Genomic DNA, 57,671 nt, shown 5'->3' with positions numbered 1-57,671 from the left:
GTAACTGAGCATTATTTGAAACATGAATAGATTGTTCTATGTACTGCTCTAATGCGGTTTCGTTTGGCAAGTCTGTCACATCGTCATTTAATAGTTTGTGGTTTAAAGATGTGATCGTATTACGCATGACATCGGTTTTGATCAAAGAAAATGCGGCGTAAAGTAAAATTTGTAAACTGATCAATAATACCGGAGGGTACCAAGTGTATTTATGAATGACTAACAGGGCACTTATCGATAATGAACCTATTACCAGTAATGCTAGAATCGGTAAGAGTCTCGTTGCCGTGGTAAAACTAAAAGCCAAAATAGACAAGATAGCTAAAACGATTGAAATGATTAGGAATTGTATTTCATTCACTTGGTGAATAACGGAATCATTTAATAAACTATTGATCACATGTGCATTTATCTCAACTCCTGACATTGTTTTGTGATTGGTGGTTAACGGTGTTGCAAATTGATCGCCCATAGCCGTGGCATTCATACCAATTAAAACAATTTTATCCTGTAAGTCGGAAGCTTCAACATTGCCACTTAACACATCAATATAAGATAAATGGTTAAGTCTATTTTGTGATTTAGGTAAGCTAAAATTAACAAACACAGGATCACGACGTATCCATCCATTGCCGGATGTCATTTCGCCGTTATCGGTAAACCGATTGGGATATGCTACTTGAGTTAGGGCTAATGCAAATACCGGCCAGCTCGATCGTTGATAACCGGCATATAAATAAGTTCGCCTTATAATTCCGTCTTTATCAATCTCAAAATCAACATGGCCTAATTTGTTAACACTTTCGACTAAGTCTGATTGCGGCAGTAACTCTGGTACACCACCTAAACTGTCGCGTTTTGGAGAGACGGGGAGGACAACGTTACCCGCTTGTTTGATAGCGTTGGCAAATTTTAGGTCTTGCTCGGCAGTGGAGTAACGATTGTCTACAAATAGCACGTCAAATCCAACTGCTTTAACATTATAGGGTTTTAATGCTTCAAGCAGTTCAGCATGGACATCTCTTGTCCATGGCCATTCTCCAAGGTAAGCAATACTTTTATCGTCAATTTCTATTGTCACGGTATGATCGGTTGCAGAGGGAGTGAAAATATTTACGATTCGGTCGTAACTAATCAAATCTAGCCGTTCAGTTTGAAAGCCAAATAACAGAACAAAACTTACGATTAACGCCGATAGTTCGAGTCGTTTTTTTGCCCAAGGAATGGACATGAAAAATGCTTTAAACACCTGGATCAACTTATTTCCTTATAGACCTGTGATTGTTCGTTTACTATTTACAAATTTCGAATTTGCCTGAGACTTTACAATAGTTTGACCATTCACTGGATATATTATGTTGTGTTAGAACCGATTTAGCTCGGATATAAATTGGGTCATCATTGATAAGATCGAATCGATAACTGGTTTTTGAATCAAGCAAAGGAATATCAATTTTTTGAAAGTCACTGGTTGGTGCGGTTTGCAGTTCAATATGTTGATTACCCGGTAACGGATTCCAAATGACTTCGATATTATTGTCTCGGCTGCTTATACGTAATTTAGGTGGCGCTAATTTGGTTGAATAATCGAAAGATTCAATAACACTGAAAGGGCCTTTATCAAGTAAGTTTTTACCTTGTAAAGATGCAACTCGCCAATAATACACACCCAGAGCTAATGGTGAATTTAAAATGAAACTTTGACTATTAACTTGTTTATCGATAACCAGTTGAGTAAATAACTTGTCTTTCGCGATTTGAATTATGAAGTGCTGAACATCCGGTACTTCTGTCCAAGTTAGTGCTTTTGGCGTTGACATGTACATCTTATCCACCGGGATTAACTCAGGCGCCTTCGGGTTTATATTCACCATGAAAGACACCGGTGCTGTTAAGCCTTCAACACCGTCGTTTGAAATAGCTGATATACGCAAGTGGTAACGCCCGTCAGTTAAACTTGGTAATATAATTGATGTCAGTTTTTGTTGTTTTTGCCATTGAATATTACTGAACAGTTTATCAGAAGCAATTTGCACTATATAAGATTGAGCTGAGTCTACAGACTGCCAAATTACCGCTTGGTTTGTTTTTTCAACCTGCTTAGTAAAGGTGATTATTTTAGGTGCTGGTAATAATTTAGCTGGTTGTTTTAATTCCTTACCTTTTTCAATCTTTAAACCATAACCTTGTTTTACCGCAACCGATTTATCACCAGCGGAAACGGCTACTTCACCCTCTAAAACTTCAACGACCGAGACATTCGGAGTATTTTTATTCTTTTTATCAACGCCCACACGAAAAACCGTGCCTCTCACTGAGGTAACTGCAGATGCCGTTTGGATATCCAGTCGAGATCCTGCACCTGTTTGTTTTTCTGCACGTACTTCTAACTTGCCATCTAGTAATCTCACACGAGTATCCACCATGCCTGTTTCGCCATACTGAGATAGGTGATCGAACGTTATCAAAACACCATTACTGAGCGTAACTTCAGTGTTATCAGCAAATACAAGGGTAATAGTGGCATTGGGAGCAACTCGTAGTTCGTCGCCTAAAGTGAAGATGGTTTGAGTGGTGACAGGACTAGTTTGACCGGCGCTTATTTTGGTACTTTCACCAGAGATAGATTTTACATTTACTTTAGCTGCATGGTTTTTAATCCATTCTAAAGGGACGCGCAGTACTGTGCCTGGTTGTAGCTGTTTAGCCACAGGGATGTTATTTAGCTTTTGGATTTCTTTAAAGTGATTAATGTCGTTTAAAAAACGTTTACTGATATTCCATATATTGTCACCTTCAACCACAACATATACCCAATCTTTAGCCGGTGCGGAAAATGAGAGCTGTAATATTATAAGAACAATTAGAGTGGTTAATTTACGGGCCATAAAATTGAAGTCACCAATAGGTTAAGGTTAATTACTTAATCACATCAAATACTTAATTACTGTCAGTTTAAAACAATAAACTTTTATATTCATTGTACGTATTCAACAAAATTTTGTAACTCATTTGTTATTTATTACTGCAAATATATGTTAATAAAAAAAGGGGCGCTATTTATTAACATAATGAGTAACTAAGTTACGGACATTGGAATCAAATTACAGGATTAAACTCTAAACCTTAGAGCAATCAATACAAGTGAGATTGATTCATGTGACTAGAAAATATTGGGTAGTCAGAGCCTATTTTTGTTTGAAAGGCTCTAACAGTTTGAATGAGTATAGTCGTTAATTAGTAGTTAAGCAGGTGGGCTAACAACCCAATTAATCCGCCAAACACGCCGCCCCAAACGACTAACCAACCCAAATGACTTTTGATCATTTGCTGTATAATGTCTTTCACCATAGCAGGGGTTAATTCTTCTAAACGCTGTTGAACTAAGGTGTCAACTTTCGCCATCATTTCTTCGATATTTTGTTGAGAGCTAACATTGGCTTTAAGTTTCTCCGCAAATTGATCCGATTCAGTAATTTCTATCACTGAGCTTTTTAGTTTCTCAACAAAAGGTTCTTTTAATGGGAGGAGTGCAGCGTCGCCACCGAACATCTCTAACATGCCGCCAAATGAACTTTGTTTTATGGTTGCCACCAACGAATCAAACGCAGGCGTCATGTCGGTGTCAGCAATGATAGGTTTTAAATCAAAATGATGTGCTTGGCCGCTTTTTTCAGATAAAAACTTATTGAAGTTCTCAACGGTAAAGAACTGCTCCATGATCAAAGATTTAATTCCGGCTTTAAACTCTTTAAATTTAATTTGAATAATACCTGAGCCATATAAGCCCGGAATTTTTTCAAACAGCATGTGAACTGCTATCCAGTTTGTTAAGGCACCGGATAAAGCAAACAAAGCCATGGTTAATAACCAATTGATACTAAACAGCCAGCCTAAAACACAGGCTAAAGCAGCGATAAGGTTAGTGATGAAACTCTTGTTAAACATATAATTCCTAAAAGGTCGCATTTAATACAACAACATTATTAAATTCATTGCGACCTTTATAAGGGATTATTTCAGGAGTTCAAGCGGCATCGTCCTTTTCAATAACAAAATCAACTAAATTACCCTCATCGACGTTTTCAGTTTTGGCACTAACGTCTTCTAATAGAGTGGCAGATAGGGACTTTTCTGATATTTCGGTTTCACTGTCTAATAAGTCTGTTTGTTTGTCATTTTTGTTTTTTGATGATTTTTTATTCGTTGGACTTGGTTTTTTTTTCGCTTGTAACGCAACTAAAACGTCTTCACGTTGTTTTGCTAAAAATATACTTAACTCTTCACATTGTTGTTCAGGTAAGTTAACAGTGGAGTTATGAAGGACTTCAAACATGGCATCGGCCATATCTAACATCTTGTCATAGTCGTCAGCCGAACGCTTATCAGTGAACGTCATAACTTCTTGCTCCTCATTATTTCTATTTGAACGTATAACTACATATCTGGTTTCAACAGCCATAATTAACTCCTAATTTTTAACTGGGTCAAAAACAAAAGACTGTTTAAATATACAGTAAAAAAGTAATGTGTAAAGTATTAGTTTGTTATGCATTATTTGGTAAACAATGCATATTAGGAATAGTCTTTTAGGCATAAAAAAAGGAAGCCTAAGCTTCCTTATTTAACAACACTGTAAACATCAATGTAATAATCTTGCTTTGATGGTGCCGTCGATTAACTTCAACTCTTTTAAGGCCATAGTTGAGTCTTCTGTTTCAACGTCTATTACAACATAACCTAATTTATCGTCTGTCTGTAAATACTGAGCGGCGATATTAATACCGTGCTTAGCAAACGATTCATTAATTTTAGTTAACACACCAGGTTGGTTTTTATGGATGTGCAACAAACGACTACGGCCAGACAATTCAGGTAATGAGGCTTCTGGGAAATTAACGGCACTAAGGGTAGAGCCGTTATCTGAGTATTTGGCAAGTTTGCCAGATACTTCAATACCAATGTTCTTCTGTGCTTCTTGAGTCGAGCCACCTACGTGCGGTGTTAATATTACGTTATCAAAGCCACGTAATGGTGATACAAACTCTTCATTATTTGATTTTGGCTCTACTGGGAATACATCAATGGCAGCGCCTGCGATTTTTTTACTTTCCAGTGCTTTTGCAAGTTGTTCAATATCAACAACGGTGCCACGTGATGCATTAATAAAAATAGCACCTTGTTTCATCTGAGCAAACTCTGTTGCACCAATCATGTCTTGAGTTTCATTAGTCTCAGGTACATGTAATGAAACCACGTCACTAATAGCCAATAACTCTTCAAGAGTTGGTACTTGTGTTGCGTTACCTAATGTTAACTTAGTTTCAACATCAAAAAACTTAACTGTCATACCAAGGGTTTCAGCCAAAATACCTAACTGAGTACCAATATGACCATAACCGATAATACCTAATGTTTTACCACGAGCTTCAAAAGATCCCGTTGCAGATTTGTTCCAAATGCCTCTGTGTGCTTTGGCACTTTTTTCTGGAACACCTCGGATAAGTAATAAAATCTCACCAAGAACTAACTCAGCAACCGAGCGTGTATTTGAATAAGGGGCATTAAATACAACGATGCCTTTTTCTTTTGCTGCATTTAAGTCAACTTGGTTCGTACCAATACAAAAACAACCAACAGCAATCAATTTATTAGCATGAGCAAATACTTTTTCTGTTAACTGAGTACGTGAACGAATACCAATAAAGTGCACGTTTTTGATCTTTTCAATTAACTCGTCTTCAGGCAAAGAAGTCGTTATAAATTCAATGTTGGTATAACCTTGTTCGACTAAGGTATCTACTGAACTTTGGTGAAGGCCTTCAAGAAATAGAATTTTAATTTTGTCTTTTGCTAATGACACCTTGCTCATTGTTGTGTTTGCCTTTAATTAATTAATTAGTATGTAAGGAGATTTAAGTTAGAATTAATACTCTATTTTGAGCAATTAATAAAGTTAATTATTGAATCGAATTAGTATATCTAATCCATTTTTGATAGGAATTTGAACGGGTTAAAAATTTATCGTATTAATAAAACTGCACCAATACGATGCAAAGCGTTATAAAACAAGGCTTACCACCAAAATCATTAATTAACGTTGATGGTAAGTAAGGATAACTTTATTTAAGAACGTTAATTCCGCTAGGTGAACCAACAATTACTATATCTGCAGGACGATGCGCAAATAAGCCATTAGTGACCACACCGACAAGGGCATTTAATTGTTCTTCTAGTTTTCTAGGTTGTGCTATTTGCATCCCGTATACATCTAAAATCACATTACCATTGTCGGTCACAACACCATCACGATAAACTGGCTCGCCACCTAACTTTACGATTTCACGAGCGACATAACTGCGTGCCATTGGGATAACTTCGACAGGAAGTGGGAATTCCCCTAAAAACTTAACTTGTTTAGATGCGTCTACAATACATACAAATTGTTTAGCGACGGCAGCGATAATTTTTTCTCTTGTTAGTGCCGCACCTCCGCCTTTGATCATTGCTTTGTCCGAATTTATTTCATCGGCTCCATCAACATACACATCCAATTGTGGCACGCTGTTTAGGTCAAAGACTTCAATGCCTAGGGCTTTGAGTTTTCTTGTGGAGTCTTCTGAGCTTGATACTGCACCTTGTATGGTATGTTTGATTGTACCAAGTGCTTCAATAAAATAACTGACCGTCGATCCTGTGCCAACACCAACAATGGTATCAGGTTTAACAAATTCTAGAGCAGCGTAACCCACTGCTTTTTTCATTTCATCTTGAGTCATTATTTTTCCATTGAAATTAATCGGTTGAGTGAATGTATGTTTGAGTATGCGGTATATCTTAATGGCTTGGAGTAATCAATATTTTGGTGTAATTATTTTTGTTGGGGTAATGATTAAGTCTAGCGGAATATCCCAAGATTGCTGAGGTAATTCAGACATCATTTGGCAGTCGTGTGCTAACCCTATTAATTTAGGTTTATGTTCTAACGTATGTATTTTACTTAATGTTCGATCGTAAAATCCCCCCCCCATACCAAGTCGATTCCCTTGCTCATCAAAAGCAACCAAAGGCATAAAGATATAATCTATTTGAGACAACGAATATGTATTCTGTGCATTCAGCTTTGGTTCTAAAATATCAAAGTTGTTTTCCACCATTTGGGTATTAACATCATAACGTTGGAAGTTTAAATAACCTTTTTTAAACGAATGCATTACCGGCAATAAAGTTACAACTTGATTTTGTTGGCAGTGTGCAATCGTTGGTAAGCTTGATACTTCACCATCATTGTCTAGGTATAAAGCTGCCACTTTATTAGCCGTTAGAAACGGTTTAATTTGATTGCACAGTTGTTCACCTGCATGCATTTGTTGCTCAGGTGTTAATGAATTTCGTTTACGACGAATGTCCTTACGTATCGTTTTGCGTAATTGTTCTGTTTGAATTAATGATTGATCATACGTCATATTTATAATTAAATGTTAGTTACTGTTTGGTTTATATACTATATAGATATAAAAGAAAGCCAAAGGGCCAATTTTAAAAATTGAGCTGGTTTATCTACTATATGTATTAAAACATTATTCCTTAACAAAATTAATTGGGAAGTAAAAAGAATTCAATGTGTGAACTCCTTGGCATGTCGGCAAATGTTCCGACCGATATCATATTCAGCTTTACCGGTTTAGTGCAACGTGGTGGCATGACAGGCCCACATAAAGACGGCTGGGGAATTACTTTCTATGAAGGGAAGGGGTGCCGTACATTCAAAGATCCAGCGCCTAGCTCAAATTCAAAAATTGCTAATTTAGTGATGGAATATCCTATCAAAAGTTGTTCGGTTATTTCCCACATTAGGCAAGCTAATCGCGGCGGAATTAAATTAGAAAATACCCATCCTTTTATTCGTGAGTTTTGGGGACGTAACATTACTTTCGCTCATAACGGTCAATTATCTGGTTATAAATCCCTACCTTTGTCTGACTTTATTCCAATTGGTGAAACCGATAGTGAGTATGCATTTTGTTGGATAATGGCTAAATTAAAAGAGAAATACCCTAACAAACCTAAAAACTGGCAAAGTGTATTTAGATATACCGCTAAATTGTGTAAACAACTTGATGAGTTAGGCGTGTTTAATGCTTTGATCACCGATGGCATTCATTTGTTAGCCTATTGCAGTAATAACCTTACTTGGATCACAAGAAAGGCCCCATTTGGTGAAGCAAATCTGATTGATAAAGATGTGTCGGTAAACTTTAGTGAAGTCACAACGGATAACGATATCGTCACTGTGATAGCAACAAGACCATTAACCGATAATGAATGTTGGACAACATTGGAACCTAAACAATGGGTTTTGTTTAAGGATGGCGTTAAGTTAAACTAACTTAGGTTAATTAACGGTCGTTTCTTCATATGAACTGATAACCAGATCATATTGTTCAACGCCTTTTTTCATACGCCATAAGCGCGCTAATGTGTGGTTTAATTCTGGAATAAACCACGCATGTTGGGCGTAAAATTTATTTTTGTCGTAAACTCGTGCCACTTTAATAGTATTAAATCGTCCTAAACCTGTGGTTATCAATTCATGACCAATAACTTCAAATTCATAGACTTGTAACTTACCTGAGTTAGATACTATGGTGTATTCAAACTTAGTTTTGCCAACTGCTAAATCCGCTTGAATTTGCATATGCAAACTCATTTCATCTAACCAACCGTCTTCCCATGTATCTGGTGCTGGCGACTTTTTAGCTTTAGGATTTACGATTAGGGTATGATCTGGTTTAAATTGGATGTTGATCTCTTTGTCTTTACCTGTGCCTGTGCGTTCGTAGCTATAGGTTGAAGGCACTAATCGTCCATTATTATTGGTAAAGTAACTGATCTCTTTACGTGCATCAGAGAAGATCAGCCATTCAATATCACTTTCTAATGACAATGAAAATGTATTCCCTCCTAACGCTTTTAAACTTCTTTTCCCCCCCCCTAATTTGTCACCTTGACGATACATGTCGTACTTAGCCTCAAAAGGTTTGATAACAAATTCTTGTTCATTTGCATTCACAATTGAACAAGTAAATAAAAGGGCGAAACTTAGTATAAAAACGTTAAGACGATTAATCATCGTTGGCATATCCTTGCTCTGGCAGCAAATTATTATCTAGCAATGCTGAAAACGTATTCGATTTTTGTTCCATGGTCAATCTATCTTCGCACATCCATTTAACCACCATTGGGTAAATTTGATGTTCTTGATAGTGCACACGTTGCGATAAGGAGTCTATGTCATCATCTTCAAACACAGGAACTTTAGCTTGTAATATTACAGGCCCACCATCTAACTCTTCTGTAACAAAATGAACGCTACAACCGTGTTCTTGATCTTTTGCATCAATAGCACGTTGATGGGTATCTAAACCTTGATATTTAGGTAATAAAGAAGGATGTATGTTGATTAATTTGCCCGCGTAATGGGATACAAAGTCCGCAGTTAAAATACGCATAAATCCAGCAAGTACCACAACTTTAGGTTGATATTGATCGATAATACTAACTAAAGATTGATCATAATCATCACGAGAATCAAACTCTTTATGGCTTAATACATGTGTTGGAATATTTGACTTAGCAGCACGTTCTAATCCGTAAACTCCGGCTTTATTCGATACAACTGCACTTATTTGGCCGTTAATTTTATTGTTTTCACAGGCATCAATAATGGCTTGTAAATTAGTGCCACTGCCGGAAATTAAAACAACAATAGAGGCTTTAGAAGCAGAAGGCGCGATGGCGCCTTCGTTATCAGACGAAAGAGTCTTAACAGGTTGAGTCACTGGTTATACTCCAGAGATTTCTACTTGTTCTTCACCGTCAGCAGCTTGTTGGATTTCGCCAATGTGCCAAGCATTTTCGCCTGCGTCTTTAAGAATTTGAATACTTGATTCTAAATCAGCACTATCTACAGCAATCACCATACCTACACCACAGTTAAAGGTACGATACATTTCATGTGTTTCAATGTTGCCGTTTTCTTGTAACCAGTTAAATACCGCAGGCCACTGCCAAGATTCACCATTACAAACAGCTTTTGTATTGGCCGGTAATACACGCGGGATATTTTCCCAGAAACCACCACCTGTGATATGAGACAGAGCATGTACATCAACACTTTTAAGCAGTTTTAATACTGATTTTACGTATATTTTAGTCGGTTCCATTAACTGATCAGCTAAAACTTTACCTTCATATTCTGCAGATAAGTCTGCACCAGAAACTTCAATAACTTTACGAATAAGTGAATAGCCATTTGAGTGAGGGCCTGATGAACCTAACGCGATTAATTGATCACCTGGTTTCACTTTAGTACCGTCGATAACTTTTGCTTTTTCTACTACACCAACACAGAATCCTGCTAAGTCGTAATCATCACCTTCGTACATGCCTGGCATTTCAGCAGTTTCACCACCAATTAATGCGCAGTTTGACATCACACAACCGTCGGCAATACCACTAACCACATCAGCAGCGACATCAACATTAAGTTTACCTGTAGCGTAGTAGTCCAAAAAGAATAGCGGCTCAGCACCTTGAACGATGAGATCATTTACACACATTGCAACTAAGTCGATGCCTACCGTGTCGTGCTTTTTCAAATCAATAGCTAAACGTAATTTTGTACCAACACCGTCATTGCCGGCTACCAATAGTGGCTCGTCGTAGCCTTTAGGGATTTGACATAAACCACCAAAACCACCAAGTCCGCCCATAACTTCTGGACGAGTGGTGCGTTTTACCGCACCTTTAATTCGTTCGACTAACAGGTTTCCTGCATCGATGTCTACACCAGCGTCTTTGTAGCTTAAAGATTGATTATCGCTCAACGTTATTTCCTCAAATGTGGGGGTGATATCTAACTGAACTTGAATTTATGATGTCAAATTAGATATATAGACTAAACGGGCGGCATTTTATAACAAATTGGGGCAATATATAACCAAGAATTGTTATTTATATTGCTCTAAAATTAAATTTTTCAGTAATGTAGCGCCGGGGCCGAGTTTTATCGGATCTGGAATGATTAATTGGGTGATTATTGAACGCGTTTTTTGAGTGGTTAGTGGCACTTCCACTAATTCATGTTGAACACCCGTTGCTTTAATAAAGTGCGTCGGGATCCAACAAAAACCTTGATTCCGTTTTAACAGGTCGATTGCGTGATAAAAATTAGTCACAGTCCAGCGTTGTTCTGCTTTTAACCAATTTGTATCGGCCTGTGGAGTTTTACCTGTATCACTAATTACTATTTGTAATTCATGTTCAAGCTCATTTAATGACACTTGTTTTCTGGATGCCAACTTGTGTCCTTTACCGCAATAACAAACAAAATTAACTTGTTCTAAACGGTCGCCATAATACCCTTCAGGTGGGATTGCGCCTATTACTAAGTCTGCGGTTTTGTTTAGTATGCTGTCGTTGGTGCCTGTGATCACTTGGTCCGTAATACGAATCCTTGTGCCTCTGCTTTCAGGGTAAAATTGTTCTAACGCAGAATAGAGTTTTTGTTTGGGATAAATGATCTCTGTGGTGATCTTTATTTCTGTTTCCCAGCCCATTGTCATGTTATCAGCAAGCTGTTCCATGTCTTCAATGTTTTGAGTAAGGGTTCTTGAACGCCTTAACATCACATTACCGGCATCAGTTAAAAAGGCTTTTCGGCCTTTAACTTCGAGTAACTGGACACCTAAAGTAGATTGTAATTTAGTGACGGCATGGTTAAGACTAGATTGACTTTTATTTAATGCAGTAGCAGCTTGTGCATACCCTCCAAAATCAACAACCGCTTGTAATATACGCCATTGTTCAATTGTTGTTTTGGGACGATAACTTGGCATATTAGTTATTGGCTATAAATATGGCACGTAGCGGAGCAGGGTAACCTTCAATGGTCTTTGTTGGATCGTTCGGATCTAAAAAATCTTCTAACGATTCCGTATCTATCCAGTCGGTTTTACGTTGTTCATCCAATGTGGTTTGGTCAATGTTAACTAAACGTACATTTTTAAAACCAACTTTCTCTAACCACTTAGTTAATGCTTGGGCGCTTGGGATAAACCAAACATTACGCATTTTTGCGTATCTGTCTTGTGGCACTAAAACGGTATTTTCGTCACCTTCGATAATAAGCGTTTCTAATACCAATTCGCCACCAGGAGCCAATTGTCTTTTTAATTGCTGTAAAAAATCCATTGGTGATTTGCGGTGATACAGCACACCCATAGAGAATACGGTATCAAAGGTTTTCAATTCTGGTAGATCGTCTATACCAAGTGGTAACAAGTTTACCTCTGGATTTTGCATAAAGTGTTGCACAGCCCAAAATTGAGCTAAGAATAATTGTGTCGGGTCAATGCCCACGACAAACTTGGCACCAGCCCCTTTCATTCGCCATAAGTGATATCCACTGCCACAGCCAACATCTAATACATATCTGCCCGTTAAATCTGAGATATGAGGAATTAAACGATCCCATTTAAAATCTGAACGCCACTCGGTATCAACATGAATACCGTGTAGGTGATAAGGACCTTTACGCCACGGTTTCATTTGCATCAAATGGTGAGTGGTTTTTTTCTGTAGACCTTGACTCATCGTGTCGGTGGAACCAACGGAAACAGAGCTTTCAATATTAATATCTGACGGGACTACTTGTGGTAATAGTTCTATGTTTTTAACCCAATCTTTAAACTCACCATGCAGAGAATCTCGATACCAAGTGTTTAATTGGTTTGGTAATACATCTAACCAATGGGCAAGTTTGTTGTTGGCGATAACACTATAAAAGGTATTAAAAAAATGGGTCATAAATAGTCTTTAGATCTCTCGTTATTACTTGATGGCGATAAATGAAGCAAAGTTAAAGCACTGAAACCATATAGAATGTTGTTTGAAACCAGCCGTTGCTAGTCGCTCTATATGCATTTGCTCAGTGTCTATTTTCATTACATTTTCTATGGCGCTACGCTTTTGGCTAATTTCTAATTCACTGTAACCATTTGCCCGCTTAAAGTCTAAATGTAGGTCATTAATCGCATTGTTAATTCCGGTATTTTCCCAACGTAGTTTTTCAGAAACAATCAAAATACCACCAGGTAATAAACTGTCGTAAATCTTTTGTACTAATGCTGCACGTTGTTCAGGCTCGATAAACTGCATAGTAAAGTTCATTACTACGACAGAAGCATTTACTAAAGGATAGTTTTGTATGTCGCCTAGCTCAATTGAGACTGGTACGTCAGACACATATGCTTTTATATGCAGTCGACACTTGTCGACCATAGCTTGGGAGTTATCAATACCGACAATTTGACAGTTTGGTTTAGTAACCGATTTTCGCATAGATAAGGTTGCGGCACCTAACGAACAGCCTAAGTCGTAGATATTACTATCCGCCTGATGAAACTGTTCACATAACTTACCAATCGTACTGACAATAGTGGCATAACCTGGAACACTTCTTTGGATCATATCCGGGAAAACTTCTACAACGGATTTATCAAAGGTGAAGTCGTCAACTTGTTTATGTGGCTGTGAATATATCTCGTCACGCATACGAAGGTACTTTTTTACAAACAGAATTAATGGCCTATTTTATCTTAAATTGTGAATAACTGGCTATGAATTTGTTGAGTTTCTTTTTCCCGACAAAACACAGCTTATTAAATGACTCAATAGAAAAACAGATTTGAAACTAGGTGGTTGTGCTGATCGATTGATAAAGTTAGTGAGAAATACTTCTACTTTAAGCGGTGACTTTATCGCTCAAGTCTTTATAATAAGCGCCATTTTATTGGATGTTCACCATTATGTGTGGCCATCTTTTGTACAGATTAATTACAGCATAGGTAGATAAATGCGTTCTCATTATTGTGGTCAGCTTAATAAAAGCTTAGAAGGTCAAGAAGTTACTTTGTGTGGTTGGGTGAATAAACGCCGTGATCTTGGTGGTTTAATATTTATAGATATGCGTGACCGTGAAGGGATTGTACAAGCGGTTATCGACCCAGATGAAAAAGCAATTTTTGAACCTGCTAATAAATTACGTAATGAATTTTGCATAAAATTAACCGGTATCGTTCGTGCTCGTCCAGACAGCCAAATTAATAAAGATATGGCCACTGGTGAAATTGAATTGTATGTAAAAGATTTAGAAATTCTAAACGCATCTGCTCCAGTACCTTTGGACTTCAACCAAGATAACTCTGAAGAACAACGTTTAAAATACCGTTACTTAGACTTACGTCGTCCAGTAATGAACGAGCGTTTACAGTTCCGTTCTAAAGTTACGAGTGCGGTAAGACGTTATATGGATGCTCACGGCTTTTTGGATATTGAAACGCCAATACTAACTAAAGCAACGCCAGAAGGCGCACGTGATTATTTAGTACCTAGTCGTACGCACAAAGGTCAATTTTTTGCGTTACCGCAATCACCTCAGCTATTTAAGCAGCTATTAATGGTGGCGGGTTTTGACCGTTATTATCAAATTGTTAAATGTTTCCGTGATGAAGATTTACGTGCTGACCGTCAGCCTGAATTCACGCAAATAGATATTGAAACTACCTTTATGTCTGGCAAAGAAGTCATGGGCATGACTGAAGGCATGGTTAAGTCGGTATTTAAAGAATTGTTAGATGTTGATTTAGGTGAATTCCCGTCAATGACCTACTTAGAAGCAATGACGCGTTTTGGTTCTGACAAACCTGATTTACGTAACCCATTAGAATTAACCGACGTTGCTGATTTATTAAAAGACGTAGATTTTAAAGTATTCAGTGGTCCAGCTAACGATGAAAAAGGGCGTGTGGCGGTAATTAAAGTACCTACAGGCGCTTCTTTGTCTCGTAAGCAAATTGATGACTATGCAGCATACGCTGGTAAATATGGCGCTAAAGGTTTAGCTTGGATCAAAGTAAATCAAGCTAACAATGGCCTTGAGGGTTTACAATCTCCAATCCTTAAATTCTTATCTGAAGATGTAGCGAAAGCTATTGTCGAAAGAACGGGCGCTCAAGATGGCGACATCTTATTGTTTGGTTCTGACACTTATAATGTGGTTACTGATTCATTAGGTGCATTACGTTTGAAACTAGGTGAAGATTTTGGCTTAGTTGAAGACAAATGGGCACCATTGTGGGTTGTTGACTTCCCAATGTTTGAAGAATTAGAAGGCGGTGCATTAACACCGCTTCATCACCCGTTTACGGCACCAAGTAATATGACTCCAGAAGAGTTAGCTGCTAACCCAGCAACGGCATTATCTGATGCTTATGACATGGTATTAAACGGTTGTGAGCTAGGTGGTGGTTCTGTTCGTATCCATAAACAAGATATGCAAGCCCAAGTATTTAAAATTTTAGGCATTAGCGATGAAGAAGCTGAAGAGAAATTTGGTTTCTTATTAGAAGCATTACAATATGGTGCTCCACCACATGCTGGTTTAGCATTTGGTTTAGACCGTATGCTTATGTTAATGGTTGGCGCAGAATCAATCCGTGATGTTATGGCATTCCCTAAAACTTCAACAGCGGCTTGTCCGTTAACATCAGCTCCAGGTTTTGCTAATCCAGCGGCATTAGAAGACTTAGGTATTAATGTAATTAAAAAAGCAGATTAACTGTTTAATTACATAATTAATTCAATTGGTATAATACAAAGCCAGTTATTTAGATATAACTGGCTTTGTTGTTTTTACACATGTGATAAGTTAATTTTGCAAAGGTTGCATATCAGTTCATGGCGAGTTTAAGGTAACAATGACAATAATTTTAGGTATCGATCCCGGCTCTCGAATTACAGGGTATGGGATTATTCAGCAGCAAGGTTCTAAATTTCATTACATTGGTAGTGGCTGTATTAGGACGCCGGATGCTGATTTGTCTATTAAACTGGATACGATTTTTGCAGGCGTATCAGAAATCATCAAACAATACACCCCTGACACTTTTGCCATTGAGCAAGTGTTTATGGCACATAATCCAGATTCAGCATTAAAGCTAGGTCAAGCTCGTGGTAGTGCAATCGTTGCCGCCACTCAAGGTAAATTGCCTGTGTTTGAATATTCTGCAAGACAGATTAAACAAGCGGTTGTAGGCAGTGGTGCCGCGGATAAAAGCCAAGTCCAACATATGGTCCAGCAAATTCTTAAATTGGATGGTAAACCACAAGCGGATGCTGCAGATGCATTAGCTGTAGCGATTTGTCATGGTAATACTAATCAAAGTTTGATTAACATGGCAGGTGTTGCACGTAAAACGGTACGAGGGCGTTTACGAAGATAACAATAGATTCAGCGGCTTAATTGGGTTGATAACTTTTAAGGTACTCAGAAACAAACTGTTTTGCGTCTTCTAATTCATCAAACAACACATCGCTTAAAGGCTCTGTCACATTAATACTGTCCCTAAGCTTTTTTACTTGAGAAATGGCGATAGCTGATTTTAAAACATATGCAGATTTTACACAGCCTGCATTATGGAAGTTTTGGCCAACGATGAATAGCTCTTTTAACGCATCTGGCGTCGCGGCATCGGCTTGCTCTGAATAACTAACATATCCCCAATGTGGTGTTTTAATCTTAGTTAAAGCGACTTCGGAGGCTTTGATAAAGTAAGAGACTATTCCGCTGGAAATTGCCCCTTTAAACTGTGCGACCATAATATTATCTTCAATAGTGAGGCTAACACTTCCAAATTGGTTTTTATAAAAAAGCTCAGACATGATTCTCACTAAATATAATATTTTGCAGCTAGATAACAACTTGATTAATTATACATCAAAAATAAACCGCGATAACTAAATCTTTTAGATTTACACTTTCAACTTCCCTGATAACTGGGTATATTTACAGTAATTGCGAATAAACAAAGATCAAACACATGATTGGACGATTAACCGGCGAAGTCGCTGAAAAACAAGCCCCTGATATACTGCTCGACGTAAACGGCGTTGGGTATGAAATTCAAATGCCATTAACTAGCTTTTATGAACTCCCAGATAAGGGCGGAAAAGCGACTATATACACGCATTTTGTGGTGCGTGAAGATGCACAGTTATTGTATGGATTTGCATCCAAACAAGAACGCAGTTTATTTAGATTATTAATCAAAGCAAATGGGGTAGGCCCTAAGTTGGGATTAACAATTTTGTCTGGCTTAACCGCCGAGCAATTTGTTACTTGTGTTGAACACGATGACGTGACCACGCTTGTTAAATTGCCTGGTGTTGGTAAAAAAACCGCAGAACGTTTGTTAATTGAAATGCGAGATCGGATCAAAGCGTTGGATGTTTCTCCTGAATTTATGCCAAAAATGTCAATGGAATCATCTTTATTAAAAAGTAGTCATTCAGATTTTGATGATGCAGTTTCTGCCTTAAGCTCATTAGGGTATAGTTCGCAACAAGCAAATAAAGCAGTAAAATCCGTTTATGTTGAAGGTGAAGGCAGTGAAATGTTGATCCGTAAAGCACTTAAGAATATGTTGTGATGCAATTAACAGTAGTAAAGGTTTCTAATGATTGATGCAGATAGGTTAGTGGGTGCAGAAGCCGTTCGGGAAGATGAAGTCATTGACCGAGCCATTCGTCCTAAATTACTCGAGGATTATCAAGGTCAACCTCATGTGAAAGATCAAATGTCGATCTTTATAGAAGCCGCGACCAAACGCTCAGAAGCACTTGATCACTTGTTAATATTTGGACCTCCTGGTTTAGGTAAAACGACGTTAGCAAACATTGTGGCAAATGAATTAGGTGTGAGTATTAAAACCACCTCTGGACCAGTGTTAGAAAAAGCAGGTGATTTAGCAGCATTGTTAACTAATTTAGATGAAAATGACGTTTTGTTTATTGATGAAATTCATCGTTTAAGTCCAGTTGTGGAAGAGATTTTATATCCTGCAATGGAAGACTATCAGCTAGATATCATGATAGGTGAAGGGCCTGCCGCACGTTCCATTAAATTAGACTTACCTCCTTTTACACTCATCGGTGCAACCACGCGAGCTGGCGCATTAACCTCTCCGTTAAGAGATAGGTTTGGTATTGTCCAACGATTAGAGTTTTATAAAATTGAAGACCTAGCAAACATCATCATTCGTTCGGCAAATGTACTTAATATGGAGATGTGCGAAGTGTCGGCGTTAGAAGTTGCTAAACGTGCTAGGGGAACTCCTCGTATTGCAAACCGTCTACTAAGGCGAGTAAGAGACTTTGCTGATGTAAAAAATGAGGGTGTGGTAACAGTAGAGATAGCTAAAGATGCACTTGAAATGGTCAATGTTGATAGCCAAGGTTTTGATTATATGGATAAAAAGTTATTACTTACCATGATTGAAAAATTTGATGGTGGACCGGTAGGATTAGATAACATTGCAGCCGCCATTGGAGAAGAACGTGACACCATTGAAGATGTAATAGAACCATATTTAATTCAACAAGGTTATTTACAACGTACACCAAGAGGCAGAATTGCATCACCTAGGGCTTATACCCATTTAGGTTTTGATTTACCAGACCGTGAAAGTTAAAGCGGTCTGAGCGTGTAAACACTGTTTAAGCTTAAGTTTGAGGCAAAAAAAAACCCATTCAATAAGAATGGGTCAAAAGGAATAAATTCCAGGGAACATGAATAGAAGAAGTTACATAAATTAGTTACTTCGATTCTGAGTGGCTAGGCCGCCTCAGAAGATGCGAGCATTATAGAGACTAGAGTAAATACTTCAAACTAGAAAAATTGTTTTCTTGCATTACAAAAACTAATGTCAAATTGAGTGGGTTGTTCTATATAAGCAATATATAAAGTAAAAAAATCAATTGTAGGCCTTTATTAATAGTGCGTTGAATTATTTGTTTAAATATTAAACGCGTTAGTAATACTAATAACAATTATATTTTTAAATAATGGTATTTACATTGAATGGATATTCAAAAATCAAAGTATTTAACGGATATTTATGCATAAAATATTACTAAGTAGGAGTTAGGTTGAGCTTTCAATTTCCGATACGAGTGTATTACGAAGACACAGATGCTGGCGGTATTGTCTATCACGCCAATTATTTAAATTTCTGTGAAAGAGCGCGTACTGAATATTTACGGTATTTAGGTATTGAACAAGATAGATATCTTAAGCAGAATATAGCCTTTGTGGTCAAGACGATGGAAATTGACTTTCGTCACGCTGCAAGATTTAATGAAATGCTTACTGTTGAAACCAATATTGTCCGGCTAAAACGAGCAAGTGTTGAGTTTTTACAACAAGTGATAAATGAAAATGAGCAACTTGTTTTTGTCGCAAAAGTGCAAGTTGCATGTATTAATTCTTCGGTTATGAAGCCTATGGCAATACCGGCAGATATTTTAGAGGTTTTACAAAGTGCAAGCTGATATAAGTTTTTTTGGATTGTTTTGGGAAGCAAGTTTTATTGTAAAGCTGGTGATGTTAACTTTATTAGGTTTATCTATCGCATCATGGGCTTTAATTTTTCAACGTAGAAATGTATTGGCAAACGCAGAAAAACAGTCTAAAGAATTTGAACAACGTTTTTGGTCAGGTGTTGATTTAGGCCGTTTGTATAGTGAAATTACCGCTAAAGCTAGTTCCACTGGTTTAGAGTCCCTATTTAAAGATGGATTTAAAGAGTTTGCACGCTTAAAGAAAAATAGCGTTGGTGGCGTTCAGGTTTATATGGAAGGCACACACAGAGCTATGCGTGTTCGCCTTTCAAAAGAAACCGAATCCCTTGAGAGTCATTTGAGTTTCTTGGCTACCGTAGGATCAATTAGCCCGTATATTGGTTTGTTTGGTACCGTTTGGGGGATCATGAATGCGTTTTTAGCATTAGGTCAAGTTCAACAAGCAACATTGAGTATGGTTGCACCAGGTATCGCTGAAGCTTTAATCGCGACGGCTATGGGACTATTTGCAGCAATACCATCAGTACTAGCTTATAACAGCTTTGCTCGTCGAGTTGAAATGTTAGAAACTAATTACATCAACTTTATCGAAGAATTCTCCAACCTTCTACATAGAGAAGTTACAGCAAACGTTGCGGTATAAATAAATTATGCAAATTATTCGAACTAAACGTAAACCTGTGGCCGAAATAAATGTTGTGCCATATATTGATGTTATGTTGGTGTTGTTGATCATATTTATGGTGACAGCACCATTGGTGACTCAAGGTGTCAAAGTCGACTTGCCAAAAGCGACGGCCGAACCTTTAGATCAAGATTCAAAACCACCTATGATTGCCTCTATTAATGCGAAAGGTGAATACTTTTTAGCAACAGGTAGTGATAAAAATGAACCTATGTCAGCAACCGATTTAGCTGTGGTGGTTGCTGCTCGCTTACAAGTTGATCCAGACACACCTGTTATTGTTAAAGCCGACCGTTCGATTGAATATAATTATGTGATTGAATTAATGACATTATTACAAAGAGCGGGTGCCCCTTCGGTAGGATTAATGACGGAGCCTAAACAATAATGCAAGTAGGTGAATATATCATTCATATAATCAAATCTTTTGGTGTTCATATTTTCTTTGGCGTTATTTTAGCGCTAAGTTTTAACTTCACCGCACCTGAGAAAGAACCTGAAGTTCCCGAAATTTCAGCTATTGATGCTGTCGTTATCGATCAGGCGTCTTTGGATAAACAAGTTAGTAAGATTAAACAACAAAAGTTAGATGCCAAAGCTGCAGAAGAAAAACGTGTTAAAGATCTTGAAGTGAGAGCTGAAGAAGCTAAAAGAAATTTACAAAAGCTTGAAAAGCAGAAAACCAATAGTGAACGTGCTGCAGCAGATGCCAAAAAGAAAGCCGCTGAAGAAAAGAAAAAAGCGTTAGCTGAAAAACGTAAAGCTGAAAATGCGACACAAGAACGTATTAAACGTGAAAAAGAAGCAGATAAAGCGCAAAAAGAAGCCTTAGCTGCAAAAAGAAACAAAGAAGCGCAAGAAAAAGCGGCTGAAGATGCGAAAAAGAAAAAAGAAGCAGAGCAAAAAGCATTAAAAGAAGCTGAAGCAGAACGCATAAGAAAAGAAGAAGAAGCTAAACGAAAAAAAGAACAAGAAATACAAGAGGCCAAAGAACAGGCCATCAGAGAAAAAATGATGCAAGAGCAACTGGCCCAAGAACAAAGTGCTCGGAATAAAATACGTCAAAAATATGTACTAACTGAAAAAGAAAAGTACACTGCGTTAATTATGGGACGTATCCAACAGTATTTAATTGTTGATGATTCTATGAAAGGTCAATCGTGTAGTTTAAATATTAAACTTGCATTTAGTGGACTGGTGACAAGTGTTAACATCATTTCAGGTGATAACAAAGTGTGTAAAGCAGCCGAACGTGCGGTGCTAAAAGCGGAAACATTACCAGTTTCAAAAGAACCAGATGTATATCAAGAATTAAAAGACATCAGTCTTAAAGTGGAGCCAAAGTTATAATATGAATCGAATAGGTTTAGTCATTTTATCAATCGTTTGTTTAGTGTGGACACAACCAACATTAGCAAAGTTAGAAATTGTTATTACAGAGGGCGTTAACACAGCTCGTCCAATTGCAATTGTACCTTTTAAATATAACGGCACAGCAACGTTACCTTTAAATTTAGCTGAAATTGTAGCTGCGGATTTAATGCGTAGCGGTAAATTTAACCCAATTAAACAAGAAGACATGCCACAACTACCGCAAACCGATGGCGAAGTGGATTATTCATCTTGGGTATCAACGGGCGTTGAAGCTATATTAGTGGGCACAATAGAGGACGATACGTTAGATCGTTTTACGGTCAATTTTGAATTGATTGATGTACTTCGTGGTCAGATAACGGGTGGGAAAGTGCAAGCATTAAAAGATGGTCGGTTAATAGAAACAAAAGACCATATTATGTTTGAACGAAAAGTAATCATTGCCACAAGCCAATTTAGATTTTATGGTCATAGGATCAGTGATATCGTTTATGAACAATTAACTGGCGAACGTGGCGCTTTTTTAACAAAAGTAGCCTATATAACCATTGAATACGAAGACTTATACCCATATAAATTAGTCGTTGCTGATTATGATGGGGCAAACGAGATTGAATTAGTTAAATCTCCAGAGCCATTAATGTCTCCTTCATGGTCACCTGATGGTAAAAAGTTAGCATACGTTACCTTCGAAAATAACCGTTCTCAGGTGTATGTCCAAGATATCTATACAGGTAAGCGTGAGTTAGTGACGTCTTATGAAGGAATTAATGGCGCGCCTAAGTGGAGTCCAGACGGTCAAAGTTTAGCGATGGTGTTATCAAAAGATGGTAATCCAGAGCTGTATTTATTGCAGTTAAGCAATAAAACATTGACTAGATTGACTAATCATAGAGCAATAGATACGGAACCTAGTTGGGCTCCTGATGGAAAATCAATAGTATTCAGTTCAGAACGTGGTGGTAATGCGCAACTTTATAGCGTAAATTTAGCAACTAAGCGAGTGAAACGCCTAACATTTGATGGTGATATGAATTTAGGTGGGTCGATAACACCGGATGGAAAACATCTAGTTATGGTAAATAGAACTCGTGGTAATTATCATATTGCCAAAACAGAATTAGAGTCAGGAAACTTTCAAGTACTGACAAAAACTAGGCTCGATGAGAGTCCTAGTGTAGCGCCAAATGGATCAATGATTATATATAGTACTATGCACGGCAGTGGACAAGTATTAGCATTGGTCTCAATTGATGGACGCTTTAAAGCGAGATTACCGGCTTCAAAAGGGCAAGTTAAGTCGCCTGCATGGTCGCCATTTTTAAATTAACAACGTTTTATAAGGGTATATACAATGCAATTCAGTGCAATTACCAAAGGGTTACTAATCGCTATTCCTGCTTTAGTTTTAACAGCATGTGGCGCAACATCTGATTCATCAGCTGGAAAGTCACAAACTACTAACGCAGAAGCGGAACAAGCGCAAACTGAGGGTATGGATACTCAAACTGGCACAGTAGATACTGTTCAAGTTGATACTTTAGAAGTTGCTAAAACGCCTGAAGAAATTCAACAAGAAAAGTACGATACTTTACGTCAGCAACAAACTGTTTATTTTGATTACGACACTGCAAGTGTTGATGGCGAATACATGGAATTGTTACAAGCTCACGCAGATTATTTAACAAAAAATCCTGCCGCTAAAGTAATGATCGAAGGTCACTGTGACGAACGTGGTACTCCTGAGTACAACATCGCACTAGGTGAGCGTAGAGCAAAAGCTATTGTTCAATATCTACAAAGCTTAGGTGTTTCTGCTAGCCAAATGACAACTGTTTCTTACGGTGAAGAAAAGCCAATTGATTTGTCTCGTACAGACGCTGGTTTCTCTAAAAACCGTCGTGCTGTTTTAGTATATTAATAGGTAAAAACTACACAATATGAAATTCTCTTTAATTTCTTTACTTGTAGTGACTGGTGCAGCATATTCTGCTGCACCAAACAACGATATTTCGACCTCTGCCATGGCCGAGCAACTTCAACAATTAAAACGGTTGATGCAAGCTCGTGGTGCGGCTCAAGTGAATCTGCAGCAACAAGTCATTGAGTTGCAAGATGAACTTAGTGCTTTAAAAGGTGAGTCGGAAACCCATGCTCATAAATTAGATCAAATTGTTGAACGTCAAAGAGAACTCTATATAGAGATTGAACGTCGTTTAACTAATATACAAGCTCCCCAACAGGCTCCAGTTGCAGTTGTTGATACAACGTCTTCGGCTGAAAGTTCTTATGGCGTCTCGTTAAGCGAAAGTGAAGCGTATGACCAAGCGGTAAATTTGATTCTTAAAGAGCGTCGTTACGATGAAGCCATTCCTGAATTTAAACGTTTTATTAAAAGTTTCCCTCAATCTGTTTATATCGCCAACGCACATTATTGGTTAGGACAGTTGTTGTTTAATAAATCATTGTTTAGTGATGCTAAAACTCACTTTGAACAAGTTATTCGTTTCTATCCAGATTCAAGTAAACGAAGCGACTCTATGCTTAAACAGGCAACTGTAATGCAGAAATTGGGCGACCAAGCTGCGGCAAAAGCGCTTTTTGAGCAAGTTATCAGCGAATATCCAGATTCAACATCAGCCTCATTAGCCAAATCAAGATTAGCTGGTCTTTAAATAGATAATTGTATTTTTTGAGCAGTTTGATTAAAAATAAGGCTAAAAGCTCGATAATTAAAATATTTGCTAAAATAACTTGCACAGTAAATTTAAATAAGTATTATATGCGCCCGCACCAACAGGAAGATTAATCTTCTAAATTGATGCGGATAGAGTGGGTCATTAGCTCAGTTGGTAGAGCAGTTGACTTTTAATCAATTGGTCGATGGTTCGAATCCATCATGACCCACCACTCTTTGTCCTGATATGGGTCATTAGCTCAGTTGGTAGAGCAGTTGACTTTTAATCAATTGGTCGATGGTTCGAATCCATCATGACCCACCATCAGACAAAAGAGTAAGAAGCAAAAGTATTAAAGTGGGTCATTAGCTCAGTTGGTAGAGCAGTTGACTTTTAATCAATTGGTCGATGGTTCGAATCCATCATGACCCACCACTTTAATATCCCTCTGTAGTATGCAAAATCCCGTTATAAATTCACAACATCAAATTTGTTATCTCAAGTGACTTTTGAGAAATATCCGGTATAATCCCGCAAAATTTCAAAACATCTACACGCCATGAATCATATAGAAACTGTGCAACAAGAGTATCCATTTCCTGCTAAACCAGCAGTGTTAAATGAAATTGAAAAACAAGAGTACAGAGATCGCATTAAATCTTTATTAAAAGAAAAAAATGCGGTGTTAGTTGCTCATTATTATACAGATCCTGAAATTCAAGCTTTAGCTGAAGAAACGGGCGGTTGTGTAGCAGATTCATTAGAAATGGCTCGATTTGGTAATCAGCACGCCGCAGATACATTAATTGTAGCTGGCGTTAAGTTTATGGGTGAAACTGCTAAAATCTTAACACCAGAAAAAACGGTGTTAATGCCAACATTAGAAGCGACGTGTTCTTTAGATTTAGGTTGCCCAATTAAAGAGTTTTCTGAGTTTTGTGACCAACACCCTGATCATACAGTTGTAGTATATGCTAATACATCTGCCGCGGTTAAAGCTCGAGCGGATTGGGTGGTGACATCCAGTATTGCTTTAGACGTTATTGAACACATTGATGCGCAAGGTAAACCAATTATATGGGGTCCAGATCGTCATTTAGGCGGGTATATTAATAAACAAACTGGCGCTGACATGTTGTTATGGAACGGTGAGTGTATCGTCCATGATGAGTTCTCAGCAAAAGCGTTGTTAGATCTTAAAAATGTCTACCCTGATGCAGCAATCTTAGTTCACCCAGAATCTCCAGCATCGGTTGTCGAACTTGCTGATGCTGTTGGCTCAACATCACAGTTAATAGCTGCATCGACAAAAATGGAAAACGATACCTTTATTGTTGCCACAGACCGAGGCATCTTTTATAAGATGCAGCAAGCGAACCCTGACAAAACCTTTATTGAAGCTCCAACGGGCGGTAACGGTGCAACGTGTAAAAGTTGTGCTCATTGTCCTTGGATGGCAATGAACGGCTTAAAAGCGATAGAAGAAGCACTTACGGATGCAACAGGGCATGAAGTCTTTGTTGATGAAACGTTAGCTGAGCAAGCAATGAAGCCGTTAACTAAAATGCTTAACTTTGCCGCTGACGCTAAAGTAACCGTAAAAGGCAATGCGTAAGGGAATAGCTACGAGTTACGAGTATGTAGTGTCGAGTAATGAGATGCGAGCTACATGAAAAAAGTGGTATTAGCGTTGAGTTAGAGTGAAATATAACCAGTTGTTTGGGCAGGTTAGATTTCTTCTTGTTATTAGCGCCGTAATTCAATATTATGGCGCCGCTTATTAAATCCTATTAATAAGCATTGCGGAGAGGTGGCTGAGTGGCTGAAGGCGCACGCCTGGAAAGTGTGTTTAGGGTAAAACCTAACGAGGGTTCGAATCCCTCTCTCTCCGCCATTTCAAACCTTCTATATTTTATATCCCTTATATCCAACTATCATTTAACCTCATATATCTTGTTTCGTTAGCATTTAGATACGAATTTAGTACTTACTCTTTTATATAACTCCTAATTAAAAATTGTGTTTTAAAACCCAACTTATCATAGAGGGGTTTACCGGCTTGTGATGCTTGTAAAACAATGGAAGACGCGCCCCATGTTTTGCATAAGTAAATTAACTCTAGCATTAACAAACGTGCTATCCCTTTTCCTTGAAATCCGGCCGATACACCAACTTGATGCACCCCGATTATATTTTCCGTTTTATATAATAGGCCAGTCGCTACAGCTTGATCATTGTAATAGGCCAAGTAGAACTGCATGTTTGGGTCATCAATTAAATTTTCAATCACGGACAGTTCAATTTTATAACCAAAGGCTTTACTAGCAATCGTAACCCACAAGTGAATTTCGGCAATCTTGTTGATCCTTTTAACAATAAAGTGGGGTTGTGATTGTTCAATGACCGATGAGCTAAATTTTTCGCGTGGTAAATACATCGCGGTTTGTTCAAGCTGACATTGCCAGTTGTAATTTATTAGATGTGTTTCTAATGGATTTTGATTTGTGATCCTCGGATTTATTTTATTTCCGTCAAATATTGGCCATACCGGTATTATGGTTGATTTTTCCAATTTTGTTAACCAAGCATGATCATCCGAGCAGGCGTCACTTTCTATCCAGCAGCGATGAGGCCAGCCATTGTTTATATGAATAGTCGGTGAATATGTGTTCGTTAAGCTTGTTTTTTGTTGCAGCTCGCTTGCACCGTATTTTTTCCATAATTGAGTAAGGTTAAAAATATTAGCTAGATCAATGTGCATATCCAGACTCCAAATTGATTAATAAAACGCTGATGATCAACAATGCTGCCCCAACTAATTTTTCAAAATTGATTGGTTTTTCAGGGAAGTTAAACCAACCGAAATGGCTGATTAACATGGCAAATAATATTTGACCTGCTAATGCAAAGGACATCATCGAGCCAACGCCAATTTTGGGAATTAAATAATAAAATACACCAACGCCAAATGCACTTAACATACCTCCGGTAAACCAAAGGTAAGTTGGAACGGCCTTAATATCTATTATGTTTGGGAATTGATTGCTGTTAGAAAACATAGCGGACACTGTAAAAATAAAAGCAACCAAAAAGGCGATACTCGTGCCCAACATCGAATTTTTAAGTAATACGCCAAGTTGAGCATTCATTGTCGCTTGTAATGCAATAGCGGCCCCCGCAGTAAAAGCAAGTAAGTATAAAATATTCATAATATCGCTCCGTCATCTATTGTGGATCCAATTAGTTTTTAAAGATCATCAGCTCATCAAAAGCGAACCTTACTTTTGGCATTGCGGCTTGTGCGTCGTCTTGGCTACGATAACCAATAGGGCAAATGACGGAGGCTGTTAGTCCTTCACTTTCTAACGCAAGAATGGAATCGTATTTTGTTGTGTCAAAACCAGTCATCGGGCAAGTGTCTATTTTCATTGCGGCTGCACAAGTTATAAAATTGCCCAGTGCTATATATGCTTGTTGATGCGCCCACTGCTGTTTTTGTTCATCGCTTTTTTGCTTTAATGCCATTTTCATATGATTGGCATACGGGGCTAATTGCTCAGACGTTGAATTGGTTATTTGATTATGTTTTGTAATATAGCGGTCAACGGTTGCATTACCTATTTCAGTTTGAGCTGCAAATATAATTAAGTGTGAACTATTTGCTACTTTATCTTGCCCGTAAGAATAAGGCACTAGTTGCTGCCGGATAACGGCGGACTCAATAACGATTATTTTATAAGGCTGTAATCCATAAGAAGAAGCACTTAAACGAGTTAACTCTAGCAGTGTGTTTAGGTTCTGCTGTGAAACTTTTTGTTCGGAAAACTGTTTGACTGAATAGCGCCACTGTAATGCTTTTTCTAATTCCATCTTATACCTTCTTTATTTTGTTGTGTTAAATGCTCGGTAGTAAAGCCGAGAGGGCTTAACGACTCAGCGAATAAACGCATATTAAAGAGGGCGTAAGTGAAACTCATTTACATAGGTTGATATTTAGATAAATAAACAGAAGTTAAATGTTTTTTCTAATTCGACTTAATTGGGTAGGGGTAATACCTAGATGAGAGGCTATATGGTATTGCGGTAATCGATGGACAAGGTTGGAGTATTGTTCAACAAATTGTAAATAACGAGCTGTGGCATCACGTTGTACGATTTCTATTTCGCGTGCTTCTTTCGCTAATACCCAGTTTTTTTCTAAGTAATAGATTTGAAATAGTTTTAATTCGTGATTTTCAACAAGAAGTTTCCGATAGGCTTTAAAATCTATTTCAATAATTAATGAATCTTCCAACGCCTCACAAGCTAACATAGATGGTGTTGATGTTAGCAAAGCGGTCATTGAACCTGGGAACATGCCTTCATCAAAAAATACTTTGTTGTACTCATTGCCTTTTTCATCACAAGTAAAGCCTCGGATTAAGCCCTGATAAAGGTACGCATAAGAAGTAGGAACTTTATCCAGGTGATAAAGCGTCTGCTGTTTATTAATCGATCTCAATTTACAAATCGCTTTAAACTCAGACCAAGTATTATCACTGATTGGTGCGTATGACGTAAGCGAAGCTCTTAAAGCGTTAAACGCAGAATTTATCTCAATCTCAGACATATAACATTATATTTAACCTAAAAATCAATGATATCGGTATGCTTTAACAAAATACAGCCTTTAGTGAAAAGATAAACAGGCAGTGAATAACAAGTAAAAGTCGAGTTAATAAAACGTTGTAATTTTATTATTCACTTTCTATTAAAGATTAGGGGGAATAAGGGGAGTAGCCCAATTTCTACAATTATTAGTTGCGATTAACTCAATGCAATAAAATATATTGTAGGTATCCTTGTTTTATTTCCTCGGTTGAACAAGCTACTTTTCTTATGTTATCAATTCAAGCGTTAGAACACCCCAAAATCCAAGTGAATCAATGGACATTAACGCTAGGTGAGTCCTGTGCGGTATTAGGTCGAAATGGTGCTGGTAAACAATATCTTGATATGCTTTTGACTGGAGAGTTAACGACACTAATAAATGCGGATACGCTTATTCTGCCAGACGTGAATGACGTTGCTCTCATTTCTCATGAATCCATTGTAGCTGTTTATGAACATGAATTAGCAATAGATCAAACTGATATGACGGATGAATTTGACTTTGGCACGCCGGTAAAAGAATTTTTACCTAAACACGAATTGAACAATGACATTATTGATAAATTTTACCTTAGGCATCGTTTAGACACTGGGTTTCGGTTGTTGAGTTCCGGAGAGGGGCGAAAGTTATTCATTATTAAAGCCCTACTGGAAAAGAAAAAGTTACTTGTATTGGATAACCCTTTTGATGAGCTTGATCTGCAATCTAGAGCCGATTTAGCCCAGCAGTTAAGTCAGCTATCAGGTTTGGGCATATCCGTTATTTTTATGCTCAATAATCCAGTGGATATTCCTGTTTGGGTTACAAATTTGATGTTACTTCAAACTGGAAAACTTTTGTCATTATCTCATTTAACTGAACGTGAACAACAAACGACGCTAGAGCAGGCATTTTCGGTAACCGATCTGGATGAGGCATTTATAAAAAACAACTTTCAATCTCAAACTCTTGAGTTAAACCCTTTAGTGAAAATAATAGAAGCGACGGTAACGTTAAGTCGAAAAGTGATTTTCGAAAACCTAAGTTTAACCATTTTACCTGAGCAGAACACACTAATATTAGGACCTAATGGTTGTGGAAAGTCTACGTTGTTAGGGCTTATTACAGGGGACAACCCACAGTGTTATAGTAACAATGTCACCGTTATGGGACATAAACGTGGTTCAGGCGAATCCATCTGGGATGTGAAAAAACACTTAGGGATAGTGAGTCCGGATTTACATAGGAACTACCGGGTAAATAGTTCGGTTTTGACCATTGTCCTTTCGGGATTCAAAGATTCAATTGGCTTGTATTCACAGGTGACCAGCCTACAAAAACAAGTGGCCATTGACTGGATAAAACAGTTTGATTTATTTAATAAAGCTAACGAACCATGGCAGTCATTAAGTTATGGGGAGCAACGATTAGTCTTAATTGCTAGAGCACTAGTTAAACAGCCTAAATTATTGGTACTTGATGAGCCTACCCAAGGACTAGATCAAGCAAATCGATCGCTAATCCTTCAGTATTTAACAAAGATCGCAGAACTAAAAGTGTCAACCATAGTAATGGTAAGTCATCGTGTCGATGAGCATTTACCTTTGTTCGCACAAGTTATTAAGTTTTAATGGCTGTTATCGTCGTTAGATTAAGTGCATAAAAAACCGAGCTTACCGCTCGGTTTTTAATCAAATAAAAGTAGTGTTATCTGCTAATTAAGCTAAGTCAAACCTGTCCAAGTTCATTACTTTTGTCCAAGCTTTGACAAAGTCTTCAACAAATTTCACTTTCGCATCGTCACTGGCGTAAACTTCAGCGATGGCTCTTAATTCAGAGTTTGAACCAAAGGCTAAATCAACGCTCGTTGCAGTCCATTTTTCTGAACCTGTTTGTCTATCAAGCCCAATAAAGTGAAAACGTTTATCGGCTTTTTGCCATTTTGTATTCATGTCTAATAAGTTAACAAAATAGTCATTGTTTAAAGTACCAACTTGGTCAGTCAACACGCCTAAATTATTATCTTGATAGTTTATTTTCATTGTTCTTAACCCACCAACAAGCACAGTCATTTCTGGCGGAGTTAAGGTTAACAATTGAGCTTTATCTAATAACAGTTCCTCCGGCGATATTGATGAAGCCGCAGTAATGAAATTACGAAAACCATCCACTTTAGGTTCTAACACTGCAAATGAATCCGTATCTGTTTGCTCTGTACTTGCATCAGTTCGGCCAGCACTAAATGGCACAACCACGTCTACACCGGCCGCTTTGGCCGCTTGTTCTACAGCGTAATTACCGGCAATTACAATTAAATCAGCAAGAGATACTTGTTTATTGTTTTGTTTAGCATTAAATGTACTTTGAATTGTCTCAAGCGTGTTCAAAACGGATTCTAGCTGTTCAGGTTGATTCACTTCCCAATTTTTTTGTGGGGCTAATCGTATACGAGCACCATTAGCGCCACCACGCTTGTCTGAATTTCTGTATGTAGATGCAGAAGACCATGCGGTATAAGCCATTTCAGAGACAGTTAAGCCTGAATCTGTTAATGCTTGTTTAAGTAAGGAAATGTCATTGTCATCAATAAGTTGATAATTCACTACAGGTACAGGGTCTTGCCAAATTAACTCTTCCTCGGGTACTTCTTCCCCTAATAAGCAAGCCTTTGGCCCCATATCTCGGTGTGTTAATTTAAACCAAGCTCGAGCAAATGCATCGGCAAATAACTCAGGGTTAGCATGAAAACGTTTTGAAATAGCGGCATAACTTGGATCCATTCGTAACGCCATATCTGCGGTGGTCATGATAGTGGTTACTTTTTTAGATTGATCATGCGCGCTTGGGGCTAAATGTTCGCTATTCGGATTAACTGGAACCCATTGCCATGCACCTGCTGGGCTTTTCACTAAATCCCAGTCATAACCAAATAATACATCAAAGTAGCCCATATCCCACTTTGTTGGGTTCGCTGTCCAGGCACCTTCAATACCACTGGTAATCGTGTCATCACCACTTCCCGAACCGTGTGAACTGATCCAGCCAAGGCCCATATTTTCAAGTGGTGCAGCCTCTGGTTCTGGGCCAACATGTGCCGCATCACCCGCACCGTGGCATTTACCAAACGTGTGACCTCCAGCAATAAGAGCAACTGTTTCTTCATCATCCATTGCCATACGAGCAAAAGTTTCTCTAATATCTTTAGCCGAGGCAAGGGCACTTGGTTCACCATTAGGTCCTTCTGGGTTTACATAAATCAATCCCATTTCTACCGCTGCTAATGGGTTTTCTAGATCACGTTCTCCAGTATAACGATTATCCGTTAACCATTCTTTTTCTGCGCCCCAATAAATATCTTCTTCTGGGTGCCAAACGTCTTCACGTCCACCGCCAAAACCAAAGGTTTTTAAGCCCATTGACTCTATAGCGCAGTTACCTGCAAGGATCATTAAATCAGCCCAAGATATATGTTTGCCGTACTTTTGTTTTATTGGCCATAATAAACGTCTAGCTTTATCTAAGTTGCCATTATCAGGCCAGCTGTTTAATGGTGCAAAGCGTTGTGTGCCTGTTGATGCACCACCTCGTCCATCGGACGTTCTATAGGTTCCGGCACTATGCCAAGCCATTCGAATAAAAAGTGGACCATAATGGCCATAATCAGCTGGCCACCAATCTTGAGAGTCAGTCATCAGTTCATACAAATCACGTTTTATCTGTTTTAAATCTAACTGATTAAATGCGGTTGCGTAATCAAAGTCATGATCCATTGGATCAGACTTAGTGTCGTTTTGACGTAGTATTTTTACGTTCAACTGTTCAGGCCACCAATCCATATTTTTTGTGCCGTGGCCACCCACTTGTGTATTACTACCATGGCCAAAAGGGCATTTACCGTTAGTATTGTTTTCCATTTTTTTATCCCCTTAAAGGAATTACTGATAATATTTGTTTATCAAAGATAGTTGAGAATGTGTCATTTACTAATTTGTAAAATCGATTGCGTAATGCATAAAAATAAATGACGGTTTAATGTGTGACTAAGTTAGTTGAATGTTGCTCAATAAAGGCTTTGCCTAGTTCAAGACCATGTTTGTAATCATGAATAATCTCTTGTTGTGAACTGCCTAAAACCTTTGTTTTTAAGGGTTTTGTTGGCCTTATTGCCATTACTTTTACACCTATGGGAGGCGTTTGAATAAATTGTTCCGCTTGTCTGTAGGTTGTTTCATGTTTATCTAACAATTTAATAAATTGAGGGCAGTGGTTTTCTCTGCACAATAGGGGTTTTAATTGTTTAACCGGTTTAGGTATAACCTCTTTGGTCTCGTCACTAGTCCTAATGACTAATATATTTTGAGCACCAAGCTGATAGGCCTCATGAACTGGAATAGGCGCGGTAACGCCTCCGTCGACTAAGTCTTTTGACTTATATAAATATGGAATAGCGCTAGAGTGTTTTAATGCGTTTTGCCAGCCATCCTCAACGGGATCAATTAACTCTGTGGTCAGCTTGGTCAAATTAGCCGCAGCAAAACGCACTTTGCGATTCACCGCGTTTCTGTCTGCCTGAACATAGTCAAATAGGTATCTGCTTTTTTGGGTTTGTTCAAAGTACCAATCAAGATCCATCACATTGTTATTACTAAATACACGCCATGGATTAAAAAACTGGATATTACGAGTTAAGTCGTTGATCAAGCTGTAGGCATAACCCGTTTGGTTACTTATGTAACTCGCTACATTTTGAGCTCCTGCGGATGTGCCCACTAAAATTTCGAAGGGATTAAACTTTGCCACTTGCCAATAATCTAAAACGCCAGCAGTAAAAGCACCACGTTGTCCACCGCCTTCGGCAACAAGTGCTAATCCAGGTATTGGTGTTGTATTGTTAAATACGCCTACTTTTGTTGTTTTCATGATATACCCTACAAGTTCATTCTTGGCTTAATAATCAAAGACCACTGTGATGCCTTGGGTAAATACTATTATCTGAGGTAGGTTTAGTAAATTTGAAAAAAGTTAAGAGTATGTTCTATATAATTGAATAATGAATAACAAAAGGAAGGGAGTTGTTAGCCCTACTTGTCTTCCTTCGCAAGGCTAAATATTTATTTGGTATAACCATTAAACTTATGACTTGCTTTGAAACTCCATGTGGTATTTTGCAATTGATTCAATTTGCTGTTTTTCATGATCAAGAATGCCCGAGCTGAGTTTATGACCTGCTAATGAACTTTCAATTTGTTCAAATACTTGTTGATCTACCGAGTCATGAAATTTGCCACTTTTAGTTTTAAAAGCGCCTACATTTCTTTCATCAATAAGTTGTTTATAGGCAACTTGTGCAGCTAAAGGAGTGGTAAGTAATAAACTGTTCTTGCCAAGTTTTATCGGTTTGTCACTGAATAAACTAGGCTCAGAGTTTCCTGCTGTTTTCTTTTTATTTTTGTCACGCAATATAACACCTAACAAGTTATCGTCTTGCCAGTCCTTACCTTGGTAATAATTGCCATGAATATAGGCTTGTGGACCCGCTATTTTATCACTATACCAAAGGTCTAACATGCGCTTTGCTTTTGTGTCAGGCCCTGGTAAATAATAATTGTTAACTAGGCTGAATCGGCCATTTTCACTACCATAGACTGAATTACTGCCCCAGTTGTAAATAATGTTATTGACCAATTCTACGTATTCTTCTTCAGCAGAGTAGGGCGATTTTAAACGGTGCCCATTTAATCTAGGCGTACGACTCATATGATTAGCCACTAAGTTATTGATAAAAGATGCATTACGCCCGCCCCAAATACCGCCGTATCCGTGATCACCTTTTGGGTGGATAGATTTGTTTAAACTGTTGGAGATAATGGAATTTTGCAAGGTGAAGTTAGTATTGTTATATAAACTTGCCGTTTCGTCTGTGCCCCAGCTAATTGAACAGTGGTCAATTATGACATTATGGCTATTGCGTACTGTTAGTGCGTCATCAGCATAACCATATGTGCCTAACCTAAAACGTAAATGTTGAATAATAACTTCATTGGCCGACACACTAAAAGGGGCGCCAACTATGGCTACACCATTTGGAGAGGTTTGGCCTTGAATTGTAATATGACCAGTATTTATTTTAAGTGGCTTTGTTAATTGGATTATTCCAGAAACGGCAAACTGAATAATTCTAACTTTCTTTTGTTTAATTGCATGACGTAAGGTGCCTTGTTGCTCAGAGTCCGATAATGAAGTAACCGTATAAATTTCGCCTCCTTGCCCACCTTTAGTCTGTTGACCAAAACCTAAAGCACCTTCAAATGCGGGGTCTTGAGCATGACTAAATAGAGAGAAAACAAAAGAAAAAAGTAGAATTAATGCGCTGTAAATAAATTGTTTAGTACCTCTAGTCATGATCTTTTCTCTTATGTAATCAATGGAATTGTCCCTGAAAAATATATATTGACAAACTAATTAACATAATGCTAGTTTTTTATGCCACCGGTGGCAAAATATAATAATAAAGTATAAATATTCTTCTGAATTTGATTTATTTAGACCAAATTACAGTGAATGTCGCACTTTCGAATGTCATTGGTATTCAAATAATAATAATAGAATGTGGTATTTACGCAGTTGCCACGGAAGTCAACAGGAGCCTCTTTAGAGAGGTATTTGGGGTATATAGTATGGCTACAAAATTTCCATACAAGGCTCTTTCAGCTTGTATTTTTTTAGCGATGGGTGTCAACGCAAAAGATAATGAGCCTGAGAGTAAAGATAAAAAAGAACAAGATGTAGAAGTCATTGAAGTTAAAGGTGTCCGCCTTGCTGATCTGAAAGCCCGTGGCATGGAGCGTGATAATGATGCTTATAGTTCTGTGGTTGCAACGGATGATTTAGGTAACTTTGTTGATCAAAATGTAGCTGAGTCATTACGACGTTTACCAGGCGTAACTTTGGAACGTAATGAAGGGGAAGGAACCCATGTTGCCATCCGTGGCCTTGGTCCTAACTTTGTCTCGGTTTCAATGAATGGTTCTGAATTGGCTGGTGCCGGTGACGACCGAAAAGTTGGTTTAGATGGTATTACCGGTGATTCTTTAGGGGCCATTGAGGTATTTAAAACGTTAACACCTGAAATGAACCTTAATTCAATTGGTGGCTTAGTTAATGTAAAAGCAATTTCTGCATACGATAAAGGCAAAGATTCTTTTAAATTAAAACTACAAAATTCATATCAAAACCTGAGCCAACAACACTCTCCTAAGTTTACCTTCGATGGGACGTCACTTTTGTTGGATGACACGATAGGTATAGGTTACTCAGCTGGTATAGAAAACCGTAAAACCCACGTCGAAGAATTTCGCCAACATGATACCGCCGCAATGACCTTTAGACAGACCGATGTTGGTTATGTAGATGGCAGTGTTACCAGTGTCACTCCGTTTGGTGCAACTATTATTGCCCCGAGTCAATTTGAAAAAAGGTTAGAAGATGCGGAACGTGAAAGAGCAACAGCAAATATAAATCTAGAGTTTCGTCCAACTGACTTAAGTCAATATTATATTCGTGCTAATTATTCTAGTTATGCCGACAACGACATCGCATTACGTGAAAAATTTGACTTCGCTGATGCTGATCCTATCGGTGGTGGAGAGACTGCTTACGTCAATGGTACCACTAAAGAATTCTTAGTGACGGATATCGATTTACAAAATCAATATTTCATCCAAGAAGGCGATAACGTGACCACTACTGTTAGTATTGGCGGTAAGAACTTACTTGGTGAAGCAACCACCATTGATTATGAATATGCATTTTCTGAATCTGTTTCAGAAATAAAAGATGGCCGTCGAGCGCAGTTTCGTGAACGTGATTTAATCGTTTTGGGTCAAGGGTTACGAGATCACATCAATGCACGTGTTGTCTCACCTGAAGAAGCTGCATCAATTTCGGGATTAGATGCCGCTGTGTTTGTTGGTGGTAATAATGCGGATGTACAAGGGAATGTGAGCCAATTATCTAATTTTGATTTGGATAATATCTTTCTTGAAGACAGTGAACGTACCGACGAAATTGAAAACTTTAAACTTAATATAAAACAAGAATTTGATTCTGAGTTTGTTAATTATGTGAAAGTCGGTGGTACATCTAGCTCTCGATCCCATAAACGTGGCAAAGACCGTTGGAGCTTTATTCCTGCAGATGGTGATTGCAATGAAAATGCAGCTTGTATCGCTATGCAAACATCAACATTAGACGACTACATCAATGAAATACCTAGTACTGGCAACTTCTCATATCCATTGCCAATACGTTCAGAAGTCGAGAATATTACTGCACTTGGAACTGCTTTAGCGTATTCAGCTACGGCTGGTGGCACGACTTTCGAAAGTACCCGTGATGATTATTCTATCAGTGAAGACGCGTATGCTATTTATGCAATGACAGAGCTTCAATTAGCTGATGATATGTCGTTGATTACTGGCGTTCGTTATGTCCATACTGAATTTTCATCGACGGGGTATTTATCGATAAATAACGATAAATTTAATTTTGGTGGTGACAATAGTTTAGACATTAATGTTGCATTACCAGATGCCAAAATAACCTACAGTGAATACTATCCAAGTGCCCATTTACGATACGAACCAACAGAACAAGTGTTAATTCGGGGCTCTATTTGGACCAGTTATACACGCCCATCGTTTAATCAAGCACGTGCCTTTGCCCAGTTAGATAGTCGAATTGTTTTATGTGACCCACATGATTTAACTAATTGTAATGATAACCCAGGAGATCTAGGCAGTCCGAATGCAATTGAACTTCAAGGTTATGTGTTAGGCAGTGAAAATGCGTTAAAAGTAGGTAACCCTAATCTTGTAGCCATGAGCTCTACTAACTTCGATTCTTCAATTAGTTGGTATCCAACAAAAGATTTATTTTTAGAAGCGTCGATCTTTTATAAAAATATAGACAATTTTATCTATGATGCGGTTGGTATTAAAGACAGGATCAATAACTTACCACTAAGTTTACCGGTTGATCATATTAGTGCCTTTGCTATTCCTCAAGACTTAGTTCTTAACGATATTAATATTACCCTAAATGGTGATAAAGCATCTGTAATGGGCATTGAATTAAGTTACAACCAATTTTTTGAATCCGGTTTCTTTATTCAATCCAACACCACATTTTTAGATAGTGAAGCTCAGGTTGATGAAAAAATCAGAGCGGAAAAAATGAAGATGCCAAGCCAAGCTGACATTACAGCAAACTTAGCAATAGGTTGGGAAAATAAAGGGTTCTCGGCGCGGGTGATTGGTAATTATCGTTCCGAAATTCTTGATGCTATTTCTGCATGTCCTTCAGATGCGGACCTTTCTGACCCTACAGAATGTAGAGCCTGGGGAGATCGCTACATCGATGCTATATCTACCGTTGATTTTAAAGTTAAGTACGATATCAGCAAAAATTTATCCATGTATTTTGACGCTATTAACCTAACCGAAGAAGTGGACTTACGTTACATAGAAGGTAACGAAATGTCGGGTGGTAATGTCGCGTTTAAACATGAGTTTTACGGCTCATCATATCAATTGGGACTGACTTATAAGTTTTATTAATCAATAACAAAAATAATAATTTGAGTAATAAATTTTAAGTTGTGGGTAGAGCGAAGCGTTCGCTGTATCTACTCATCCTCAGGAGGGATGTATGAAGAATAAAAATAAATTAATGACAAGTCTATTAACAGCACTTGTGTTAGCTGGTTGTGGTGGCGAAAGTACCATAAATGTTGTAGAAGATCCGGCGCCGCCGTTAGTTGGTCAATTTGTCGATGCACCTGTAGCTGGTTTGCAATATAAAATTAACAGACAGGCGAGTGGGGTGTCTGAAGTAATAACTGGTGTGACTGATGAGAATGGTAATTTTGATTACTTTCGAGGTGATTCAATTACTTTCCATATAGGCGAAATTGAGTTCCCTGCGACATCGGGTGCTAATTATGTAACCCCGTTGCAAGTATTTAAAACGGACACAGTATTTAATCAAAGTGTGACAAATACATTACGTTTATTGCAAACATTAGATGCCGACGGTGATCCTAATAACGGTATTACGATAGCCGCTGATGCCATTAACGCAGCGACAATGAATCTGACCGATGGTGAGACGGCACAAGACTTTTTCAATCGTGAAGATGACGATTTTGACGCTGAATTTGAAACTTGGTTGCCCAATGCTGGCACGGTCAACTCGACCATAGTTAGCAAACAAGTGGCCGTTGAAAACTTTGTGGATTATGTCGATGCCCAGCTTAGTTTAACGCAACCAAATGCATTTGATGTATCCAAGTTTAATGGGGTCGTTTTTAACCCGACTATTGTTAATCAAACTGCTGTTACGAACCAATACAATTTTACACCAACAGACGATAACGGATTAGAAGGTACTTATACCTACACAGATTCTGATTCTACTTTAGATTTAGTAACCGTCAGTGGCACCTATAAGTTCGTTTTTGGTAAACGAGTGATCGAATTAACGGTAGGTGAGCAAGTGAGCTATTTGATCTCTCGCTCTTACAATACGGTTGATGATGTTTATAGTTTATGCCAATCAACGGCGTCAACTAATACAGAGTTAGCGACGTTAGTTAATGATTGTGCTTTTGACGAAGACTTGAAGGTCAACTTATTTACCTTCACAACCTCGCAAACCGAACTAGAGTTAGTCAGTTTAGAAGCTAAGAAAGACGATGTGGGTGTTGAATTGATTGAAGACTTTTCAACAACGACGGAAAATTTTTTCACGTCCTCTCATAAATTTTTATCTAAAAAGTTAGCTGACAGACCACTTTATGTTAAATCGGGTGGGAGCCCAGAAGTTGACGCAACTAGTGGTGTTTTACAATTAGCGGCCGCGCGTTTTGTCATTGGAAATGCAGCACCATTAAATGACAGTGGTACTCAAAACGAAACGGATGTGACTGATTCTGTGGGAACAGGTATTTACAATATAAGCGAAGGATTTACCATTAGTTTTGATATTGTGGCCCATGGTGTGGGAGGCGGTTTGTCGTTATATATAGACAACAACTCAACTAGCCAAGCTAAATCAATCCATGGTGACGCTTCTAAGTTTTTCGGAAAAAGCTTTTCTGACTTAACATCTTGGACTGAATTCACAGCAGATGAATCAGTGGGAGTTGGTAAATTCTCTTACACATATTTACCGGGCGAAGACGTCGTTAATGGCGCTAATTCAGATCCAGCTACAGACCGAGGCATATTAAATACAAGCATTACCAATTCATTCTTCCAGTTTAGAACCGATAGTGCTGGCGATATTACCATTGATAATTTGAGAATAAATACGGTGGCGGATTCAATCGATGCAAGTGATCTGTTTATCCCACCAAGTGCTATTTCGTTTACTGAGACCGTAGATTTAACTGCTAATTCAGAAATAGACGTATTTTCCCCTGAATACTTAAATCTAGCTGGCGTTGCTAGCGCAGGAGACGATCAACCTGGCGAGGCTGATAATATTGCTATGTTTGCTTTAACCGGTGGCACTGTTACCCAAGAAGCTGGTGGTCTTGCATTAACGGGCGGTCGTTTCACAATGGGCGATTATCTCCCAGAAGAATCTACGCTTACATCAGACAGCAACAGTAGTGGTGTATTGGATTTAAGCAGACCTTATCAAATCGTATTAACTATTGACTCAGTCACTCAAGGCGACGCGAGCGACTCGTTTGAGATCTATGTTGATAATGACACTTCATCAGCAGCAAACTCAATGCATGGAAGTGATTCTTTAATTTTCCAAACTGACGTGTCGGCAATCACCGCTGGTGAAATGATCATTGATAATAATGGCGCAGGAATTGAAGTTGGAACGGCAAAATCCTTTTTACAATTTGCATCTACAGGGACCAGTAAAATTGTGATCAGTTCGATCACCATTGAACCTTATGTTGCGCCGGTTCCTATCAAAGTTTCTTTGCCATATAGCATTGATTTTACCCAAGCCACAGATGCTGAAACCTTATTTACTGCAGAGTTTCAATCTGTAAATGGTGAAGTTGGCATGACAGGAAGTGATACACCGATGTTTTATAAAACCGGTGGCACAATTGAAATTGACTCGAACAGTATTGTGTTAGACAACAGTCGATTCACTTTGGGTAATCATACCCCAGAGTCTGGTGGTAGCAAGTTAGAAACCTCCGCAGATGATAGCGTAACAACTGGTGTATTCGACTTAAGTAGACCATACAAAATAAGCTTCGATGTCGTTAATGCAACCAAAACGGATGCAGAAGATACCAGTACTAACTTCATGATTTACGTTGACAATAATACATCAAGTAGCGGTAAATCTATTCATGGTAGTGATTCTAAGTTCTACTCAGTGGATGTTGAATCGTTATCAGCAGGTTCAACCGTGACACTCGATGGTTTTGTTGCAACGTCAACATCATTTATTCAACTGCGTGCAGAAAGTGGTGCCAAAATTGAGCTCAACAATTTGAAAATTGAATACGCAGATCCTAATGTATTTTTTGAAGAAACATTTGAAAATAACGGATTAGATTTTTTCACAGCTGAATACAAATCGCTGCCAGATGACAGTTCAACACCAATGTACTTTAAAACAGGAAGCACGGCGGTAGTCACTGAGTCCAATACGTTATTGATTACGGCTGACCGCTTTACGATAGGGCACTCTATTGGCGAAAAAGATACAACAACAGAGACAGATACCACTACGGTTGGTGTATTTGATTTCAGCAAACCTTATAAAATTGTATTTGACGTCATTAGTGCAGAAGAGCCAGATGCGGAAGATCAAGGCAACAGTTTCATTATTTATATGGACAACAATACGTCAAGTAGTAGTAAATCAATTCACGGTGCAGAATCAAAATTTTATTCTGTCAAAATTGCAGATTTAACGCCTGGAACTATAGAAGTGGATGGATTTATTGGTACCGCCACTTCATTTCTGCAGTTCAGAGCCGAAAGTGGAGGTAATGTCGAGATTGATAACTTACGTTTTGAGTACGTATCAAATAATGAATTGATGAGCGAAAGCTTCAATACAACATCTGAAACCTTCTTTACGGCGGATTATGCATCATTAAGTAGTGATGACACGCTGCCATTATACAATGCAACCGGGGGCAGCAGCCGATTAACCATTACGGATGGTCAGTTAACCATCGATAATGCTAGATTCTCAATTGGTGAAACGGCACCTGATGTTGAGACGGCTGACACGGATACCACAGTCAGTGGTGACTTGGACCTGAGTAAAGCTTACAAAATTAGCTTTGATGTTATCAGTGCTAGTGAGCCGGATGCTGGCGATCAAGATAACAGCTTTATGATGTATGTTGATAACAACTCATCAAGCAGTGGTAAGTCTATTCATGGTGGCGATTCTAAGTTCTATTCAGTCAAAGTTGCAGAGCTATCTGCAGGAACAATAGAGATTGAAGGGTTTGTTGCTACTGAAACATCCTTTATTCAACTTAGAGCGGAAAGCGGTGCAGTTGTTGTCATTGATAACTTTAAAATTGAATATGTTGAAGTACAACCTGTGGTTTCTGAAATGTTTGAAACGACCGCTGATGTGTTTTTCACAGCCGATTATTCGTCAATTAGTAGTGATGACACGCTGCCATTATACAATGCAACCGGGGGCAGTAGCCGATTAACCATTACGGATGGTCAATTAACTATTGATAATGCCCGTTTTTCAATTGGCGAAACGGCACCTGATGTTGAGACGGCTGACACGGATACCTCGGTTAGTGGTGATTTGGATCTGAGTAAAGCTTACACAATTAGCTTTGATGTTATTAGTGCCAGTGAGCCGGATGCTGGTGATCAAGATAACAGCTTTATGATGTATGTTGATAACAACTCATCAAGCAGTGGTAAGTCTATTCATGGTGGTGATTCTAAGTTCTATTCAGTCAAAGTTGCTGAGCTTTCGGCCGGAACAATAGAAGTTGAAGGGTTAGTCGCTACTGAAACATCCTTTATTCAACTTAGAGCGGAAAGCGGTGCAGTTGTTGTCATCGATAACTTTAAAATTGAATATACCGAGTAACTAAATACCAATATAACCAAACTTAAGCTGAGCCTTAACATATACAGATTGTGTCTTTGTTAAGGCTTTGCTTTTTTGCCTCTCACTACCAATAAAATGTAGTAGAAATATTGCAACCGCTATCAGTATTGATAAGTGAAACGATAGATAGACTAACTCTAATCAAATGTTCCACTTTGACTAGGAAATTATTATGAATAATCTACTCAACCCTCTTTTGATCTGCCTTTCATTGTGTTTTATGACAGCTTGTTCAGAGGTTAAATATCCGTCGCAAACAGACCAAGAAACAAAGGTTAATGACGATGAGAATAGCTCGGATGAACAAACAAACAATTTTAATGCTGGTTGTGAAGAGTTAGTGAGTAATGATGCAATTAATTGGCGAGAGTCTGCTTTGCAAACGGATCAAGAGATCGTTGCTTGTTTATCAGAGTCATTAGGAGAACCTGTTGGTTACGGCGAAGATACCACTGGGGGATATAACTCCAATGGTGGTTCTAAATTGATTGTGATTACCAAGGATAAACCAGAGGAACAGATTTTATCGGCCATTTCATCGCCTGAACACAACTGGATCGTTTTTGATAAGAAAGATTTTGCTGATGAAACGTCAATTATGATGTATCGGCCATATTGTTCTGGGTCATTAGCATCCTCACTTGGTGTTGATGAGTCAACGTGTCGTGACCCTTATGCCTGGTGTTCTTTAAAAGGTGTTTCAAATAGCGACTGTTTATCAAGGTTTTTTAACACTGAATTGAACAACAGTAATTTACCGGTCGGTAACTATATGATTGACAGTAATACCACTATAGATGGACGTGGCGCTAAGGTTAAATTTGTATTTAATGGCTTTAAAATAGGTTCGGATTCAAGTGGAATTTCCACTCATATAAGTGACAACATCATCATTACTAATAATTACTTTGTTGGGGCAGGTCACACAGAAGATCATGCATTGGACCCTGATATGATCAGATCAACTGGCGGTTCTCATCATATCTGGATCCATCAAAACACATTTGATACCACGGGGGACTCTGCATTTGATGTCAAAGTGGGGGCTCATGATATTACCGTATCTTTTAATAAATTAATTAATGTTAAACGTGCTGCTTTGCATGGCTCAAGCGACAGCCGAACCATAAACCAACAAATCACCTCTACTTTATTAAATAATCTGTTTGTGACTTCGGATGAATATTATGCAGCCAATTCATTTAATACCATGCGTCGAGTTCCTTTACTTCGCCGTGGCCAGACGCATTTGATTAACAATGTTTTTTACGGTTATCGCAAAGACATTATGAGTATCAGAGTTGGTGGCCGAGTTGCGGTTGATGCTAATTTGTTTATGAATCCAACCATTAATGACAAAGGTGATGAGTTAGCTGATTGGACTAATAATATTTTAGGCGATGTGGTTGAAGAGGGGCATATACAGGTGAGTGACAGTGTTGTTTTCGAATCCGATAGCAGTTGTCGGCCAAATGGTTCCTCGTCTTCGGTTGATATACTCGTTGGTACTGCACCATATATGTATGGTGATTATAGTACAGAATCAAAACTCGCCCTTGACGTAAACAAACTCCCTGCCGGTGAGGCGTTACGTGATTATGTTCTAGCGACAGCTGGCAAAGACGGTTTAACACCTTGGTTGTCGGAATATACTGTCGGTTTTGACGAAATCATTGCCGCTGCGCCGACGACTTGTCAGTAACAACAAATAATAAATACATTAGTTATAGGAGTAGGTATGAAATATATTGCTAACTTTGTGATGGCTTTATTGTTGGTTTTATCGGTAAGTCATAATCTTGTTTTTGCTAATGACCCATGGTTAGAGGCAGATAAAATAGTTGCGGCTATTCAAAAGCCTAATATCCCAAACAATGAATTTAATATTATAAAGTTTGGTGCACAAAGTGGAACAGATAAAGACGCTCGTCCTGCCATTTTAGCTGCGATAGAAGCTGCTATTAAAGTGGGAGGCGGGAAGGTTATCGTACCTGCTGGACTATGGACATCTAAAGGCCCTATTCATTTAAAAAGTAAAATTAATTTACATCTTTCAGAAGGTGCCCGAGTTGTCTTTTCTGGCGAACCAGAAGATTATTTACCAGCGGTTAAAACACGCTGGGAAGGCACAGAGGTATATTCTTACTCACCTCTCGTTTATGCCGCTAATGTTGAAGATGTCGCTATTACAGGAAAAGGCACGTTAGATGGCAATGAAAATAGTCAATTTATTAATTGGATGTCCAAAGCAAAACCTAGCTATTTAAAACTACGAGAAATGGGCGCAAATTTGACACCGCTTGAACAACGTATATTTACAGTTGGAGAATACCTTCGCCCGCCTTTAGTCCAGTTTTTTAATGCACAACGAATATTGTTACAAGATTACTTAAGTGTGAACTCGCCTTTTTGGGTGACACACTTAGTCTATGCTAATAACGTAACGGTGCAGGGGATTCGGGTTGATAGTCATATAGGTAATAATGATGGTGTTGATGTTGAGTCGAGCAGTAATGTATTAATTGAGAACGCTTGGTTTCGTACAGGGGATGACGCGGTTGTTATTAAGTCAGGACGTGATTTAGATGGTCGAACTATTGGCGTTCCTAGTACTAATATTGTGGTTCGCCATAACGATATGGGAGGAGAAGATGGCATTGCAATTGGCAGTGAAATGTCAGGCGGTGTGAAAAATGTGTTTTTTCACGACAACATTTTGCGAAAAGGGGACTCCGCATTTCGATTTAAAGCAAATTTAGACCGAGGTGGGTTAGTAGAAAACATTTATATCCGAGACTTTATGGTGGAGAGTTTTCATAATCTCTTTTGGTTTCAACTTAATTACCCACGACAAGGTGTCGATAAATTCCCTTCCACATATAACAACATAGTGTTTGAAAATATACGCGTTATAAACGCGACAAATGTTTTGGAAGTACATGCACCTGCGGAACAACCCTTAAGTAACGTAACGTTTAAAAATATCCAGATTAACAAATTCGACACCTTATTTAATGTCGAAAATGCGCAAAATATTAAGTTTGATAATTTTGTGGTTGGCGACCAACGGATTGATGGCAGCTTAAGTTGGCAACTGAGTAAATAATCCCCTCGTTCCCCAATATGCACAGTTAAAGGAATGAAGGGAAACGAGTTAATTAAATCATATAGGTAAATACAATGTCGAAACATTCAGCGTTTATTAGATTTGAAGAGAATCACAACTTATGGTTATCAAGGGATACTGACCTCTCTTTGTCGTTTGTTGATCAAGGGCTTAACCCTGTGGTGTTAGCATCTGAAGCGGACGTTGGTTTAGCTATGTTAAATGAGCTGTTTGATACAGCTCAGACCAAACATGGCGATATTAATATCGCATTACTTGGTGGACGTGGAGGACAAGAATTTCACCGACTGTTAGGAGAATTAGCAAAAAACACTGAACATGACGCTCTATTATCAAGGTTGAATGTGTTTACACAAGACGCATTAGCGCCGATGAGTATGGATAACGGCTTTAGTTTTGTACGAGACTTTGAGCGAATTTTAGGTAGCTCTTTTTTTACAAAAATTAAACGTTTTATCCCTATGCAAACGGATTGCACCGACCTAGAACAAGCTATGACGGAGTATTTAAATAAAATGGAGGCACTTGGCGGGTTAGATATATTTTTTATCGGGCATGGTCCTGAAGAGAATCAGGCTTCTCATCTTGCTTATATTAAGCCGTATTCTGGCGCTAAAGCAGATCATGTTGCTGGAATTATTCCTATTTCAAGTAGTATATTGGAGCACCATATCAGTAAGTTTAAAGCTGGTGGCGCTAAGGTGAGTGCTAAAGATGAAGCTGTGTGTCGTAGTGCAAAGTACATACTTACATTAGGGCCCGCAACCATTTTACAAGCTAAAAAACTAGTACAAGCTGTGGTTGATGCCGATACCGCGCCGGCCAAAATAACAACGTATAGGAAAGTTTTAAACATGACTATAAGTAAAGATACAACTGAAGCTGCCGGTCAATTGAATGAGAATCCTGGACTTTGGATACGACTTCATCCAAATGCGAAGTCTTTTGTACTGCCAAATTTAGGTCTGTAAAGCGGGTTGATAAAAGTGGGTCACTTATATGCCGCTCAGGAAAACGTATGAGCCTAGGTGACTTACATTGTTTGCTCTAATTGAATTGAGCAGTTCTTAACATCGCTCGACCAAGGGCGCAACCAGTATGCGTCGTTAGCGATAGGTGCCCATTTGGATAAATTTTTATTACATAAAAATAATATCTTCTTTTTATGTAATTTCAAATAGTTTGCGGCATTTAGAGTTAATGGGTGTTGTTCAAAAAAATAATTAAAGCTGCCATCTAGGTATGCTTGTTTCAATCCATACTCCAAACGTTCAGCTAATTTTTTATTACCTTTATTGACGTAGAAAGCAGTCATGCTGGGGTAACTAATTAACACGTTTTCAGCGATAGAGATTTTTTTGTTACGGTAGTTGTCTAATACCCTTCCGATTTGTAACGCGCCTTGAGGGAAGTAATCAAAGCGATTGTGGGCTAACATTTGCACTAAGGTTTTTACGCTGCCGCTGGTGACCACAGGAAGATCGTTTTGCTGTAAAATTGTTACATCAGGCCAATCTGTTCCTTGACCGGCAACAAATTTTTTTAATTGTTTTAATGAATTGATGTTGTTAAATCGATTAGCGTTATTGGTATTGATCATGAGTAATCGATAACCAACCAACCCTTTGGCAATAGGTACTTTAATAGGTAATAGGTTTTGGTCTCGCTCTTGACTTACTGTTAGTGCGATAACATCAACATCTCGACCACTCTCTAAGTAATATTGCATACGTTTTAAAGGCGCTTGATAAAGAGTAAATTCAACGACACAGGGACCGTATTTGACTTCTGATTTGTTAATTACAAGTTGTAGTAATTGGAAAATATAGTCTTCTTTTGGGTGTTCCGAGCCTAACTTAGCTGGAAAATAAATGACGGGTGTTGAATTATTTGACAACGGTTGGCAAGCAAATGCAGAACCACAAATCGTGGTGAGCAAAAGCAAAGCAGAGATACAATTAAACATCATTTTATCTTATTTGGGTTAAATCACTGGTAATTAAAGTGCGTCGTGGACCGCTATGTTGTTATATTTAATTTATGTTATGTACGATCAGATTGAATTTGCATTTTGGGAACAAAAAAGACCAATAACCGTTAAGAATTATTGGTCTTTGTAATTTACAAATTGTTAGAGAGTTACATAGTGTAACGTGCACCAAAGAATACTGTAGTACCAGTATGGTTGTATTCACGCATTAAATTAAGCGTACCGTCACCTGTGGTATACAATCTTTCGTGTTCATCGGTTAAGTTGATGATCTCAACAGTAAAACTTATATTTTCATTCAAGTTATAGAAGGCTGATACATCAACATGTGTAGGGCCCGATGTGCCATGTTCGACGTTGCCATTGCTACCAGAAAAATCAGTGATGTAGTCATCACGTTTGTTCATTGAAATACGACCACCATAGTTTTCTTGCTCGTAATATAATGTGAAGTTATACGAGTTCTCTGAAAGACCGGTAATACCTTCGCCATTTTCGTTCAACTCAGGCTCAACAAATGTGTAGTTGGCTAAGATACCGAAACCATTTAAAGGTGCCGGTAAAAACGATAGTGGCTGTTGATAAACGGCCTCGAAACCACTAACTGCTTTTGTCGCTTTGTTTAATGGAATGCTATGGTCAAATGGGGTGTTAAATGGGTCTTGTGAAATAGCAGCTTCGTATTGATCATCGGCATTAATGAAGTCGTAATATGCTGGATCAACAAGTTTGTTTTCTGTGTCACGTTCAATTTCGTTGTCAATTTCTTTGTCAAAGAAGTTCACAGCAACTAACGATTCTTCTGCAAAATACCACTCAAATCCCACATCTAAGTTAGATGACGTCATTGCTTCTAAATTTGGGTTTCCTGTACCGACAGTTCCATTAATGTAGTCAAAACTTGGATTGCCCGGGTTTAGTGAGTTTAAACTAGGGCGTGTCATTGATTTAGATGCTCCAAATCGCAAAACAATCTCCTCTGTGACATCTAACGCTAAGTTTAACGCTGGTAAGAAGTTATCGTATGAAGATGAAATTTTAACCGTATCTACACTGTCTCCGGTAGGAACATAACCAGTAGAGGTAGTTGTTGTATCAATATATCGTCCACCTGCGTTAGCACGTAATACCATATCACCGAAGTAAAACTCTTTATCAGCTTCAAGGTAAAGGGCCGTTGTTTCTTCTTGTACAATCCAACTTGAACCTATACGAACACTCCACTCAATGCCATTGCCGTCATTCATGGTATCCAACAGCTGTGATTGAATCGCACCAAAATCAGCAACAGTGAAAGAACTTAATGGTCCGTCGAAGCCGTCACCAAAGTCTGAGTAAGGGAAGTCGGTTGCAAAACCCGTTGCCGAATCTTGATCAGGGAAGTCTTTAATTTCAGTTTCATAGTAATTAACTTCACGATCATTGTACGCTAGACCGGTTCGGACAGTCATTTCGTCCATTTCATAAGTTAGATCAAGTTTTGCCGTTGTATTATCACGAACGGTGTCCCCCGCTCGTAAACGACCATCAGTAAGGTTGTAATTGCTCGCGTCATTTACATCATAGCCGTAACTCGTTACAGGCGCGTTAGGATTGTTTGAAAAGTCGAAGCTAAATCGATGACTGTCTATCGATGTCATGTTGTATCGATATTGCTCTGATCGCGCTTCTGACTTAGCACTACCTATCATGCCATCGAGTACTAATTGATCGCTGATTATGTATTTACCAGATAATACAAACTGACTAAACTCAGTTGTCGAAATCTGTTGGCGGCTTTCAATTCTAGATTTTATACCATCAAATGTTCCAGCTTCTACTTGTTTACCATTGTCGGCAATGGTTATAGCAACAGGTGTTATATCATCGAAAGTAGAACGGAATTGTTCAAAAAAGTTATACATCGTACGGTTGTTATCTAGTGTAGAATGTAGGGTATCAAATGTTAATTCTAAATCGTCATTTGGACGCCACTGAATTGACCCTGTAAAACCTAAACGATCTTGCTCGTTACCAAAAAAGTCTGGTCTAGGTAAACGGGGTGTCCATAAACAGTTTGCAACATGAGCTACATCACCATTTTTGTCGGCACATGAATTTGATGCTGGAGTACCCGATATAGTTAATGAGTCTGTATTGGTGTAAAGGTTTCCGTCTTCAACTGGGGTTGTCCATCTAACAGTACCAAAACCTTCTTGACGAACAGTACGGTCAGATTGAGCAAGAGAGAATAGAACACCAACAGTGTCATCGGCGAACGTATTACTGACCATAAATGCCAAACGAGGGTCTATTTCACCTGTAACATCGTTATAACCACCTTGACCTGAAGCAACAACTTGAAGGCCTGGTTTGTCGAATGGTTTTGCTGAGTATAGGTCTACAGTACCAGCTATTCCGCCTTCTTCCATCGAAGCTGTAGGGGATTTTTGGATATCGATTCTATTGAACAATTCAGATGCAAAAATATTAAAATCGAATCCTCGACCTGTATTGATACCACCGCCTGAGTCAGTACCATCACTACTTCCTGGTACTTCCATACCATTTAAAGTGGTACGTGTGTAAGAAGGGCTTAAACCACGAAGTGTGACTTGACGACCTTCACCACCTTCACGTGATATAGCAACACCTGTTACACGTTGAAGCGATTCTGTTAAGTTCAAGTCAGGAAACTTACCTACATCCTCACTCATAATCGTTTCTTTGTTGTTTACTGTTTGACGTTTTTCAAAAAGCGCACGGTTTAAAGAACCTCTAAAGCCCTTAACTTCAATTACTTCTACATCCGATTTGGCTTTTTTTGTATCTTCTTGTTCTTCAGCAACGGTTGCCAGAGAAGTTGATAAACCTCCAGCAAGTATCATAGATGTCATTAACCTGTTGAGTTTGTAGTTTGACTTCACGATGGTCTCCTCGTGTTTTTTATAATTATTATGTATTTAGAATTTTTTTGTAATTATTTTTAGTCCCGGTTATATTTATTTAGATTGTTGCCACCGGTGGCACAAATTGATTTAAGCTCAAAAAGTAATCCCTTGTCAATAAAAAAATTAAAATAAAATTAAGAATGTATTTTGCACCTGATTAATGCGCATTATTAACAACTTATGTGAAAGTATTTTATTTAACATGTAAAAAATCTTTAGTTATCAGGTGTTTATGTTTGTGTTTTTTGTATTTGTACGAATAGGGTAAAAATTAAGGTTTGACAGTGAGTATGAAATTTTGACAATATCACTCACTGATGCCACCGGTGGCAGTAAAAGTGTTATAGTAAAGCTATACGAGTTCTGACTAATAAGTATATTAAGCTCTATTTAGCTAATTTCAGGAGCAGAAATGACAGACATATCATCAACGGGGTTAAAACGCCGTAATTTAATAAAAGCGCTAGGGGCTGCCTCAGTGTATTCAGCTTTCGCCCCCAATACGTCATTTGCCGGTTGGTTATTTAATAACGAACAAAAACAAGATGATTGGATTAAAGCCGCGACTATTCGGGCAAATGTAATTCGTCCGATTTTCCAAGATAAAGTCTTTAACCTTGTTGATTATTTTGAGATTTCAGATGTTGATTACGAACAAGCATTTCAACGCTCTATACAAGCTTGTCATGCTGCTGGCGGTGGTCAAGTCGTTGTGCCAAAGGGAGAGTATCTGACAGGTCCAATTCATTTATTATCCAATGTAAATTTGCACTTAAATGAAGGTGCTGTGGTTAGATTTGTTACTGACCCCAAACGGTATTTGCCTGCAGTTATAACACGTTGGGAAGGTATGGAGTTAATGGGCTATTCCCCTCTGATATATGCCTATAAACAAACAAATATTGCCATAACGGGTAAAGGAACACTTGATGGTAGTGGTGATAATAACACTTGGTGGCCTTGGAAAGGCCCACATAAAGAAGGTCATTGGACACTTATTGAAGGCGAAGATCAAAAACCTGCACGCATGAAATTAATGGCAGATGTGGAAAACAATGTCCCAGTAAATCAGAGGCACTATGCAGAAGGAGCGTATTTACGTCCTCCGTTTATCCAACCGTATTTATGTCAAAACATTCTAATTGAAGGTGTCACCATCACCAACTCACCGTTTTGGTTAGTGAACCCAGTTCTGAGTCAGCACGTGACTGTGAAAGGTGTGAAGTTTATAAGTCATGGACCTAATTCAGATGGCTGTGACCCTGAGTCTTGTGATCATGTATTAATCGAAGATTGCATGTTTGACACTGGCGACGATTGCATAGCAATTAAATCAGGTCGGAATGCTGACGGCCGACGCATTAATATTCCAAGCCAAAACATTGTTATTAGAAACTGTTTGATGAAAGAGGGACATGGCGGTGTTGTAATTGGCAGTGAAATTTCTGGTGGGGTGAACAATGTATTTGTTGAAGATTGCCAGATGGATAGCCCACATCTTGAACGTGCAATTCGAATAAAAACAAATTCAATTCGAGGTGGTGTCATAGAACATCTCAGGTACCGAAATATCAATGTAGGTAAAGTTAAAAATGCCATCGTTGTAAATTTTTATTATGAAGAAGGCGATGCCGGTAAGTTTGACCCAACGGTTAGAGACGTTGTGATTGAAAACTTGCGCTGCACAGAAGTATTAAACCAACCATTAAATTTACAAGGCTTTGAACGTAAACCCATTAGTGATTTTCATTTAATAAATTGTGAATTTAACCAAGCTAGTAAAGCATCTACAGTGAAGAATATCACTAATTTCACGTTAGAAAATGTAACCATTAATGGCCAAATAGTTAGCCCAGAAGCGTTAATTAACGCGAGTTAAGCTGAATTATAGATATGTTGCACAGGACAAATTGATGAGCAAAAATATACAAAAATTAACACTGCATCCAGATAGATTATTTTCTAGTGATGACAAAGTGATTGAAGTCGCTAGAAAGTTATATGAAAAAGTTAAAGATTTACCAATTATAAGCCCACATGGCCATACTGACCCTAGTTGGTTTGCAGATAATAATAACTTTGAAAATGCGGCAGATTTGTTAATTCGTCCTGATCATTACGTATTTAGAATGTTATACAGCCAAGGTATTAGCCTTGAGTCTTTGGGGATTCCACAACATGGTGAAAAAGGCGATTTAGCGGGGTCTCGCCAAGTTGACCCCCAAAGTATTTGGCAGATATTTGCAGATAATTATCATTTATTTGCCGGCACACCATCGGGATATTGGTTGGATGCCACCTTCTCTAATGTATTTGGTTTCACCGATAAGTTATGTAGCGAAAACGCGACAGAATATTACAATGAGATCAATAAACAATTGGCCACGCCAGAGTTTAAACCTCATGCATTAATGGACCGATTTAATATTGAATTAATTGCCACGACTGAAGGGGCGTTAGATCAATTACCACACCACCGTAAACTTAAAGATTCAGCGTTTGCTAAACGAGTGATCACTTCATTCAGACCGGATGATGTCGTTGACGCAAGTCGTGAAGATTTCAAGCAGAATGTAGCTAAATTAGCTGAATTAACTGGTGAAGATACCAGCGATTGGCATGGATATTTAGCAGCAATTCGACAACGTCGTGCTTATTTTAAAGAGCATGGTCGTGCGACCGCAACGGATCATGGTCATCCAACGGCACTTACGGTAAATCTTGATGAACAGCAATGCCAGGCATTGTTAGATAAAGCTTTAGCAGGAACCGCAACGGAAACAGAACAAGAATTATTCCGTGGTCAGTTATTAACAGAGCTGGCAGGCATGAGTATAGAAGATGGGTTGGTTATGCAAATTCATCCGGGGGCGCATCGTAACCATAATCATGGTTTGTTCGAACGTTATGGACGTGACAAAGGCGCGGATATTCCAAGTCAAACTGAATATGTCAATGCGCTTAAACCTTTATTGGCAAAATATGGCAATGATCCGCGTTTAGATATTATTTTATTTACCCTTGATGAAACGACTTACAGCAGAGAACTCGCGCCATTAGCTGGGCATTATCCGAGTCTTAAACTCGGTCCAGCTTGGTGGTTCCATGATAGTCCGGCTGGCATGTTAAGGTTCCGTCAACAAACGACGGAAACGGCGGGTTTTTATAATACCGTTGGCTTTAACGACGATACTCGTGCGTTTTTGTCTATTCCCGCTCGTCATGACGTAGCTCGTCGGGTTGATTGTCGTTATTTAGCTGAGTTGGTAACAAATCATCAAATCACCTTAGGTGAGGCTCATACTTTAGCGTATGAGTTGACTTATGGGTTAGTGAAACAAGCATACAAATTATAATAATTAAAAGCAGTTGTTTGAGGTAAGGTTATGAAGTTTAAATTAAGTTTATTGTCGCTATTGAGTTTGTCATCTTTGTCATTAATGACAGGCTGTAGTCCTGAAAAGTCAGATTTAATGGACAAAACAACTCAAGATAATTGGATAGCAACAGCTGAAATCCACAATCCTTCGAACTTTGACCGCCCAGATCAAACATTATTTTTTAGTTATTATGATTTAGGTTTACCTGCGTCATTCGAACAATCTTTATTATTCAAAAACGATAAAAACCAATTTAGCTCTCAGGCCATTGACTCCGACTTTGATGGTGACATGGATGGTGTTGTTGTGACTGCCTCCATGACAAGTGGTGAAACTCTCACACTTGATGCATTTGTTGCTAGCGACCCGCGCTTCGCTGCAACTAAACGTACTCAAGCTGAAATTTCACTTAAAGTCGGAGGTCAATGGCAACCTCATTCTAAATACCCTGATACTCAATTTGAAGAATATGTCGGCGGGGAGTTTAGTAATGTAGATAGTGTAGAACCCGAAAGTAAATACACAGATCATTCTAATTGGTTACGTTATGAAGGCCCTGGTATTGAATCGGATAAGGTGGGCTACCGAGTTTACTTAGATTGGCGAAATGGTTTTGATATTTTTGGTAAATTAACTGATAAACCAGTACTACAAAATGTAGGGCTTGATGGTTATGAGTCATATCACCATGAGCAACCGTGGGGAATGGATATTCTTAAAGTTGGTAGTTCATTAGGCAGCGGTGGGTTTGGGTTATGGCATAAAGATCAAGTTGAACGCATTACCAAAGCGGACTCACGCAAAGTCACAATTAACGCCAATGGAGATCTGTTTTCAGCTTTTACTATTAACTATAAAGGTTGGCAAAGTGCGGTTGGTAAACAAAACCTAGATGCTCATATATCTATGTCGGCAGGAAGTCATTTAGCAAATATAACATTAGATTTTGAACAGCCTGTTGAGACTATAGCCGCAGGTATTGTGAAACATCCCAATACTGAGTTAATCACTGGCGACATGGACATTACTGGAAAAGCTTATAGTTATATTGCCAGTTGGGGGGCGCAGTCTCTTGACGGTAAAATGTTAGGTATGGCGGTTTTCTTCAAAAAAGAAACATTAAAACAAGTTACATCGGATAAAAATAACTATTTAGCTATTTTAACACCAAAGGGCAACCAACAGATTTATAACAAAAACACCCAGCAACTGGATTATTATTTTGCTGCATTGTGGCAGCCTGAAAGTGGTATTGATAACAAAGAAGCTTTTACGAAATACCTTGAGCAGCAAGCTGAGCGTTTAACGGTTAAACCGAGAGTTAGACTTAAAACTAAAAAGAGTTTAGCTGCCAAACAACAAAAGTTAACCAGTAAAGTTGCATTAGATTGGGCTATTAAATTAGCCGACAGCGAGTTAAATCGTAAAACGTATACTTATGAATACTCGGGATGGGATATCAATCGTCGTCGTTTACCAAAGTTTGAATATGATATTGTTGGTTTGTACCCACATACTTTAAATCGTATAACTGAAGCAACCGGTGATAAAAAATATCAAGATGCATTAACGAAGATCACAGGCTCATTTATTGATGAACAAGGCAATATTAAACGGTTTAAAAAATCTAATTATAATATCGATAGTGTGGCGCCTGGGCGCGCGGTATTAAAATTATACCAATTAACCAAAGATGAAAAATATAAAAAAGCGGCGGATTTATTACGTCAACAACTGGCAGAACACCCTAAAACAAAAGAAGGTGCTTTTTGGCATAAGAAAAAATATACCTCTCAGGTGTGGTTAGATGGTGTTTACATGGGCATGCCGTTTTTAGCTGAATATTCAAACAAATTTGAGAATGGTCATAGCCTAGAAGAGGTCGTTAAAGAGTTTACGTTAACTTATAAATATCTTAAAGATCAGCAAACTGGTTATTATTATCACGCATGGGATGAGCAAAAGCAGCAAGGTTGGGCTGATAAGAATACAGGTTTATCTCCTGAGTTTTGGGCCCGAGGGATGGGCTGGTTAGCCATGGCACTCGTAGATGTGTTGGACTTAATCCCTGAATCTGAAACAGAATTACGTTTGCCTCTTATTAAGATGTCACAAGAGTTGGCCGCGTCACTTAAGGTATCTCAAGACTCGGAAACAGGGACATGGTGGCAAGTGTTAGATAAACCTAATCAATTAGGTAATTATCGCGAATCTAGTGCATCAGCCATGTTTACTTACTTTTTAGCAACGGCCATTGATGCAGGAATTATTAGTGATGATTATAAGGACACAACATTAAAAGCATTTAACGGTTTGGTGAATGAATTTGTATTAGTGCATGATAATGGAGAGATCAGTTTAACCAGTTTATGTTATGTAGCAGGGTTAGGGTTTGGCCGTGATGGCAGTTATCAATATTATATGAGTGAGCCGGTTGTTAATAACGATCCCAAAGGGACTGCACCTTTTATGTTAGCCGCACTGGCCGTACATGACCTATTAAAATAATATGTAATCTTGCTGTTGATTTTTTGAAGCCCAGTTTGTCGCTGGGCTTATTTATTTTAAGGCGAGTATAAAAGAAGTCTTAGTCTTAGTTTTGGTTTAAGAAGGAACGAGAAAGCTAATTTAATTGGCATTAGGTAACAACTGTAGTCAAATTTGAACGAATCTGAATAGTGAAAACGTCTAATTTAATTACAAATGGATTTAAATACTCTAACCTATAAGTTCACTTCGTTGTTTAATTACCAAAGTTTGGATTTATGTCTCGTCAGAAAAACGTTTTTATCTCCGTCATTTTTAGCTTGATTATATTGAGCAGTTTCGACGGTTTAACATGCCAAATGGATCCAAAATCAAAAGAAACAAGGTTGTATTTCCCTCCAAAATTATCGTCTATCAACACAGAACAAGATTACGTTTATCAATTATTACAATTAGCGTTAGCCAATTCTGAATCACGTTATGGTAAATGCAGTTTGCATTTATTAGACAATAAATTACCCCTTAAACGTATAGAGCACATGTTAGGTTTTGACCGTGGCATTGATATAGGCGCGTTTACGGTTACAGAAGATAGAGAACAACGCTTCTTGCCTATCCGCATTCCAATTTCAAAAGGGTTACGCGGTTATAGAGTTTCTTTTATTAAAAAAGGTGACCAAACTCGGTTTGATGGGGTGAATCAGGTTCGAGATCTGAAAAATTTCACTGCAGGTCAAGGTGATGGTTGGGCTGACAGTAAGATATT

Annotated in this window: 46 protein-coding genes and 4 tRNA genes (2 of these 50 cut by a window edge); 27 read left to right on the top strand and 23 right to left on the bottom strand. The window is 38.3% G+C overall.

Going from position 1 to position 57,671, the window contains the following annotated elements; all coding sequences use genetic code 11:
* The 7 genes from KO505_RS08265 to KO505_RS08235 form a co-directional block, all read right to left on the bottom strand.
* Positions 1-1,249 carry the 5' portion of an EAL domain-containing protein gene (locus KO505_RS08265; RefSeq protein WP_371819981.1) on the bottom strand. The gene continues 1,193 nt to the left of window position 1, outside the view, so only the first 1,249 of its 2,442 coding nucleotides appear in the window; it begins with the start codon at positions 1,247-1,249; its stop codon lies off the left edge, out of view.
* A gap of 43 nt (positions 1,250-1,292) precedes the next feature.
* A complete protein-coding gene (locus KO505_RS08260; protein ID WP_216054966.1) occupies positions 1,293-2,888 on the bottom strand; it encodes a FecR domain-containing protein in 1,596 nt (531 codons plus the stop codon).
* 349 nt (positions 2,889-3,237) lie between these two features.
* The gene (locus KO505_RS08255; RefSeq protein WP_216054965.1) at positions 3,238-3,948 is read right to left on the bottom strand and encodes a DUF445 family protein; all 711 of its coding nucleotides are present in this window, start codon (positions 3,946-3,948) and stop codon (positions 3,238-3,240) included.
* 79 nt (positions 3,949-4,027) lie between these two features.
* Entirely contained in the window at positions 4,028-4,462 is a 435-nt protein-coding gene (locus tag KO505_RS08250) for a YebG family protein (protein ID WP_216054964.1), read from the bottom strand.
* Positions 4,463-4,642: 180 nt separating this feature from the next.
* Positions 4,643-5,872, bottom strand: a complete 1,230-nt coding sequence (gene serA / locus KO505_RS08245; RefSeq protein WP_216054963.1) for a phosphoglycerate dehydrogenase — start codon at positions 5,870-5,872, stop codon at positions 4,643-4,645.
* Between the two features lie 250 nt (positions 5,873-6,122).
* On the bottom strand, positions 6,123-6,779 hold the full coding sequence (gene rpiA / locus KO505_RS08240) for a ribose-5-phosphate isomerase RpiA (protein ID WP_216054962.1): 657 nt from the start codon (positions 6,777-6,779) through the stop codon (positions 6,123-6,125).
* Between the two features lie 75 nt (positions 6,780-6,854).
* Entirely contained in the window at positions 6,855-7,466 is a 612-nt protein-coding gene (locus tag KO505_RS08235) for a 5-formyltetrahydrofolate cyclo-ligase (RefSeq protein ID WP_216054961.1), read from the bottom strand.
* A 155-nt stretch (positions 7,467-7,621) separates the two neighbouring features.
* On the opposite strand from KO505_RS08235, the gene KO505_RS08230 reads away from it, so the two are divergent.
* On the top strand, positions 7,622-8,389 hold the full coding sequence (locus KO505_RS08230) for a class II glutamine amidotransferase (RefSeq protein ID WP_216054960.1): 768 nt from the start codon (positions 7,622-7,624) through the stop codon (positions 8,387-8,389).
* Between the two features lie 6 nt (positions 8,390-8,395).
* Here KO505_RS08230 and KO505_RS08225 read toward each other — a convergent pair whose 3' ends face one another.
* From KO505_RS08225 to cmoA, 6 genes are all read right to left on the bottom strand, one after another.
* Positions 8,396-9,133 (bottom strand): DUF3108 domain-containing protein, encoded by a 738-nt coding sequence (locus KO505_RS08225; protein ID WP_216054959.1) that lies wholly within the window; start codon positions 9,131-9,133, stop codon positions 8,396-8,398.
* A complete protein-coding gene (purN, locus tag KO505_RS08220) occupies positions 9,126-9,797 on the bottom strand; it encodes a phosphoribosylglycinamide formyltransferase (RefSeq protein ID WP_216055013.1) in 672 nt (223 codons plus the stop codon). Before purN ends, KO505_RS08225 begins: the two co-directional genes overlap by 8 nt.
* A 48-nt stretch (positions 9,798-9,845) precedes the next feature.
* On the bottom strand, positions 9,846-10,889 hold the full coding sequence (gene purM / locus KO505_RS08215; protein WP_216054958.1) for a phosphoribosylformylglycinamidine cyclo-ligase: 1,044 nt from the start codon (positions 10,887-10,889) through the stop codon (positions 9,846-9,848).
* A gap of 123 nt (positions 10,890-11,012) precedes the next feature.
* Positions 11,013-11,900: a LysR family transcriptional regulator gene (locus KO505_RS08210; protein WP_216054957.1), complete on the bottom strand. Its 888-nt coding sequence runs from the start codon at positions 11,898-11,900 to the stop codon at positions 11,013-11,015.
* 1 nt (position 11,901) lies between these two features.
* On the bottom strand, positions 11,902-12,870 hold the full coding sequence (gene cmoB / locus KO505_RS08205; protein WP_216054956.1) for a tRNA 5-methoxyuridine(34)/uridine 5-oxyacetic acid(34) synthase CmoB: 969 nt from the start codon (positions 12,868-12,870) through the stop codon (positions 11,902-11,904).
* A gap of 24 nt (positions 12,871-12,894) precedes the next feature.
* Positions 12,895-13,617 (bottom strand): carboxy-S-adenosyl-L-methionine synthase CmoA, encoded by a 723-nt coding sequence (cmoA, locus tag KO505_RS08200; RefSeq protein WP_216054955.1) that lies wholly within the window; start codon positions 13,615-13,617, stop codon positions 12,895-12,897.
* A 301-nt stretch (positions 13,618-13,918) separates the two neighbouring features.
* Between cmoA and aspS the strand changes: the two genes are divergently transcribed.
* Together aspS and ruvC are read left to right on the top strand one after the other, a co-directional pair.
* Entirely contained in the window at positions 13,919-15,682 is a 1,764-nt protein-coding gene (aspS, locus tag KO505_RS08195) for an aspartate--tRNA ligase (RefSeq protein WP_216054954.1), read from the top strand.
* Positions 15,683-15,821: 139 nt separating this feature from the next.
* Positions 15,822-16,346 carry a crossover junction endodeoxyribonuclease RuvC gene (ruvC, locus tag KO505_RS08190; protein WP_216054953.1) on the top strand — a complete coding sequence of 175 codons (525 nt, stop codon included), beginning with the start codon at positions 15,822-15,824 and terminating at the stop codon, positions 16,344-16,346.
* Between the two features lie 16 nt (positions 16,347-16,362).
* Here ruvC and KO505_RS08185 read toward each other — a convergent pair whose 3' ends face one another.
* Positions 16,363-16,785 (bottom strand): hypothetical protein, encoded by a 423-nt coding sequence (locus tag KO505_RS08185; protein ID WP_216054952.1) that lies wholly within the window; start codon positions 16,783-16,785, stop codon positions 16,363-16,365.
* A gap of 158 nt (positions 16,786-16,943) precedes the next feature.
* Here KO505_RS08185 and ruvA point away from each other — a divergent pair, with 158 nt between their 5' ends.
* The 14 genes from ruvA to KO505_RS08115 all read left to right on the top strand — a co-directional run bounded on the left by ruvA (position 16,944) and on the right by KO505_RS08115 (position 26,113).
* The gene (gene ruvA, locus KO505_RS08180) at positions 16,944-17,552 is read left to right on the top strand and encodes a Holliday junction branch migration protein RuvA (RefSeq protein WP_216054951.1); all 609 of its coding nucleotides are present in this window, start codon (positions 16,944-16,946) and stop codon (positions 17,550-17,552) included.
* 27 nt (positions 17,553-17,579) lie between these two features.
* Positions 17,580-18,593 (top strand): Holliday junction branch migration DNA helicase RuvB, encoded by a 1,014-nt coding sequence (ruvB, locus tag KO505_RS08175; protein ID WP_216054950.1) that lies wholly within the window; start codon positions 17,580-17,582, stop codon positions 18,591-18,593.
* 457 nt (positions 18,594-19,050) lie between these two features.
* The gene (ybgC, locus tag KO505_RS08170; protein WP_216054949.1) at positions 19,051-19,452 is read left to right on the top strand and encodes a tol-pal system-associated acyl-CoA thioesterase; all 402 of its coding nucleotides are present in this window, start codon (positions 19,051-19,053) and stop codon (positions 19,450-19,452) included.
* Positions 19,442-20,125, top strand: coding sequence for a protein TolQ (gene tolQ / locus KO505_RS08165; RefSeq protein ID WP_216054948.1), 684 nt, complete (start codon positions 19,442-19,444; stop codon positions 20,123-20,125). Before ybgC ends, tolQ begins: the two co-directional genes overlap by 11 nt.
* Before the next feature lie 7 nt (positions 20,126-20,132).
* Positions 20,133-20,555 carry a protein TolR gene (gene tolR / locus KO505_RS08160; protein ID WP_216054947.1) on the top strand — a complete coding sequence of 141 codons (423 nt, stop codon included), beginning with the start codon at positions 20,133-20,135 and terminating at the stop codon, positions 20,553-20,555.
* On the top strand, positions 20,555-21,517 hold the full coding sequence (gene tolA / locus KO505_RS08155) for a cell envelope integrity protein TolA (RefSeq protein WP_216054946.1): 963 nt from the start codon (positions 20,555-20,557) through the stop codon (positions 21,515-21,517). Before tolR ends, tolA begins: the two co-directional genes overlap by 1 nt.
* Position 21,518: 1 nt before the next feature.
* On the top strand, positions 21,519-22,871 hold the full coding sequence (gene tolB, locus KO505_RS08150) for a Tol-Pal system beta propeller repeat protein TolB (protein WP_216054945.1): 1,353 nt from the start codon (positions 21,519-21,521) through the stop codon (positions 22,869-22,871).
* A 24-nt stretch (positions 22,872-22,895) separates the two neighbouring features.
* The gene (gene pal, locus KO505_RS08145; protein WP_216054944.1) at positions 22,896-23,462 is read left to right on the top strand and encodes a peptidoglycan-associated lipoprotein Pal; all 567 of its coding nucleotides are present in this window, start codon (positions 22,896-22,898) and stop codon (positions 23,460-23,462) included.
* Between the two features lie 19 nt (positions 23,463-23,481).
* The gene (ybgF, locus tag KO505_RS08140; protein WP_216054943.1) at positions 23,482-24,216 is read left to right on the top strand and encodes a tol-pal system protein YbgF; all 735 of its coding nucleotides are present in this window, start codon (positions 23,482-23,484) and stop codon (positions 24,214-24,216) included.
* A gap of 159 nt (positions 24,217-24,375) precedes the next feature.
* Positions 24,376-24,451 (top strand) — tRNA-Lys (locus tag KO505_RS08135).
* Between the two features lie 16 nt (positions 24,452-24,467).
* Positions 24,468-24,543: transfer RNA gene (locus tag KO505_RS08130), tRNA-Lys, on the top strand.
* 35 nt (positions 24,544-24,578) lie between these two features.
* Positions 24,579-24,654: transfer RNA gene (locus tag KO505_RS08125), tRNA-Lys, on the top strand.
* A gap of 124 nt (positions 24,655-24,778) precedes the next feature.
* Positions 24,779-25,834 (top strand): quinolinate synthase NadA, encoded by a 1,056-nt coding sequence (gene nadA, locus KO505_RS08120; protein ID WP_216054942.1) that lies wholly within the window; start codon positions 24,779-24,781, stop codon positions 25,832-25,834.
* Positions 25,835-26,023: 189 nt separating this feature from the next.
* Positions 26,024-26,113, top strand: a tRNA-Ser gene (locus tag KO505_RS08115).
* Between the two features lie 93 nt (positions 26,114-26,206).
* On the opposite strand, the gene KO505_RS08110 is transcribed toward KO505_RS08115, so the two are convergent.
* The 4 genes from KO505_RS08110 to KO505_RS08095 form a co-directional block, all read right to left on the bottom strand.
* Positions 26,207-26,980: a GNAT family N-acetyltransferase gene (locus KO505_RS08110; RefSeq protein WP_216054941.1), complete on the bottom strand. Its 774-nt coding sequence runs from the start codon at positions 26,978-26,980 to the stop codon at positions 26,207-26,209.
* The gene (locus tag KO505_RS08105; protein WP_216054940.1) at positions 26,970-27,428 is read right to left on the bottom strand and encodes a DMT family transporter; all 459 of its coding nucleotides are present in this window, start codon (positions 27,426-27,428) and stop codon (positions 26,970-26,972) included. The genes KO505_RS08110 and KO505_RS08105 overlap by 11 nt, the downstream gene beginning before the upstream one ends.
* A gap of 31 nt (positions 27,429-27,459) precedes the next feature.
* The gene (locus tag KO505_RS08100; protein ID WP_216054939.1) at positions 27,460-28,089 is read right to left on the bottom strand and encodes an NAD(P)H-dependent oxidoreductase; all 630 of its coding nucleotides are present in this window, start codon (positions 28,087-28,089) and stop codon (positions 27,460-27,462) included.
* A 142-nt stretch (positions 28,090-28,231) separates the two neighbouring features.
* Positions 28,232-28,828 (bottom strand): Crp/Fnr family transcriptional regulator, encoded by a 597-nt coding sequence (locus KO505_RS08095; protein WP_252731703.1) that lies wholly within the window; start codon positions 28,826-28,828, stop codon positions 28,232-28,234.
* A gap of 269 nt (positions 28,829-29,097) precedes the next feature.
* Between KO505_RS08095 and KO505_RS08090 the strand changes: the two genes are divergently transcribed.
* Positions 29,098-30,480, top strand: a complete 1,383-nt coding sequence (locus tag KO505_RS08090) for an ATP-binding cassette domain-containing protein (RefSeq protein WP_216054938.1) — start codon at positions 29,098-29,100, stop codon at positions 30,478-30,480.
* Positions 30,481-30,567: 87 nt separating this feature from the next.
* Here KO505_RS08090 and katG read toward each other — a convergent pair whose 3' ends face one another.
* The 3 genes from katG to KO505_RS08075 all read right to left on the bottom strand — a co-directional run bounded on the left by katG (position 30,568) and on the right by KO505_RS08075 (position 35,251).
* The gene (katG, locus tag KO505_RS08085) at positions 30,568-32,763 is read right to left on the bottom strand and encodes a catalase/peroxidase HPI (RefSeq protein ID WP_216054937.1); all 2,196 of its coding nucleotides are present in this window, start codon (positions 32,761-32,763) and stop codon (positions 30,568-30,570) included.
* Between the two features lie 115 nt (positions 32,764-32,878).
* Positions 32,879-33,769, bottom strand: a complete 891-nt coding sequence (locus KO505_RS08080) for a patatin family protein (RefSeq protein WP_216054936.1) — start codon at positions 33,767-33,769, stop codon at positions 32,879-32,881.
* A gap of 213 nt (positions 33,770-33,982) precedes the next feature.
* A complete protein-coding gene (locus KO505_RS08075; protein ID WP_216054935.1) occupies positions 33,983-35,251 on the bottom strand; it encodes a polysaccharide lyase family 1 protein in 1,269 nt (422 codons plus the stop codon).
* A 275-nt stretch (positions 35,252-35,526) separates the two neighbouring features.
* Here KO505_RS08075 and KO505_RS08070 point away from each other — a divergent pair, with 275 nt between their 5' ends.
* From KO505_RS08070 to KO505_RS08050, 5 genes are all read left to right on the top strand, one after another.
* Positions 35,527-38,466, top strand: coding sequence for a TonB-dependent receptor (locus tag KO505_RS08070; RefSeq protein WP_216054934.1), 2,940 nt, complete (start codon positions 35,527-35,529; stop codon positions 38,464-38,466).
* Between the two features lie 91 nt (positions 38,467-38,557).
* Entirely contained in the window at positions 38,558-42,970 is a 4,413-nt protein-coding gene (locus KO505_RS08065; protein WP_216054933.1) for a hypothetical protein, read from the top strand.
* A gap of 193 nt (positions 42,971-43,163) precedes the next feature.
* Positions 43,164-44,693 carry a hypothetical protein gene (locus KO505_RS08060; protein ID WP_216054932.1) on the top strand — a complete coding sequence of 510 codons (1,530 nt, stop codon included), beginning with the start codon at positions 43,164-43,166 and terminating at the stop codon, positions 44,691-44,693.
* Positions 44,694-44,729: 36 nt separating this feature from the next.
* Complete coding sequence (locus tag KO505_RS08055) at positions 44,730-46,097, top strand: glycoside hydrolase family 28 protein (RefSeq protein WP_216054931.1); 1,368 nt, start codon at positions 44,730-44,732, stop codon at positions 46,095-46,097.
* 74 nt (positions 46,098-46,171) lie between these two features.
* Entirely contained in the window at positions 46,172-47,089 is a 918-nt protein-coding gene (locus KO505_RS08050) for a 6-phosphogluconolactonase (protein WP_216054930.1), read from the top strand.
* Positions 47,090-47,151: 62 nt separating this feature from the next.
* Here the strand turns inward: KO505_RS08050 and KO505_RS08045 are convergent, their stop codons facing one another.
* Both KO505_RS08045 and KO505_RS08040 read right to left on the bottom strand, forming a co-directional pair.
* The gene (locus KO505_RS08045) at positions 47,152-48,084 is read right to left on the bottom strand and encodes a transporter substrate-binding domain-containing protein (protein WP_216054929.1); all 933 of its coding nucleotides are present in this window, start codon (positions 48,082-48,084) and stop codon (positions 47,152-47,154) included.
* A 173-nt stretch (positions 48,085-48,257) separates the two neighbouring features.
* Positions 48,258-50,984: a TonB-dependent receptor gene (locus tag KO505_RS08040; protein ID WP_216055011.1), complete on the bottom strand. Its 2,727-nt coding sequence runs from the start codon at positions 50,982-50,984 to the stop codon at positions 48,258-48,260.
* Positions 50,985-51,450: 466 nt separating this feature from the next.
* On the opposite strand from KO505_RS08040, the gene KO505_RS08035 reads away from it, so the two are divergent.
* From KO505_RS08035 to KO505_RS08020, 4 genes are all read left to right on the top strand, one after another.
* Entirely contained in the window at positions 51,451-52,917 is a 1,467-nt protein-coding gene (locus KO505_RS08035; RefSeq protein WP_216054928.1) for a glycoside hydrolase family 28 protein, read from the top strand.
* Between the two features lie 34 nt (positions 52,918-52,951).
* The gene (gene uxaC, locus KO505_RS08030; RefSeq protein WP_216054927.1) at positions 52,952-54,394 is read left to right on the top strand and encodes a glucuronate isomerase; all 1,443 of its coding nucleotides are present in this window, start codon (positions 52,952-52,954) and stop codon (positions 54,392-54,394) included.
* Between the two features lie 30 nt (positions 54,395-54,424).
* On the top strand, positions 54,425-56,926 hold the full coding sequence (locus tag KO505_RS08025) for a glycoside hydrolase family 88 protein (RefSeq protein WP_216054926.1): 2,502 nt from the start codon (positions 54,425-54,427) through the stop codon (positions 56,924-56,926).
* Positions 56,927-57,264: 338 nt separating this feature from the next.
* A protein-coding gene (locus KO505_RS08020) for a hypothetical protein (protein WP_216054925.1) crosses the window boundary here: on the top strand, positions 57,265-57,671 show its 5' portion. The gene runs 445 nt beyond the window's last position; 407 of the gene's 852 nt are visible here — the first part of the coding sequence; its start codon is at positions 57,265-57,267; its stop codon lies off the right edge, out of view.

Source organism: Psychrosphaera sp. F3M07 (genome assembly GCF_018860345.1).
Classification (GTDB): Bacteria; Pseudomonadota; Gammaproteobacteria; order Enterobacterales; family Alteromonadaceae; genus Psychrosphaera; species Psychrosphaera aquimarina.
Note: the sequence above shows the minus strand (reverse complement) of the source record. Positions and strands in the feature narration are given on the sequence as shown.

Coding starts and splice junctions, on each gene's coding strand:
- ruvB (WP_216054950.1), top strand. CDS start 17,580: ATGATTGATGCAGATAGGTTAGTGGGTGCAGAAGCCGTTCGGGAAGAT.
- KO505_RS08065 (WP_216054933.1), top strand. CDS start 38,558: ATGAAGAATAAAAATAAATTAATGACAAGTCTATTAACAGCACTTGTG.
- KO505_RS08260 (WP_216054966.1), bottom strand. CDS start 2,888: ATGGCCCGTAAATTAACCACTCTAATTGTTCTTATAATATTACAGCTC.
- serA (WP_216054963.1), bottom strand. CDS start 5,872: ATGAGCAAGGTGTCATTAGCAAAAGACAAAATTAAAATTCTATTTCTT.
- KO505_RS08035 (WP_216054928.1), top strand. CDS start 51,451: ATGACAGACATATCATCAACGGGGTTAAAACGCCGTAATTTAATAAAA.
- KO505_RS08075 (WP_216054935.1), bottom strand. CDS start 35,251: ATGACTAGAGGTACTAAACAATTTATTTACAGCGCATTAATTCTACTT.
- ruvC (WP_216054953.1), top strand. CDS start 15,822: ATGACAATAATTTTAGGTATCGATCCCGGCTCTCGAATTACAGGGTAT.
- KO505_RS08045 (WP_216054929.1), bottom strand. CDS start 48,084: ATGTTTAATTGTATCTCTGCTTTGCTTTTGCTCACCACGATTTGTGGT.
- KO505_RS08105 (WP_216054940.1), bottom strand. CDS start 27,428: ATGAATATTTTATACTTACTTGCTTTTACTGCGGGGGCCGCTATTGCA.
- aspS (WP_216054954.1), top strand. CDS start 13,919: ATGCGTTCTCATTATTGTGGTCAGCTTAATAAAAGCTTAGAAGGTCAA.
- KO505_RS08100 (WP_216054939.1), bottom strand. CDS start 28,089: ATGGAATTAGAAAAAGCATTACAGTGGCGCTATTCAGTCAAACAGTTT.
- KO505_RS08185 (WP_216054952.1), bottom strand. CDS start 16,785: ATGTCTGAGCTTTTTTATAAAAACCAATTTGGAAGTGTTAGCCTCACT.
- KO505_RS08040 (WP_216055011.1), bottom strand. CDS start 50,984: ATGACATCTATGATACTTGCTGGAGGTTTATCAACTTCTCTGGCAACC.
- rpiA (WP_216054962.1), bottom strand. CDS start 6,779: ATGACTCAAGATGAAATGAAAAAAGCAGTGGGTTACGCTGCTCTAGAA.
- KO505_RS08235 (WP_216054961.1), bottom strand. CDS start 7,466: ATGACGTATGATCAATCATTAATTCAAACAGAACAATTACGCAAAACG.
- KO505_RS08255 (WP_216054965.1), bottom strand. CDS start 3,948: ATGTTTAACAAGAGTTTCATCACTAACCTTATCGCTGCTTTAGCCTGT.
- KO505_RS08060 (WP_216054932.1), top strand. CDS start 43,164: ATGAATAATCTACTCAACCCTCTTTTGATCTGCCTTTCATTGTGTTTT.
- cmoA (WP_216054955.1), bottom strand. CDS start 13,617: ATGCGTGACGAGATATATTCACAGCCACATAAACAAGTTGACGACTTC.
- KO505_RS08050 (WP_216054930.1), top strand. CDS start 46,172: ATGTCGAAACATTCAGCGTTTATTAGATTTGAAGAGAATCACAACTTA.
- KO505_RS08080 (WP_216054936.1), bottom strand. CDS start 33,769: ATGAAAACAACAAAAGTAGGCGTATTTAACAATACAACACCAATACCT.
- KO505_RS08225 (WP_216054959.1), bottom strand. CDS start 9,133: ATGATTAATCGTCTTAACGTTTTTATACTAAGTTTCGCCCTTTTATTT.
- ybgF (WP_216054943.1), top strand. CDS start 23,482: ATGAAATTCTCTTTAATTTCTTTACTTGTAGTGACTGGTGCAGCATAT.
- tolR (WP_216054947.1), top strand. CDS start 20,133: ATGCAAATTATTCGAACTAAACGTAAACCTGTGGCCGAAATAAATGTT.
- uxaC (WP_216054927.1), top strand. CDS start 52,952: ATGAGCAAAAATATACAAAAATTAACACTGCATCCAGATAGATTATTT.
- tolA (WP_216054946.1), top strand. CDS start 20,555: ATGCAAGTAGGTGAATATATCATTCATATAATCAAATCTTTTGGTGTT.
- KO505_RS08090 (WP_216054938.1), top strand. CDS start 29,098: ATGTTATCAATTCAAGCGTTAGAACACCCCAAAATCCAAGTGAATCAA.
- KO505_RS08230 (WP_216054960.1), top strand. CDS start 7,622: ATGTGTGAACTCCTTGGCATGTCGGCAAATGTTCCGACCGATATCATA.
- KO505_RS08095 (WP_252731703.1), bottom strand. CDS start 28,828: ATGTCTGAGATTGAGATAAATTCTGCGTTTAACGCTTTAAGAGCTTCG.
- nadA (WP_216054942.1), top strand. CDS start 24,779: ATGAATCATATAGAAACTGTGCAACAAGAGTATCCATTTCCTGCTAAA.
- KO505_RS08055 (WP_216054931.1), top strand. CDS start 44,730: ATGAAATATATTGCTAACTTTGTGATGGCTTTATTGTTGGTTTTATCG.
- ruvA (WP_216054951.1), top strand. CDS start 16,944: ATGATTGGACGATTAACCGGCGAAGTCGCTGAAAAACAAGCCCCTGAT.
- KO505_RS08110 (WP_216054941.1), bottom strand. CDS start 26,980: ATGCACATTGATCTAGCTAATATTTTTAACCTTACTCAATTATGGAAA.
- KO505_RS08210 (WP_216054957.1), bottom strand. CDS start 11,900: ATGCCAAGTTATCGTCCCAAAACAACAATTGAACAATGGCGTATATTA.
- cmoB (WP_216054956.1), bottom strand. CDS start 12,870: ATGACCCATTTTTTTAATACCTTTTATAGTGTTATCGCCAACAACAAA.
- KO505_RS08250 (WP_216054964.1), bottom strand. CDS start 4,462: ATGGCTGTTGAAACCAGATATGTAGTTATACGTTCAAATAGAAATAAT.
- KO505_RS08025 (WP_216054926.1), top strand. CDS start 54,425: ATGAAGTTTAAATTAAGTTTATTGTCGCTATTGAGTTTGTCATCTTTG.
- KO505_RS08070 (WP_216054934.1), top strand. CDS start 35,527: ATGGCTACAAAATTTCCATACAAGGCTCTTTCAGCTTGTATTTTTTTA.
- katG (WP_216054937.1), bottom strand. CDS start 32,763: ATGGAAAACAATACTAACGGTAAATGCCCTTTTGGCCATGGTAGTAAT.
- tolB (WP_216054945.1), top strand. CDS start 21,519: ATGAATCGAATAGGTTTAGTCATTTTATCAATCGTTTGTTTAGTGTGG.
- pal (WP_216054944.1), top strand. CDS start 22,896: ATGCAATTCAGTGCAATTACCAAAGGGTTACTAATCGCTATTCCTGCT.